General features: G+C 70.4%; 49 protein-coding genes (1 of these 49 running past the window's edge). 22 read left to right on the forward strand and 27 right to left on the reverse strand.

Annotation, left to right across the window (positions count from 1 at the left end; genetic code table 11):
• On the reverse strand, positions 1–611 hold a 611-nt coding region (locus tag ON41_RS25190), incomplete at its 3' end, for a serine/threonine-protein kinase (protein WP_040750257.1).
• Positions 612–797: 186 nt separating this feature from the next.
• On the opposite strand from ON41_RS25190, the gene ON41_RS25195 reads away from it, so the two are divergent.
• The 5 genes from ON41_RS25195 to ON41_RS25215 all read left to right on the forward strand — a co-directional run bounded on the left by ON41_RS25195 (position 798) and on the right by ON41_RS25215 (position 6,000).
• A complete protein-coding gene (locus ON41_RS25195) occupies positions 798–1,568 on the forward strand; it encodes a deoxyribonuclease IV (RefSeq protein WP_040750258.1) in 771 nt (256 codons plus the stop codon).
• Between the two features lie 152 nt (positions 1,569–1,720).
• The gene (locus ON41_RS25200; RefSeq protein WP_040750259.1) at positions 1,721–2,647 is read left to right on the forward strand and encodes a TauD/TfdA dioxygenase family protein; all 927 of its coding nucleotides are present in this window, start codon (positions 1,721–1,723) and stop codon (positions 2,645–2,647) included.
• 55 nt (positions 2,648–2,702) lie between these two features.
• Positions 2,703–3,914 (forward strand): CaiB/BaiF CoA transferase family protein, encoded by a 1,212-nt coding sequence (locus tag ON41_RS25205; RefSeq protein ID WP_040750260.1) that lies wholly within the window; start codon positions 2,703–2,705, stop codon positions 3,912–3,914.
• Positions 3,914–4,825 (forward strand): hydroxymethylglutaryl-CoA lyase-like TIM-barrel protein, encoded by a 912-nt coding sequence (locus ON41_RS25210; RefSeq protein WP_040750261.1) that lies wholly within the window; start codon positions 3,914–3,916, stop codon positions 4,823–4,825. Before ON41_RS25205 ends, ON41_RS25210 begins: the two co-directional genes overlap by 1 nt.
• Positions 4,826–5,331: 506 nt before the next feature.
• Positions 5,332–6,000 (forward strand): phosphoribosyltransferase family protein, encoded by a 669-nt coding sequence (locus tag ON41_RS25215; RefSeq protein WP_051162434.1) that lies wholly within the window; start codon positions 5,332–5,334, stop codon positions 5,998–6,000.
• Between the two features lie 85 nt (positions 6,001–6,085).
• Here the strand turns inward: ON41_RS25215 and ON41_RS25220 are convergent, their stop codons facing one another.
• On the reverse strand, positions 6,086–6,820 hold the full coding sequence (locus tag ON41_RS25220; protein WP_051162436.1) for a TetR/AcrR family transcriptional regulator: 735 nt from the start codon (positions 6,818–6,820) through the stop codon (positions 6,086–6,088).
• A gap of 44 nt (positions 6,821–6,864) precedes the next feature.
• Here ON41_RS25220 and ON41_RS25225 point away from each other — a divergent pair, with 44 nt between their 5' ends.
• On the forward strand, positions 6,865–8,397 hold the full coding sequence (locus ON41_RS25225) for an FAD-dependent monooxygenase (protein ID WP_246460872.1): 1,533 nt from the start codon (positions 6,865–6,867) through the stop codon (positions 8,395–8,397).
• Between the two features lie 18 nt (positions 8,398–8,415).
• Here the strand turns inward: ON41_RS25225 and ON41_RS25230 are convergent, their stop codons facing one another.
• The 3 genes from ON41_RS25230 to ON41_RS25240 form a co-directional block, all read right to left on the reverse strand.
• On the reverse strand, positions 8,416–8,718 hold the full coding sequence (locus ON41_RS25230; protein WP_040750263.1) for an alpha/beta hydrolase: 303 nt from the start codon (positions 8,716–8,718) through the stop codon (positions 8,416–8,418).
• 74 nt (positions 8,719–8,792) lie between these two features.
• Positions 8,793–9,608 carry a GNAT family N-acetyltransferase gene (locus tag ON41_RS39330; protein ID WP_051162437.1) on the reverse strand — a complete coding sequence of 272 codons (816 nt, stop codon included), beginning with the start codon at positions 9,606–9,608 and terminating at the stop codon, positions 8,793–8,795.
• A 20-nt stretch (positions 9,609–9,628) separates the two neighbouring features.
• A complete protein-coding gene (locus ON41_RS25240) occupies positions 9,629–9,874 on the reverse strand; it encodes a hypothetical protein (protein WP_157185614.1) in 246 nt (81 codons plus the stop codon).
• A 278-nt stretch (positions 9,875–10,152) separates the two neighbouring features.
• Between ON41_RS25240 and ON41_RS41820 the strand changes: the two genes are divergently transcribed.
• Positions 10,153–10,659 carry a hypothetical protein gene (locus ON41_RS41820; RefSeq protein WP_157185615.1) on the forward strand — a complete coding sequence of 169 codons (507 nt, stop codon included), beginning with the start codon at positions 10,153–10,155 and terminating at the stop codon, positions 10,657–10,659.
• Positions 10,660–10,663: 4 nt separating this feature from the next.
• Here the strand turns inward: ON41_RS41820 and ON41_RS25250 are convergent, their stop codons facing one another.
• Positions 10,664–11,791, reverse strand: coding sequence for an acyl-CoA dehydrogenase family protein (locus tag ON41_RS25250; protein WP_040750265.1), 1,128 nt, complete (start codon positions 11,789–11,791; stop codon positions 10,664–10,666).
• Positions 11,792–11,800: 9 nt separating this feature from the next.
• Positions 11,801–12,973: an acyl-CoA dehydrogenase family protein gene (locus ON41_RS25255; RefSeq protein ID WP_040750266.1), complete on the reverse strand. Its 1,173-nt coding sequence runs from the start codon at positions 12,971–12,973 to the stop codon at positions 11,801–11,803.
• Between the two features lie 186 nt (positions 12,974–13,159).
• Here ON41_RS25255 and ON41_RS25260 point away from each other — a divergent pair, with 186 nt between their 5' ends.
• A complete protein-coding gene (locus ON41_RS25260) occupies positions 13,160–13,903 on the forward strand; it encodes a hypothetical protein (RefSeq protein WP_051162439.1) in 744 nt (247 codons plus the stop codon).
• A 153-nt stretch (positions 13,904–14,056) separates the two neighbouring features.
• Here the strand turns inward: ON41_RS25260 and ON41_RS25265 are convergent, their stop codons facing one another.
• Positions 14,057–15,829: a DEAD/DEAH box helicase gene (locus tag ON41_RS25265; protein WP_040750267.1), complete on the reverse strand. Its 1,773-nt coding sequence runs from the start codon at positions 15,827–15,829 to the stop codon at positions 14,057–14,059.
• Between the two features lie 235 nt (positions 15,830–16,064).
• Here ON41_RS25265 and ON41_RS25270 point away from each other — a divergent pair, with 235 nt between their 5' ends.
• Positions 16,065–16,904, forward strand: a complete 840-nt coding sequence (locus ON41_RS25270) for a carbon-nitrogen hydrolase family protein (RefSeq protein WP_276325755.1) — start codon at positions 16,065–16,067, stop codon at positions 16,902–16,904.
• A 230-nt stretch (positions 16,905–17,134) separates the two neighbouring features.
• A complete protein-coding gene (locus tag ON41_RS25275; protein WP_040750268.1) occupies positions 17,135–17,767 on the forward strand; it encodes a phosphoribosyltransferase in 633 nt (210 codons plus the stop codon).
• A 7-nt stretch (positions 17,768–17,774) separates the two neighbouring features.
• Here ON41_RS25275 and ON41_RS25280 read toward each other — a convergent pair whose 3' ends face one another.
• From ON41_RS25280 to ON41_RS25300, 5 genes are read right to left on the reverse strand one after another with little or no spacing between them, the layout of a single operon-like run.
• Positions 17,775–18,533, reverse strand: coding sequence for an ESX secretion-associated protein EspG (locus ON41_RS25280; RefSeq protein WP_040750269.1), 759 nt, complete (start codon positions 18,531–18,533; stop codon positions 17,775–17,777).
• 45 nt (positions 18,534–18,578) lie between these two features.
• A complete protein-coding gene (locus ON41_RS42375; protein WP_040750270.1) occupies positions 18,579–19,877 on the reverse strand; it encodes a PPE domain-containing protein in 1,299 nt (432 codons plus the stop codon).
• Complete coding sequence (locus ON41_RS25290) at positions 19,870–20,280, reverse strand: hypothetical protein (protein ID WP_040750272.1); 411 nt, start codon at positions 20,278–20,280, stop codon at positions 19,870–19,872. Before ON41_RS25290 ends, ON41_RS42375 begins: the two co-directional genes overlap by 8 nt.
• A 24-nt stretch (positions 20,281–20,304) precedes the next feature.
• Complete coding sequence (locus ON41_RS25295) at positions 20,305–20,928, reverse strand: alpha/beta hydrolase (RefSeq protein ID WP_040750273.1); 624 nt, start codon at positions 20,926–20,928, stop codon at positions 20,305–20,307.
• A gap of 50 nt (positions 20,929–20,978) precedes the next feature.
• Complete coding sequence (locus tag ON41_RS25300) at positions 20,979–21,806, reverse strand: class I SAM-dependent methyltransferase (protein WP_040750274.1); 828 nt, start codon at positions 21,804–21,806, stop codon at positions 20,979–20,981.
• Positions 21,807–21,961: 155 nt separating this feature from the next.
• On the opposite strand from ON41_RS25300, the gene ON41_RS25305 reads away from it, so the two are divergent.
• Positions 21,962–25,480 (forward strand): bifunctional RecB family nuclease/DEAD/DEAH box helicase, encoded by a 3,519-nt coding sequence (locus tag ON41_RS25305; protein ID WP_040750275.1) that lies wholly within the window; start codon positions 21,962–21,964, stop codon positions 25,478–25,480.
• A gap of 118 nt (positions 25,481–25,598) precedes the next feature.
• Here the strand turns inward: ON41_RS25305 and ON41_RS25310 are convergent, their stop codons facing one another.
• Together ON41_RS25310 and ON41_RS25315 are read right to left on the reverse strand one after the other, a co-directional pair.
• Positions 25,599–26,768 (reverse strand): alanine racemase, encoded by a 1,170-nt coding sequence (locus tag ON41_RS25310; RefSeq protein WP_040750313.1) that lies wholly within the window; start codon positions 26,766–26,768, stop codon positions 25,599–25,601.
• A 53-nt stretch (positions 26,769–26,821) separates the two neighbouring features.
• A complete protein-coding gene (locus tag ON41_RS25315) occupies positions 26,822–27,301 on the reverse strand; it encodes a TetR family transcriptional regulator (RefSeq protein WP_246460876.1) in 480 nt (159 codons plus the stop codon).
• A 388-nt stretch (positions 27,302–27,689) separates the two neighbouring features.
• On the opposite strand from ON41_RS25315, the gene ON41_RS25320 reads away from it, so the two are divergent.
• Positions 27,690–28,433, forward strand: coding sequence for a tyrosine-protein phosphatase (locus ON41_RS25320; RefSeq protein ID WP_040750277.1), 744 nt, complete (start codon positions 27,690–27,692; stop codon positions 28,431–28,433).
• Positions 28,434–28,438: 5 nt separating this feature from the next.
• Here ON41_RS25320 and ON41_RS25325 read toward each other — a convergent pair whose 3' ends face one another.
• Both ON41_RS25325 and ON41_RS25330 read right to left on the reverse strand, forming a co-directional pair.
• On the reverse strand, positions 28,439–29,674 hold the full coding sequence (locus tag ON41_RS25325) for a class I adenylate-forming enzyme family protein (protein WP_040750278.1): 1,236 nt from the start codon (positions 29,672–29,674) through the stop codon (positions 28,439–28,441).
• Between the two features lie 125 nt (positions 29,675–29,799).
• Positions 29,800–30,594, reverse strand: coding sequence for an enoyl-CoA hydratase/isomerase family protein (locus ON41_RS25330; RefSeq protein ID WP_040750279.1), 795 nt, complete (start codon positions 30,592–30,594; stop codon positions 29,800–29,802).
• Positions 30,595–30,644: 50 nt separating this feature from the next.
• On the opposite strand from ON41_RS25330, the gene ON41_RS25335 reads away from it, so the two are divergent.
• Positions 30,645–31,670 (forward strand): glutathione S-transferase family protein, encoded by a 1,026-nt coding sequence (locus ON41_RS25335; RefSeq protein WP_040750314.1) that lies wholly within the window; start codon positions 30,645–30,647, stop codon positions 31,668–31,670.
• 174 nt (positions 31,671–31,844) lie between these two features.
• On the opposite strand, the gene ON41_RS25340 is transcribed toward ON41_RS25335, so the two are convergent.
• On the reverse strand, positions 31,845–32,270 hold the full coding sequence (locus tag ON41_RS25340; protein WP_040750280.1) for a VOC family protein: 426 nt from the start codon (positions 32,268–32,270) through the stop codon (positions 31,845–31,847).
• Positions 32,267–33,148 (reverse strand): helix-turn-helix domain-containing protein, encoded by an 882-nt coding sequence (locus ON41_RS25345; RefSeq protein ID WP_040750281.1) that lies wholly within the window; start codon positions 33,146–33,148, stop codon positions 32,267–32,269. The genes ON41_RS25340 and ON41_RS25345 overlap by 4 nt, the downstream gene beginning before the upstream one ends.
• A 150-nt stretch (positions 33,149–33,298) precedes the next feature.
• Here ON41_RS25345 and ON41_RS25350 point away from each other — a divergent pair, with 150 nt between their 5' ends.
• From ON41_RS25350 to ON41_RS25385, 8 genes are all read left to right on the forward strand, one after another.
• Positions 33,299–34,012, forward strand: coding sequence for a membrane protein (locus ON41_RS25350; RefSeq protein ID WP_040750315.1), 714 nt, complete (start codon positions 33,299–33,301; stop codon positions 34,010–34,012).
• Positions 34,009–34,959 (forward strand): ABC transporter ATP-binding protein, encoded by a 951-nt coding sequence (locus ON41_RS25355; RefSeq protein ID WP_040750282.1) that lies wholly within the window; start codon positions 34,009–34,011, stop codon positions 34,957–34,959. The genes ON41_RS25350 and ON41_RS25355 overlap by 4 nt, the downstream gene beginning before the upstream one ends.
• Before the next feature lie 8 nt (positions 34,960–34,967).
• Positions 34,968–35,738 carry an ABC transporter permease gene (locus tag ON41_RS25360; protein WP_246460878.1) on the forward strand — a complete coding sequence of 257 codons (771 nt, stop codon included), beginning with the start codon at positions 34,968–34,970 and terminating at the stop codon, positions 35,736–35,738.
• Between the two features lie 83 nt (positions 35,739–35,821).
• Positions 35,822–39,547: an ABC transporter ATP-binding protein gene (locus ON41_RS25365; protein WP_040750284.1), complete on the forward strand. Its 3,726-nt coding sequence runs from the start codon at positions 35,822–35,824 to the stop codon at positions 39,545–39,547.
• A gap of 208 nt (positions 39,548–39,755) precedes the next feature.
• Positions 39,756–43,583 (forward strand): multifunctional oxoglutarate decarboxylase/oxoglutarate dehydrogenase thiamine pyrophosphate-binding subunit/dihydrolipoyllysine-residue succinyltransferase subunit, encoded by a 3,828-nt coding sequence (locus tag ON41_RS25370; protein ID WP_083905628.1) that lies wholly within the window; start codon positions 39,756–39,758, stop codon positions 43,581–43,583.
• A gap of 80 nt (positions 43,584–43,663) precedes the next feature.
• Positions 43,664–44,380 carry an AAA family ATPase gene (locus ON41_RS25375; protein ID WP_040750286.1) on the forward strand — a complete coding sequence of 239 codons (717 nt, stop codon included), beginning with the start codon at positions 43,664–43,666 and terminating at the stop codon, positions 44,378–44,380.
• Positions 44,381–44,563: 183 nt separating this feature from the next.
• Entirely contained in the window at positions 44,564–45,268 is a 705-nt protein-coding gene (locus ON41_RS25380; protein ID WP_040750287.1) for a PadR family transcriptional regulator, read from the forward strand.
• Between the two features lie 71 nt (positions 45,269–45,339).
• On the forward strand, positions 45,340–46,821 hold the full coding sequence (locus ON41_RS25385) for a DHA2 family efflux MFS transporter permease subunit (protein WP_040750288.1): 1,482 nt from the start codon (positions 45,340–45,342) through the stop codon (positions 46,819–46,821).
• A 91-nt stretch (positions 46,822–46,912) separates the two neighbouring features.
• On the opposite strand, the gene ON41_RS25390 is transcribed toward ON41_RS25385, so the two are convergent.
• Both ON41_RS25390 and ON41_RS25395 read right to left on the reverse strand, forming a co-directional pair.
• Complete coding sequence (locus ON41_RS25390) at positions 46,913–47,539, reverse strand: Uma2 family endonuclease (RefSeq protein WP_051162443.1); 627 nt, start codon at positions 47,537–47,539, stop codon at positions 46,913–46,915.
• An 80-nt stretch (positions 47,540–47,619) separates the two neighbouring features.
• Positions 47,620–49,170, reverse strand: coding sequence for a molybdopterin-dependent oxidoreductase (locus ON41_RS25395; RefSeq protein WP_040750290.1), 1,551 nt, complete (start codon positions 49,168–49,170; stop codon positions 47,620–47,622).
• 223 nt (positions 49,171–49,393) lie between these two features.
• On the opposite strand from ON41_RS25395, the gene ON41_RS25400 reads away from it, so the two are divergent.
• Positions 49,394–50,548: a S1C family serine protease gene (locus tag ON41_RS25400; protein WP_040750291.1), complete on the forward strand. Its 1,155-nt coding sequence runs from the start codon at positions 49,394–49,396 to the stop codon at positions 50,546–50,548.
• Positions 50,549–50,551: 3 nt separating this feature from the next.
• Here ON41_RS25400 and ptsP read toward each other — a convergent pair whose 3' ends face one another.
• The 6 genes from ptsP to ON41_RS25430 all read right to left on the reverse strand — a co-directional run.
• On the reverse strand, positions 50,552–52,948 hold the full coding sequence (gene ptsP / locus ON41_RS25405) for a phosphoenolpyruvate--protein phosphotransferase (RefSeq protein WP_040750293.1): 2,397 nt from the start codon (positions 52,946–52,948) through the stop codon (positions 50,552–50,554).
• Complete coding sequence (gene dhaL / locus ON41_RS25410; RefSeq protein ID WP_040750294.1) at positions 52,945–53,565, reverse strand: dihydroxyacetone kinase subunit DhaL; 621 nt, start codon at positions 53,563–53,565, stop codon at positions 52,945–52,947. Before dhaL ends, ptsP begins: the two co-directional genes overlap by 4 nt.
• Positions 53,566–53,569: 4 nt before the next feature.
• Positions 53,570–54,571: a dihydroxyacetone kinase subunit DhaK gene (gene dhaK / locus ON41_RS25415; RefSeq protein ID WP_040750295.1), complete on the reverse strand. Its 1,002-nt coding sequence runs from the start codon at positions 54,569–54,571 to the stop codon at positions 53,570–53,572.
• A 145-nt stretch (positions 54,572–54,716) separates the two neighbouring features.
• Positions 54,717–55,139 (reverse strand): VOC family protein, encoded by a 423-nt coding sequence (locus tag ON41_RS25420; RefSeq protein WP_083905630.1) that lies wholly within the window; start codon positions 55,137–55,139, stop codon positions 54,717–54,719.
• 90 nt (positions 55,140–55,229) lie between these two features.
• Entirely contained in the window at positions 55,230–57,023 is a 1,794-nt protein-coding gene (locus ON41_RS25425; protein ID WP_040750297.1) for an AMP-dependent synthetase/ligase, read from the reverse strand.
• Positions 57,024–57,108: 85 nt separating this feature from the next.
• A protein-coding gene (locus ON41_RS25430; RefSeq protein ID WP_040750298.1) for an alpha/beta hydrolase crosses the window boundary here: on the reverse strand, positions 57,109–57,671 show its 3' portion. It continues 352 nt past the right edge of the window; only the last 563 of its 915 coding nucleotides appear in the window; its start codon lies beyond the right edge, outside the window; the stop codon is at positions 57,109–57,111.

Below are 57,671 nucleotides of genomic sequence, written 5' to 3' on the forward strand. Positions count from 1 at the left end.
AGGCTGCACGCCAGCGAGTACTGGTCGGAGCGCCCGTCCAGCGACGCGCCCGTCAACTGCTCGGGCGACGCGTAGGCCAGGGTCGCGGTGAACGTTCCGGTCTGGGTGAGGTGGCCGCCGTCGTCCCGCAGGCGCGCGATGCCGAAATCGGTGAGGTAGACGCGCTCGCCCTTACCGCCGGTCGAGCGGGCCAGCAGCATGTTCCCCGGCTTCACGTCGCGGTGCAGCACACCGTTGTCGTGCGCGTAGTCCAGCGCCTCGGCGACCTCCTGGACGACCTGCACCGCCCGCTCCGGCGGCAGCTTGGCCGGGTCCAGGCTGGCGGCGTCGATCCCGTCGACGAACTGCATGGAGATCCACAGCTGGCCGTCCTCGAGACCGCGGTCGTAGACGGTCACGATCTTCGGATGGTCGAGCTGCGCGACGAGGTCGGCCTCGCGCTCGAACCGGGCCCGGATCTCCGCGTCGGACACCATCTCCCGGTTGAGCAGTTTCAACGCCGTCATGCGCGGCAGGCGCGGGTGTTTGGCGAGGTACACAGATCCCATGCCACCGCGGCCCAGCTGCCGCTCGATGACATACCCGGCGAAGACGTCACCATTGGCCAGCATGCCCGCTCCCACTTCCCGTGCCGCGCACCGGGACCGGCCGGCGCAACGGCAGTACCGCAGATGTACACACCCGTCGACGCGATCGGCGACCACGGAAAACACCGAAACCATAGCAGTCATCGCCGACCGCCACGTGGTCACCGGGACCCCGGGCAACCTGTCGGTGGGGACCGATACCCTCGACCCATGCGCATTGGAGCACACGTCCGCCAAGACAGTGATCCGATCGGCTTCGGCGAGCGTCTGGGCGCCGAGGTCATCCAGATGTTCGTGGTGGATCCACAAAGCTGGGACAAGCCGCAGCCGCACCCGCGGGCCGAGGAGATCAAGGCCAGCCCGATCGATGTGGTGGTGCACTCCTCCTATCAGATCAATGTGGCCAGCACGAACAACCGGCTCCGCATGCCCTCACGCAACGCGGTGGCCCAGCAGGCCCAGGCGGCCGCCGAGCTGGGCGCGTTCGGGCTGGTCGTGCACGGCGGCCACGTCCGTTCCGACGCCGAGGTCGAGGCCGGAATCGTCAACTGGCGCAAGCTGTTCGAGCGGCAGCAGGACAAGGGCGGCTTCGCGGTCCCGATCCTCATCGAGAACACCGCGGGCGGAAATCACGCCATGGCACGGTATTTCGACTCCATCGCCAAGCTGTGGGACGAGGTGGGCGACTTCGGCGCGGGCTTCTGCCTGGACACCTGCCATGCCTGGGCCGGCGGCGAGGAGCTGATCGGCGTCGTGGACCGCATCAAGGCCATCACCGGCCGCATCGACCTGGTCCACCTCAACTCCTCCCGCGACGACTTCAACTCCGGCGCCGACCGCCACGCCAATTTCGCCGACGGCACCATCGACCCCCAGCTGTTGGCCGAGGTATGCCGCACGGCAGGGTCGCCGGTGGTCCTGGAGACCCCCGCAGACGGCCTCGCGGAAGACCTGGCATACCTACGCGAACACGTCGGCTGAGCCCCCACACTTCCTTTCCCGGCATGCCGGGAATGAGGCCGGCGCAGCGGTGGTGGGCGGGTGGGTTTCGATCCCGTTGACCGGAAACCTGGTTCGGCGGGGGTGGCGGTGGTGTCCTCGGAACGTTGTTCGTTTTCGAGAAAGGCCCTGGTATGTCAGTCACTCAGGCAGGCACCGTGTCCGTCGTCAAGCTCGGTACCCACATCGGCGCGCGGATCGAGGGGGTCCGGCTCGGGGGTGACCTGGACGCGGATACCGTCGCGAGCATCCGCGCGGCGCTCAACGAGCACAAGGTGATCTTCTTCCGCGATCAGCAGCATCTGACCGAGGACGGGCAGCACGAATTCGCGCAGTTGCTCGGCAGCCCGACCACGCCGCACCCGACCGTCACCTCGGCGGGCGTGAAGAGCCTCGCGATCGACTCGCACCGCGGCCGCGCCAACAGCTGGCACACCGACGTCACCTTCGTCGACCGCGTCCCGAAGGCGTCGATCCTGCGCGCGGTCACGCTGCCCTCCTACGGCGGCTCCACCACCTGGGCCTCCACGGTCGCCGCCTACAACTCGCTGCCCGACCCGCTCAAGCGGCTGGCCGAGAGCCTGCGCGCCGTGCACACCAACCAGTACGACTACGCGGCCGCCCAGGAGGATTCGCCCAACGAGAAGGCCAAGGCCTACCGCGCCGAATTCCAGTCCACCTATTACGAGACCGAGCACCCCCTGGTGCGCGTGCACCCGGAGACCGGCGAGCGCGCCCTCCTGCTGGGCCATTTCGTGAAGCACATCGTCGGCCTGCCCAGCACCGAATCGCGGGCGCTGTTCCAGCTGTTCCAGGACCGGGTCACCCGCCTCGAGCACACCACCCGCTGGAACTGGTCGCTCGGCGACGTCGCCATCTGGGACAACCGCGCCACCCAGCACTACGCCATCGATGATTACGACGGCACCGAACATCGCAAGCTCACCCGCATCACGCTGGCCGGGGACATCCCCGTCGGCGTCGACGGCGTCCCGAGCACGGTGATCGAGGGCAATGCCGAGCACTACTCCGTGGTCGACGAAATCCCCCGGGCCGCCTGACCGATATCACCCCGCCCCGCGACGGCGGCCGCAGGAGACTGCTTGAATCGTCCGTATGGAGATTCGGCCGCTGGACGGGGTTCGGGTACTGGAGCTCGGAAACTACATCGCGGCGCCGACCGCCGGGCGCATACTCGGCGACTTCGGCGCCGAGGTGATCAAGGTCGAGCGCCCGAAAACCGGTGACGAGCTGCGCAACTGGCGGCTCTACGGCGGTGACACCTCGATGCTGTACCGCACCGTCAACCGCAACAAGAAGTCGATCACCCTCGACCTGCGGACCGAGGCCGGGCGCGCGATCGTGCTGGATCTGATCCGGCGGTGCGATGTGCTGCTGGAGAATTTCCGCCCCGGCATGCTGGAGAAGTGGGGGCTGGGCCCGGAGGTGCTCAGCGCCGCCAAACCGGATCTGGTGATCACCCGGATCTCCGCGTACGGCCAGACCGGTCCCCTCGCCCAGCGACCGGGCTTCGCGGCGGTCGCGGAGGCGGTCGGCGGGCTGCGCGAACTGGTGGGCGACCCGGACCGGCCGCCGGTCCGGGTCGGCGTCTCCATCGGTGACTCGATCGCGGGCATCTACGCCGCGTTCGGCACCGTGATGGCGCTGTTCCAGCGCGATCGCACGACCGGCCCACTCCCCTTGCCGCAGCGCGTCATCGATGTGGCGCTCAACGAGTCGATCCTGTCGGTGATGGAGTCGCTGGTCCCCGACTACTACGCCTACGGCATCAACCGGGAGCGGGTCGGCGGCCGCATGGAGGGCATCGCGCCCAGTAACGCCTACCCGTGCGGCGACGGCACGAGCATCATCATCGGCGGCAACGGCGACGCCATCTTCCAGCGCTACATGCGGGTGATCGAACGCCCGGATCTCGCCGACGATCCGGAACTGGCCGACAACGCCGGCCGCTGGCGCCATCGCGAACGGCTCGACGACGCGATCGGCGACTGGACGCGGCAGCGCACCCGAGACGAGGCGCTGCGCATCCTGGAGGCGGCCGGCATTCCGTCCGGTCCGATCTACACGGCCGCCGATATCGCGGAGGACCCACAGTACCGGGCCCGCAACATGATTCAGCCGTTCCGCGTCGACGTGGGCGAGGCCGAGCCGAAGGAGGTCGGATTCCCGGGTATCGTCCCGGTGATCGGCGGGCAGTCGCTGCCCATCCGGGCGGTCGGTCCGGACCTCGGCGAGCACACCCGCGAGGTGCTGTCGACGCTACTCGGCATGTCCGACACCGAGATCGACGCACTGGAGGTCCCCTGATGCTTCGCGATGTGACGCTGCGCGACGGCCTGCAACTGACCGGTAAGCCGCTGCCGACCGAGCGCAAGGTGGAGATCACCCGCGCCCTGCTCGGCATGGGCGTGCCCGAACTGGAGATCGGCTCGATGGCGCGCCCGGATCTGGTGCCGCCGATGGCCGACACCATGGCGCTGGTGGCGGCCCTGGAACCCGAAGAGCTGCAACGCTGCTGGGTGTGGGTGGCGACCCCGCGACAGGTGGCCCGGGCGGCCGAGGCGGGCGTGCGCAATTTCCAGTACTGCCTGTCGGTCTCCGACGCGCACAACGAGGCCAATATCGGCCGCACCGCCGAGGCCAGCGTGGCCGCCATGCCGGAGGCGATCCGGCTGGCGCGCGAGGCGGGCGGATCCATTCAGCTGTGCCTGGCGACGGCGTTCACCTGTCCCTTCTCCGGACCGACCGATCCGGACCGGGTACTCGCCATCGCGAACGACCCCCGCACCGACGGGGCGGCCGACATCGTGCTGGCCGACACCCTCGGTCAGGCCCACCCCGCCCAGGTGGCCGCGCTGGTCGAGGCCGTCGCCACCCGCACGCCGCGGCGCCGCATCCTCTTCCACGGGCACGACACCTGGGGTATGGGTGTCGCGAATTCGCTTGCGGCTCTGGCCGCGGGCGCCACGATGGTGGACGGCTCATTGGGCGGGCTCGGTGGCTGCCCGTTCGCTCCGGGTGCGAGCGGGAACACCTCGAGCGAGGACCTGCTGTTCGCGACGCGACCGGAGTGGTTCACTCCGCCGACGCTGGCCGCGCTGGTGGAGATCACCGAGGAATTGCTGTCCGAGCTCGGCGAGCCCAATCGATCACGCACCGCCGAGGGTGCGCGCTCCGAGGCGAAAGCTTTCGAATGGGTCGTCACGACCACCGGTTGACGCGCAACCGTTTTCGCTCCGTCGTTTCCGACCGACCGCACGGGAACTGCGGATCTCCCATACCGTGGATCCTGGAAGTTCCCCCACCGCAACGTGTTTCAATGCGATGATCGGATATTCCGACTTTCATGGATCATGTCTGTTTCACAACACACGCCACGACCTCGTCGTAGAATTGGCCCGTTGTCTTCCCGAGTCCCGAAGTGTGGCTCCCGTCTAGTACGGTAGGCGACTCTGGAGGAGAGATGGATCCTGGTTACCCCTGCGATCTGCCAGAATCCCTTATGGCACAGCACTTTTCGTCATCGATCGATGGCGGGGAGTGCGCCGCGGACACCGGGTTCGACAGCCCGGTCCCGCGATCGCCGGTCCTCCTGAACAAGCCGAATTGCAATTGCAAACGGCGCGTGCATATTTCGAGCACAGAAACCCCGTTGCTCGAAACACCCCAGACGCAACACACCCGGCGCAGGTGATTTCGTTATTACGATCCTTCAGGAGGCTTCATGCTGTTCCTCGATCGTCGCGACGCCGGCCGCCGTTTGGCCGGACATCTGATGGCATTTCGCGGCCCCGATATCGTGGTGGTCGGATTGGCCGGCGGCGGCGCCGCGGTGGCGTTCGCCGTCGCGGCGGAGTTGCGCGTGGCGCTCGACATCATGGTGGTCCACCAGCTCCGCATTCCGGAGCAGCCCGGACCGGCGTTCGGCGCGATCGCCGAGCGCGGGGTGCGCGTGGTGGACGGCGACCAGGCGCGCGCCCTGCGCACCGGAGCCACCGAGCTCACCAAGATCGAACGGCAGGAGCGGGACGCGCTGCGGCGCAGGGTAGAACATCTGCGCGGAGTGGGGCCGCGGCCCGAACTGGCCGGTAGGACCATCGTGATCGTCGACGAGGCCCTGGCCGTCGCCGCACCCGCGCGAGCGGCCTGCCGGGCCGCCTACGCCCACGGCGCCATCCGCGTCGTGGTCGCCGCCCCGATCGCCGCCGACACCGCCGTCGCCGCACTGGCCGGCGACGCCGACAAGGTCGTCTGCCTGCACACCCACGACCGGATCACCGATACCGGCGACTTCTACGAGGAGTACCAGCCCCTGGATGACGACGACGTCCGAGCCCTCCTGGGCCGGGAACCGGGCCCGGCCCTCTCCGCCTCTCTGGAACGCGCCGGCTGACCCGCACGCAAACGTGGTTTCCGGCCGAAAGCACGCCGGAAACGAGAGACCCGCCGGGCGTGGGTAGGACGGAGACTGCCCGCCGCTAAGGCCTTGGGGGTAGGCCGAGGCGGGTGGTCAGCCCGTCGAGCAGGCACCCCAGGGTCCAGGCGACGGGGTCGGGCGGGCCGGTGCCGGTGCGGCCGTGGAACCAGCGGGCGAAGGCCGGGTAGGCGCCGTCGGAGAGGATCGGTTCCACGATCGGGCGGGCGGCGGCGGCCAGCTGTTCGTCGGTGTGCAGGCCGGTGCGGGTGCGCATGCGCTGTTCCTCGGCCAGCTGGAGGGCGGCGCCCACCAGGTGGCCGTCGACGGCGGCGGTGAGCAGCGTCAGATCGTCGGCGGTGCGGTCCAGCGGCTCCAGCAGCGCGAACCGGTAGTCGAAGTAGCGCAGCGCATTCGGGCCCAGCGGCGGCCGGGTGTGGCTGAGCTCGCCGAACCACAGGTGCCGGCGGATGGCGGCCCAGGTGTCGAGGGCCAGCCGTTCCAGCCCGGCCCGCCAGTGCGTCTCCGGACGCGGCGCGGGCAGCGGGATCTCGCCGTAGACCGCGTCGATCATCAGGTCGACCAGTCCGTCCTTACTGCCCACGTACCGGTACAGCGACATGGGCGTGGACGCGCCGACCGCGGTGGCCACCCGCCGCATGGTGAGCGCCCGCGCGCCCTCCGCGTCGGCGATGGCCAGTGCGGCCCGCAGGATCTCGGCCCGGCTCAGGCTCGTCGTGGGCCGGCCGGGCGGTTCCGGTAGCGACCAGACCAGCGGGCCGGGGGCCTCCTCCGTCATCACACCTCCTTGCCCGCATTCAATCATTCGTGTACAACGTACACATGATGTACGACGTACACTCTCCTCGCGTCCTGGTCGTCGGCGGCGGCCTGGTCGGGTTGTCGGCGGCGCTGTTTCTGCAGCGTCAGGGCGTGCCCGCGCTGCTGGTGGAGCGGCGGCGGACCACGTCACCGCAGCCGAAAGCGCGGCGCATCAACCTCCGCACGATGGAGGTCTTCGGGCAGTTGGGGATCACCGAGCAGGTCCTGGACGCCGCCCGCGGGCTTTCCGAGCATCAGGCGATGGCGGCCGGGCCGACCCTGGCGCAGGCGCGGCGATTGCCGTTCACCCTGCCGGGCGGAATCCCGCAGTGGGACACCATCACTCCGGCGACGTCCTGCCTGTGCGCACAGGACACGCTGGAACCGGCCCTGCGCCGCATCGCCGAGGCGCGCGGCTGCGACCTGCGCTTCGGTGTGGAATGCACCGAATTCACCGAGGACACAACCGGAGTCGAGGCCGTCCTGCGCGCCGCGGACGGCGCCGTCGAGCGCGTCCGCGTGGACTACCTGATCGCCGCCGACGGCGCCGCGAGCCCGATCCGCGAGCGGCTCGGCATCACGCGCAGCGGGCGGGGCGCCCTCGGCCGCGCGGTCAACGTCTACTTCCGCGCCGATCTCCGAGATCTGGTGCGCGGCCGCGAATTCAATCTGTGCCAGATCGAGAACGAGTCCGTGCCCGGCGCTTTCGCCTCCGTCGACGGCGCGCTGCGCTGGATCTTCACCACCGCCGCGGATATCGATCGCCCCGCCGACGCGTGGCCCGATGCCCTGCGCACCGCGATCGGCGTGCCCGATCTCGAGATCGAACTGCTGAGCGTCCTACCGTGGGAGCCGGGCATGTTCATCGCCGATCGGTTCCGGGCGGGCCGGGTGTTCCTGGCCGGGGACGCCGCCCATGTCATGCCGCCCTACGCGGCCGCCGGCGCCAACACCGGAATCCAGGACGCGCACAATCTCGCCTGGAAACTCGCGCGGACGGTGAACGGCGTCGCCGGGGACGCGCTACTGGACACCTACCACGCCGAACGCCACCCCATCGGCTGGTACACCGCCGACCAGTCCAGCGTGCGCACCGCGAACCTGCGCGCGATGAATACCGAATCCACCGACGGCACACCGCTGGCCGATCCGATCGCCCTGATCCTCGGCACTCGCTATCCGGACGGCGCGCTCATCGACGACGAGAGCCCGCACACGATGGACCGCCTCGATCTGACCGGTCGGCCCGGAACCCGAGTACCCCACCACGTCCTGCCCGACGGCCGCTCCACGCTGGACCTGGTGGGCACCGAATTCACCCTGCTGGCCGGGCCGGCCGGCGCGGCATGGCACGACCAGGGCCTGGAGACGCATCGGATGGACGAGACCTTCTGCACGGCGGCCGGTCTCACGCCCTCCGGCGCACTGCTGGTCCGGCCCGACCAGGTCGTCGCCTGGCGCTCTCCGGAACTTCCGGCCGACCCCGGCGGCGCCCTGCGCGCCGTACTCCACCGCGTCTTGCGCCCCGGGATACCCGCCACCGCAGAGCGCTGACGGCCTTCGCCACCACCATTATTCGAGGTGTGAGCGGATGAACGCACCGATCTCGTCGGTGGCCGCGGCGGCCTCCGGGGTTCCGAGCATCGTGTGATAGACGTGCGGCAGCCCGTCACCGATCCGCAGCGTCGCGTCGACTCCGGCATCGGCCGCCACCTGCGCGAGCCGTTCCGAATCGCTCAGTAGCAGTTCGGCCGTACCCGCGTGGATCAGCAACGGCGGCACACCGTTCCACTTCGCGAACAGCGGCGACAGCAGGACCGCCGCGGCGGGCAGATCCTCTCCGGCGTCGCGCAACGCCGGCAGCAGCGCCGACACCAGAATTTCGGCGTCTCCTCGTCGTGCGATTCATCGCACCGAACCGCGCCTCGCCGCGCCGTATTCCGTGCCGGTCAGACGAACTCGTAGTGGGCGAAGTTGCGGACGGGTTCGAAACCGATCGCCCGGTAGATCTTGTTCGAGGTCGGGTTGGCGATATCGGTGAACAGGCAGACCTCGGAGCGGTTGTCGCGCAGCAACTTCGCCACGTGGGCGGTGAGGGCGCTGGCGTAGCCGCGGCCGCGGTGCTCGGGAGGGGTGAAGACGGGGCCGATGCGGGTCCAGCCGAAGGCGCGGGCCTGATGGGCCACCATGCACACCGGTCGGCCCTCGTCCTCCCACAACCACCAGCGGCCCAGCGCGACCCGGGTGCGGATGGCCTCGGCGCTCATGCCGACACCGGCCTCGCGGCGCATCTGCTCGGACCACAAGACGCACACCTCGATATCGGATTCGGCGGCGCGGCGGGCGAATCCGGACGACGCGGGCACGGTCAGCGTGCCGAGCCGGTACAGCCGGCTGGCGACATCCATGCGGAACGTGGTGCCGCACAGCGCGCTCCACTGCTCGGCGAATACCAGGGCGGTGCCGGGCAAGCCCTCCACTCCGGGCGCGGCGGGAACCCGCTCCGCCAGGACGGCAACCAGTTCCGGGATCGCGGGGTCGGGAACGTCGCCGAGGTACACGCTGTGGCCGGAGGTGCACATACCGGCGCCGATCACCGCGCCGTCGATGTGCACCGCCGCGAAAACGGCGGGCCCGTCGGACAATCCGGTGACATAGCTTTCCACCACGGTGGCGATCACCGTGTTGCGCAGCGGATCCCGCCCCAGGAACTCCGCGGCGCGGCGCTGGAAATCGGCCGCGTCACAGGTCAGTTCGATCCTCATACCCGCCCAGGGTAGGCGGGTTACCCGCTGCTGTCCGCGCGTAGTTTGAGCAACACCAGACCCGCGGTGAAAGCCAGAATCAGCCCCGCGACGGTGATCTCCACGCGCAGTCCCGCGATGCCGAGCACCGCTCCGGTCACCCCGCCGATGAATATCAGCCATGCCGCCACACGGGCGACGATCGCCCAGGCGGTGCGCCCGAATTCGGTTGCCTCCGAATCGGTCCGCGACACCGCGCGCTGCGGGGATGTCGAGTACGCTCCCATCACCACTCCTCGATGACGCCCGCCGATTCGCGAAATCCGCTGTCTACCGGCAAACTTCAGGCGTCTCACGTGTAACTTTGCTCACACGGTAGTTCCCCGTTGCCGAAACGTCACCCGACACGAGGGCGCGACACGCCGAAGTAACCGATTCGATATGTGGATCACGGTGGTTTGAGATGCGTCTCCGGTATCTTGCCGACCGAACGGCCCGTCTGGCCCGACGGCCACGCCTTGGTTAAGGTGAGGCGCACCCGAAACGTACTAGGAGCGGCGCACCCATGGAGAACAGGGCGGGTTCGGGGGGACGCGCGGGCGAGGACATCCCGCGCCGCTTGAACGGCCGAGTGGCCGGACCGGCGATGGCCGCGGGGGCGGTCTCGCTCGGGCTTGTGCTCATCGGCTCGTGCGGTCTCGGCCAGCACGACGTCTACGTCTCGCCGCCACCGCTGAACGCGGATCTGCAGTCGGCGCCCACCGGCGGCGGGCACAGCACCAGCCGCTCGTCGGGCACGACCGCGCCGGCGGTATTCATTCCGCCCTCCCCCACCTGGCGGGTCGCGATCAATCCCCCGGCGCCGCGCCGCACGATATCCGGCTTCCCCAGTGCCTCACCGACATCCGGGCCAGTGCCCCATCCGGCGCCGGGCGAGGTCACCCACGGCACCGACACCGAGGAGTCCGAACAACCCGCGTCGACAACCGTCCGGACGACCACCACCCGCCCGACGACGAGGCCGGCCCCCACCACCCGGCAGGAACCGACCTCGAACGACGAGGATCACTGAGGGGTTACAGCTCCACCAGCCCGTAATCGCCTACCCGGTCGGCGAGTACCCGCAGGTGGTCGAGTCCGCCGCCGAGGGTGCGTTCGACGGCCGTCAGCCGTGCCGTGTAGTGGCTGACCGGGTACTCGGTGGTGATGCCGATCCCGCCGTGCATCTGGACGGCCTCTTGGCCGATGTGCCGGGCGGCGCCGCTCACCTGCAGCCGGGCGCGGGAGGCCAGGGCCGGATCGACGTCGCCGTCGGACAGGGCCGCGGTCAGGTACAGGCTCATACTGCGGGCCAGTTCCAGCGAGACGTACATCGTCGCCGCGCGGTGGGTCAGGGCCTGGAATTTGGCCAGCGGGACGCCGAACTGCTTGCGGGTCTTCAGGTATTCGGTGGTCAGCCGCAGCGATTCGGCCATCGCGCCCACCGATTCCGCGCACAGGCTCGCCTGCGCCGCGCTGGTCTCCGCTGCGATCTCCGCCGTGCGATCGGTCGCGTCGCCGAGCGATTCGGCCGGGGCCGAGGCGAATTCGACCTGCGCGCCGCGGCGTTCGTCGAACGTCCGGTACGGCGTGCGGGTCACGCCCTCGGCCGTGGCGTCCACCAGGAACAGGCCCACGCCGCCGTCCGGCAGGACCGCGCTGACCACCAACTGGTCGGCGCAATCGCCGTGCGGGACAGGGTTCTTGACGCCCGTCAGGCGGTAGCCGTCGCCGTCGGCCTGGGCCCGCGTCGCCACCTCCGTCGCCGGCCACCGGGAGCCGGGTTCGTCGTGCGCGAAGGCCAGCAGGACGCCACCCGACACGACCTCCGCCAGCACCCGCTGCCGCTGCTCCTCGGTGCCGGCGCGGGCGATCAGGCCGCCCGGCAGCAGCACCGCGTCCAGCAGCGGCTCCGGCGCCAGGCGGCGGCCGATCTCCTCCATGACCACCATGGTCTCCACCGGCCCGGCGCCCACGCCGCCGTCCTCCTCGCGGAAACTCAGCCCCAGCACGCCCAGTTCGGCCAGCTGCGACCACACCTCGCGGCTCCAGCCGAGATCGGTCTCGAAGACCTTCAGCCTGGTCTCCGGGTCGTAGGCGCGAGCCAGCAGATCGCGCACGGTGTCGCGCAGCAGGACCTGTTCATCGGTGAGTTCGAAATCCATGTCGGCGCCTCACAGTCCGAGGATGGTGGAGGCGATGATGGTGCGCTGCACCTCGCTCGATCCTCCGTAGATGGTGGTCTTGCGGTAGTTCAGGTAGCTGGGGCCCGTGCGCTGGGCCCAGTCCGGGGAGCCGATGTTCTCGGCGCCCACCGGCAGCGCGTCCGGGCCGGCGACGTCGAGCAGCAGTTCGGTCGCGGCCTGCTGCAGCTCCGTACCGCGCAGTTTCAGCACCGAGGAGGCCGGATTCGGCTTGCCCTCACTGGAATTGGCGACCACCCGCAGCAGCGTCAGCTCCAGCGCCAGCAGCTCGTTCTCCAGCTCCGCCACCCGGGCCGCGAACATCGGATCCGACAGCAGCGTGCCGCCCGCGACCTTCGTCCGCTCCGCGTACTGCTTGGCCACGGCGAGCCGGACCTTGGTGCGGCCGACGCCGGTGATGCCGGTGCGCTCGTTGCCGAGAAGGAATTTGGCGTAGGTCCAGCCCATGTTCTCCTCGCCGACGAGCTGGTCGGCGGGGACCCGCACGTTCTCGAAGAAGACCTCGTTGACCTCGTGATGGCCGTCGATCAGCTTGATCGGCCGGACGGTGACGCCGGGAGTGTTGACATCGAAGAGCAGCAGCGAGATGCCGGCCTGCTTCTTGGGCGCGTTCGGGTCGGTGCGGACCAGGCAGAAGATCCAGTCGGCGTACTGCGCCAGGGTGGTCCAGATCTTCTGGCCGTTGACGATGTAGCTGTCGCCGTCGCGCACCGCGGTGGTGCGCAGCGAGGCCAGATCGGAGCCGGCGTCGGGCTCGGAGAAGCCCTGGCACCACCAGATGTCGAGGGCCGCGGTCGGCGGCAGGAAGCGCTCCTTCAGCTCCTGCGAACCGAATTGGGCGATCACGGGGCCGATCATGTTGGCGTTGAACGTCAGCGGCTCGGGCACGCAGGCGAGCTGGAGTTCGTCCTCCCAGATGTGCCGCTGGATCGGGGTCCAGTCCTTGCCACCCCAGGCGACCGGCCAGTTCGGCGTCGCCAGACCGTGCTCGTGCAGGATCTTGTGTGAGGTGACGATGTCGTCGCGGGTCAGCTCGCGCCCGTATTCGACCTTCTCGCGAATCTCCGCGGGGATCTCGGTCCGGTAGAACCGGCGCAGTTCGTCCCGGAAGGCCACCTCATCGGGTGACAGGGCAAGTTTCATGGGCGTCTCCCACCGTGTTCGGATGTCCGGCATCAAACCTACCCTTCGGTAATCGGGCGGAGGCCACCCGACCGGCCGGGAACTGGTACGTTGCTGCGGATAGGCCGCGCGCGTCCCGGTGGGGCCTCGTGCTTCCGGGATGCTCCCCCGTCGACGGCCCGGAGTTCACGACAAGGAGCACCACGAGTGAACGGCAAGACCTTCGCGCGCCTGGCCACGGCCGCGGCCGCCTGTGGACTGACCGCGGCGGCGACGCTCGGCAGCGCCACCGCCGATCCCGCCGCCACGCCGGTCGACGCCGGTATCGAGCAGCTCACCGCCACCGCGGGCAACGACCCCGCGGCTCGGGAGGCGGTCGGTTCGCTGGCGAATACGGCCCACCTGATCAGCGCGGCCAAGCTCGACCACATCGCGGGCGGCTTCACGCCGTTCATGTACCAGGCGCCGACCTTCGGCTGCGGCACCAACTTCCCGGTCTCGCTGACCGCGGTCGCCGGGGCCGCCGGGGTGCCCGGTCCGGATCGCGGCATCGCGGGCGAGTACGCCACCGTGCGCTTCCAGGCCACGCCGAACATGTGGGGCTACCCGACCGACTCCGGTCTCACGGTGGCCTGGCTCAACACCGGCAACGGCCGCAGCGGCGTCGCGACGCTCGACGAGCGCACCGAGACGGGAACGCCCAGCCTCACCAAGACGGTCGCCAGCGGCCCGGGCACCATCATCGCCACCATGTGGGGCACGATCGGCTACCCCGGCGCCACCTGCGTCATGACCCCCACGGTCGGCGTGATCACGGTCTACCCCAACCCCCTGACCGACCCCTACGCCCCCAGGCCGGAAACGCCCCGCCCGGGCCAGTCGAATCCGTCGGCCCCGGGCGCAGCCTCCACCGAAACCCCGCTGACCGCTCCGGACGCCCCCGCCAACTGACGGCAGGCACCCAACCGCGGGCCCACCTCCAACCGCAGGCCCCCCTTTTCCGGCACGCTTTTGGCCGGAATCCACGTCACCGTGCGGGATTCCGGCCAAAAGCGTGCCGGAAAAAGGGGGTGGTGGAAAGGGGGGGTGGGCGGAATGCCCGCCCTAGGAGCGGGGCTTGCGGCGGTCCGGGCGGCGGGGGGCGTCGCGGCGGGGGCCGCGGGTGAAGGAGCGCTGGCCGGGCGGGCCCTGGTCGGGTTGCAGCTGGATGAGGATGCCGCTGATCCTGGTGCGGCGCAAGGCGTCCAGGGTCTCCGAGGAGAGGTCGGCGGGGAGTTCGACCAGGCTGTGGTCGGGGCGGATGCTGATGTGGCCGAAGTCGCTGCGGCGCAGGCCGCCCTCGTTGGCGATCGCTCCCACGATGGCGCCGGGCACCACGCGGTGACGCTTGCCGACGGCGATGCGATAGGTGGCCATCTCGGCGCCGGTGGCGCGGTGCTGCGAGGGCCCGCCCTCCCGGCGGCGCTCACGGTCGTCGAACTTGCGCGGGGTGCGCTCGCGCCGCTCCGGCTCGGGCTCGGGTTCCATGAAGAAGTTCTCGCCGTCGTGCCCGCCGACCGCGAGCGCGGCGGCGATATCGGCCAGCGGGATGTTGTGCTCGGCCTCGTAGTCCTCGATCAGCTTGCGGAACAGCGCGAGGCTGGGCGAGGCGAGATTCTCGGTGATGGCGTCGTGGAACTTGACCACGCGCTGCGCGTTGACGTCCTCGACGCTGGGTAGCCGCATCTCGGTGAGCGGCTGCCGTGTGGCCCGCTCGATCGCGTCCAGCAGCCGGCGCTCGCGGGGCGCGACGAACAGCAGCGCCTCACCGCTGCGCCCGGCCCGCCCGGTGCGGCCGATGCGGTGCACGTAGGACTCGGTGTCGTGCGGGATGTCGTAGTTGACCACGTGCGAGATGCGGTCGACGTCCAGTCCGCGCGCGGCCACATCGGTGGCGACGAGGATGTCCAGCGTCCCCGACTTCAGCTGCCCGATGGTGCGCTCGCGCTGATTCTGCGCGATATCGCCGTTGATCGCGGCGGCCGAATACCCCCGCGAGCGCAGCTTCTCGGCCAGTTCCTCGGTGGCCTGCTTGGTGCGCACGAAGATGATCATCGCCTCGAACTGCTCGACCTCGAGGATGCGGGTCAGGGCGTCGAGCTTGCGATGGTGCGAGACGTGCACCCAGCGCTGGGTGATGTTGGTGGCGGTGGCCGTCTTCGCCTTGACGGTGATCTCGACCGGATTCTTCAGGTACTGCTTGGAGATCTTGCGGATCGCGCCGGGCATGGTCGCCGAGAACAGCGCGACCTGCTTGTCGGTCGGCGTATCGGCGAGGATGCGCTCGACGTCCTCCTGGAAGCCCATCTTGAGCATCTCGTCGGCCTCGTCGAGGACGAGGAACCGCAGCTGCGACAGATCCAGCGTGCCGCGTTCGAGGTGGTCGATGACGCGGCCCGGCGTACCGACCACGACCTGTGCGCCGCGGCGCAGCCCGGACAGCTGCACGGCGTAGTTCTGGCCGCCGTAGATCGGGAGCACGTGCACGCCCGGCATATGCGCCGAGTAGCGGCCGAACGCCTCGGCCACCTGGATCGCCAGTTCGCGCGTCGGCGCGAGGATCAGCGCCTGCGGAGCCTTGCCCCCGGGCTCCAGACCCATGAGGATCGGGATGGCGAACGCCGCGGTCTTGCCGGTACCGGTCTGCGCCAGCCCGACCACGTCGGCACCCGTGAGCAGCGGGGGAATCGTCGCCGCCTGGATCGGCGACGGCGATTCGTAACCGACATCGGCGATGGCCCGCAGGATGCGGTCCTCGATGCCGAGTTCGGCGAAGGACGGGTCGGCGGCGTCCCTCTCGTCGTCGTGGGGAACGCTGTCGACCGGTGAGGTACTCATATTGACCAGCAGTTTACTTCCTTACGGTGGTCGGCCGGACCATCGGCCCAATACGGTGAGACGTATGCAACCGTCCGAGCCCGGCGTGCCCGGCATCACCGGTCCGTCACCCGCGGCCCCCGACCGCACAGTCGGCGCCGGTTCGGCGGCGTCGGTGGTGGTCAGCTATTCGACGACGGAGGACGCGGGTCTTCGGCCGCCGGAAAGCCATGTCGACCTGGAGCCGGCCGCCGGCGTGTACCCGGCGCCCGCACCCGAATCGCCCCGGTCGATCGATGTCGCGGTGGTCCAGTTCGCCCCGCACACCGACAAGGACGCGAATCTCGCGATGCTGCGGGAGCAGGTGCGCGCCGCGGCCGAGCACGGGGCCCGGGTCGTGGTCGCGCCGGAGTATTCGATGATCGCGGTGGCCCGGCTGGACCGGCGGGTGGTCGACGCCGCGGAGCCGATCACCGGGCCGTGGGTCGATCGGTTGCGCGGGCTGGCCGCCGAATTCGGGGTGCATCTGGTCGCCGGGGTGGCGGAGGCGCCCGGCGGCGGGGAGTCCGATCGGATCTACAACACGCTCGTCGCGGCCGCGCCGGACGCCGAGTTCGCGGCGGTGTATCGGAAGGTGCACCTGTACGACGCGTTCGGATTCCTGGAGTCGGAGGTGGTGCTGCCGGGCGAGATCGCCGCTCCCGCGACCTTCGTGGTCGACGGGGTCGTCTTCGGCCTGCAGACCTGCTTCGATCTGCGGTTCCCCGAGGGCTGCCGCCGCGTCGCCACCGCGGGCGCGCACGTCCTCCTGCTTCCGGCGCAATGGGTTCCGGGCCCGGCCAAGGTCGACCAGTGGACCACCCTGCTGCGCGCCCGCGCCATCGAGAACACTGTCTACGTCGCCGCCGCGGACCAGGCGGCCCCGCGCGGCGCGGGCTCCTCGATGATCGTCGACCCGATGGGCTCGGTCCTGGCCGAACTCGGCGAGACCACCGGAATAGCCACGGCCCGTATCGATCTCGCCCACCTGGAGCAGACCCGAGCCACCAACCCCAGCCTCTCGCTACGAAGGTTCGAGATCACGCCGGGGTCCTGACAGAGCGCCGTCGTGCGGTCCGGGATCACACCGGGGTCCTGACAGAGCGCGGTCGTGCGGTCCGGGATCACACCGGGGTCCTGGCAGAGCGCGGTCGTGCGGTCCGGGATCACACCGGGGTCCTGGCAGAGCGCGGTCGCGCGGTCCGAGATCACACCGGGGGCGTAGCGAGCATGGATTTCCCGTGGTTCGGGCGGGGAGGGTGGGGGCGGAACTAGACTCGGTACACGATGATCTATCCGGATCGGGCAGCTGCCGGTCGTGCGCTGGGTGAGTCGCTTCTCCACCTGCGGGCGGCGGATCCGCTGGTGCTCGGGCTGCCGCGCGGCGGGGTGCCGGTGGCGGCGGCCGTGCGGGCGGTGATCGGCGGGGACCTCGACATCCTGCTGGTGCGCAAGCTGGGCGTGCCGTGGCAGCCGGAGCTGGCGATGGGGGCCATCGGCGAGGGCGGGGTGCGCGTCCTCAACGACGACGTGGTGCACCACACCGGCGTGACCCCCGAGCAGATCGCCGAGACCGAAGCGCTGGAACGCGCGGAACTGGAACGGCGCCAACGCATTATGCGCGCCCACGCCCCGCCCGTCTCGCCGCGGGGCCGCACCGTGGTGATCGCCGACGACGGCATGGCCACCGGCGCCACCGTCGCGGTCGCCTGCCGCCTCGTCCGCCTGCACGCCCCGCTGCGGATCACGGTCGCGGTACCGGTCTCCTCGGCCGAGGCGCTGGCCCGCATCCACGACCTCGCCGACGAAACCGTCTGCCCCCTGGTCCCCCGGGTACTGGGCGGAGTCGGCGGCGCCTACGACGATTTCCACCAACTGGACGACGACGAGGTTATCGAGCTGCTGGACGCCGGCACCTGAGCGCCACTCACCACTCGGCAGGCTCGCTGATCAACCGCTCGGCGGCGGCGACCAAGGGGCGGAGTTGGGCGGCGAAGGATTCGGCGGTGACGGGGAGGATGTCGACCTCGGTGCGGGTGCGGACGGCGTAGCGGCCGTCGCCGGTGATATCGATCCAGCACAGGACGCCGAGGGGGCGCATGGTGTCGTCCGCGCGGCGGGCGGAGACCACGATCTGGCCGATGCCGTCGCGCGGCTGTTTGAGCAGCCGTCGCATGCGGGCCGATTCCGTCGGGCCCGCGACCGGCACCGTCACCAGGTCGCGGCTGTCCTCGCGCACCCGGTTCAGGGGTGCGGTATGTCGCGGCCCGGTGCCCGGCGGATTCTCCGGCAGCACCGAGATCACCCGGGCCGCCAGGGTTTTCGGCGTGCCGACGAACAGCCGGACCTCGGCGCCGCGATCGGGTTCCGGGCCGGGCCGCTGCGCCGCGACCACCGTGACGTGCCCGGCCGCCGCACCCAGTACGCGCACCGGCTGCGGTTCCTCGCCGGACCCGTACTCGCCGATCACCTCCACCTGGATCGCCGGCCGCGCCAGCACGCGCAGCGCGGCCTCCAGGTCGGGATCGAGGGTGCTGTCGCACCATTCGCGCAAGGCGGGTAACTGGGCGGCGCGTTCGGCGCTGTCGCGGGCCGACAGCCGCACCGCGAGCGGATACGGGATCCGGTCACCGTCGGTGCGCTCCCAGGCCAGTGCGAACTGGTCCGGCGTGAGCGTCCATCTCACCGGTGGCGGCCCGCCTCGGTTGTCGCGATCTCGTTCATCCCGCCGTCAGTAGTCCTCGTCCCATTCGCCGACCACCGGCGGGGTGGTCGGATCGAACTGCCCGACCAGATCGGTGCCGGGTTCGGCCGGCTCCAGGAAGGTCGGTTCATCGAAGTCGTAGTACTCCTCGTCGTCCTCGTCCTCGTACCGGGACCGCTTGGGCGGCACGGGAACACCGGATCCGGGACGAACGGTCTCGCCGCCCGCCGCCAGCGCGGCACTGCCCGCGAGCCCGCCGACGACACCCGCGCCCATACCGCCGACCTGATCGGCGGCGGGATGCTGGTCACGGTCCTCTTTCTTGCGCTGTTCCTCCGTGCTCTGGGCGGTGGTCGCCGTCCCGCCGGGCCGAGGCGCGACCGGAACGGTGGCCACGGCCGGTGGGGCGCTCGCGGAGCTGTCGGCCTGCGGCACAACGGCACTCGCGGGCGCGGTGGCGGACGTCGTCACGGTGGGCGCGGTCGCCGCGGCGGTCACAGGGGCCTCCGCGACGGCCGGTGCCGCAGCGGCGGGCACACTCGCGGCGGCCGGTGCCGTCGTGGTCGCGGCGGGTTCGGTGTCCGAGGCCGGATCACCGGCGGGCACGGCCTCGGGCCGGGACGGGCTCACGGTATCCGCGTGCGCCGGTACCGCATTCGGCAACGCGGCCGGTCCCGCCAGCGCGGTGGGACCTTCCAATGAGTCGGTCGGGTCCGGGCCGCCGGTCTCGCCCGGCTCCGGCCGGGGATCCTCGGGCACCGGGTACATCCCGCCGTCGCCGAACGCCGGGACGGCGTGGCCCGTGGGGATGAAGGCGCCGGCGTACACCGTCTCCATCACCCGCACGACGTCCTGACGCACTCCCTCGGCCTGTTTCTGCGCCGAGACGTTGAGAGCCGCGCGCTTGGGATCCAGCAGCGCCGCCTCTAGATCCGCCCCGGCCTCCGTCGGCCGCGAGACCGTGGCCCGCAGCGTCTCGGCCGCGTCGTTGGCGCGGCCCAGCCGCTGGGCGACGGCGGCCATGACATCCGCGGCGTGCTGGCCCAGTTCCTCGAACGCCTGCATGGCCGCGGCCGCCTGCTGGGCCGCGCTGCCGCGCCAACCGTCGGCGATCGCGCTGCGGATCTCCGCATGCGCCTGTTGTACCGCGTCGCCCACTCCGGTGGCGGCGTTCTGCCAGGTCTGCCGACCGGCGGTGAGGACCTCCGGATTCAGTTGCAGCACACCGCGATAGATCTCGTCGTAGCGCATCTGGTCGAAGACCTCGACCGTCGGCGCGTAGTCCGGATCCGGCAGATCGGTCCGGTTGCCACTCGGCTTATGCATGGCCCACCCCCACCGTATCGGCGCCGACGCGGCCGATCGCCGCGGAGATGTCCGCCTCGTGTTCGGCGTAGGCGGTGGCGGCCGCGCGCAGTGCCGCGGCGAGCTGCCGCGCGGCATCGGCGTACTCCTGCAGCCGATCCAGCCCCTGCGCCGCCTTGTCCTCGAATCCGCGCCGCAGCGCGTTCCCCGATTCGAATCCGCCGAAGCCCGGCAGCGAGACGGCCGCGCGAAGCGTCCGGAGTTGCTGCTCGACCTCGTCGGCCAGTTGTTCGTAGCGTCGTGCGCAGCGTTCGTGAACGCCGTCGGCGACGAGGACACCGTCGATCCACAGCCGACCGTCGTCGACCGCCTGTGTCAGGGCCGCGACATCACTGCGCAGGTCCCCGGGTTCTTGCGACCGCACCCGGTCCCCCTTTCTCGTGCTGCCTCACGGGCGCACCGGTTCCGCGACGACGCCCTGGATCCACTCCGCGATGTCGGCGACGACCTGTGCCTGCACCGGTTCGTGGAGCAAATCGTGCCCGGCATCGGCATACTCGCGCAACCGCAACCCTACCGACTCGGCCCCCGTCGTCCAGTCCCGAACGGGATCGATCGGCGCCCGGCGATCGTCGGCGCCGTGCAGGACGAGCACCGGCAGGGCCGCCGGCAGCCCGGGTGCGAGGGTGATCGCGCGCCGCGGGGTGCCGGTGAGCACCAGGCCCGAACAGTCCGGCGCCGCCGCGAGCGCGGTGGCCGCGCCCAGCGAGTGCCCGGCCACGAACAGCGGCCGTCCAGGACACCGGTTCCGGACGAGCGCGACGAATTCCCGGGCGTCGGCGGCGAGTTCGTCGATGGTGCCGGGCTCGTCCGGGTCGCCCTCGCTCAGGCCCTGACCCGGCACGTCGAGCGCCCAGGTCTCGATGTCCCGGGCGCCCAGGCTCCGGCCGACGCGGTGATAGTGCCCGCTGTGCTGCCCGGTCCCCGGTAACAGCGCGACGACCGCACGGGAGGCGTCCACCGGCCACCGCCGGTAGTGCAGAAGTCCCCGTGGACCATCGAAAAAGGGCATACCGCAATCCTTTCCGCGTCGGTGATCGGCACGTCGTCGCGCGCCGCCGTTCAGGCCGGAACGCGGGCACGGACGAGATGCGGGCCGGCCGCGGCGGCCGGCTCCCGGCCCAGATAACGCAGCGCGAGGTCGACGGCCGGCAGATCCTCTTCCACCTCGAACCCGGTGCCGCGCAGCAGCCGAGCCATCTCGTCCGGGGTGAAGAAACTGATCCAGCGCTCCCCGATGGCCGCGAGCCTGCGCTCCCGCTCCTCGATCGTCGCCCGCGTCCGCGGGCTCGATTCCGGCCGCGGGACACCGTAGTCGATGATCACCCGACTGCCCGGTACCAGGCGCCCGAGATGGCCGAGTGTCTCCTCGATCGCCGTCCGGGTGAGGTAGACCGTCACCCCGAGCCAGATCACGAAGGCCGGTCGGGTCGCGTCGAAATCCGCTGCCGTCAAGGCCCCGTCCAGCGGCTGCCGTTCGAAGTCGACGGGCACGTAGGTCACCGACTCCGGAATCGCGATCCCGGCCGAGGACAGCCGCTCCCGCTTCCACGCCTGGGTGTCGGGATGGTCCACCTCGAACACCCGCAGCGCCGGATACGGATTGCGGTAGGCGAAGGTGTCCAGTCCGGCGCCGAGGATCACGGCCTGCCCGGTGCCCTCGCGCACCGCCTCCGCCAGCGCGTCCTCGGCGAAACGCGCGCGGGTGGCGATGAAGCCGCGCATGCGCTCGTGCCCGTCGGCGAAGAGGTGGTCGCCGGGCGGCAGGTCGTCGCCGAGGATGGTGCGGGCCAGCGGATCGCGGAAGATGCGCCCGCCGTCGAGTTCCTGGTGTTCGGCTCGATATCGGGCGGCACCCAGCGCGGTGCGGCTCGGCTGACCGGTCTGCACTCCCGATGTCCTTTCTGACGCGCCCGCCCAGACCATACGACGACACGCCCCCCTCACGCCACGCCGTTCTACCTCGACTGATTACGCTGAGGCGCGACTCGGCACGAAGAAGGCGACGGCCGGGTGCGGGTGTCCGAGGCGCAGGAGGGCCGCGTTTGATTCTGGTCGGTGATCGTGTCGTGTGCAGCACCGGTGATCTGGTGGCGGCGGCGCGCTGCGAGTTCGCCCCGCTGCGCGCGCTCGACGCCGAACTGGGACTGGTCGCGCCGGTGGGTACCGGCGCGGATGCGCTGTTGGCCGAATACGCCCGGATCGACCTGCCCGGCGAGGACGTCGTCCGCGTCGAGGAACCCGGGGCGGGCGGCGCGCGGGAGACCGTCGCCGCGCTGCGCGAGGCCCACGAGCGGACCGTTGCCGCGCTGCGCGCCGCCGCGCCCGCGATCGAGGGCGCGACCTTCTTCGACGGCTCCTTCGCCGCCCGATGCGCGGCGCTGGTCCGCACCGACAGCCGGCCCGCCGACGACCCGGCGCGAACCGACTGCCCGGCAACGCCTTCCGACGACGCCCCGGCCGCCCCGCTGTTCCCGAGCGACTGGTCCGACAGCGCGGCGATCGATCACCGCTGGCAGGGCCGGGTCGTCGACGGCGACGCGCTGAGCTGCTCGTTCGCCGACACAGCCGAACCGGCCGAGAGCCACGGCCCGGCCGTCCCGGCGGCGTTCACGCTCGCGGCCGGAATCGCCGGACCGCCCTGTTACTCCCTGTACGGCTCGGCGCGGGCCGACTCGCCGATCGCGACGCTCATGGAACTCGCCGCCTGCGCGGACGGGTTGCGGGCCGCGGGGCTGCGGGTGGATCCGGTGCTGCGGGTCCGGCATCCGGACGGCTCGTGGTCGGAGCATCCGCTCGCCGAGGCGGCGCGGGTGTACCGGGCGCGGCGACGGCGGCTGTTCACGATCGTCGAATACAAACAGAACGAACTGCTGCCCGTGCAGTGGGGCGACCGCCGGTACCTGGCGTGCGGTCGCTGCGCCACCTGCACCGCGGAACTGGTGGCGGGCCGCGATCTGCTGCTGGTGGCGGGCATGCGACCGGCGGTGCGCGCCCAGCTGCGCGACGCCGGCATCACGACCGTCGACCGGCTGGCACACGCCGATGCCGCGGTGACCCGGGTCGCCGCCCGGACGTTCTCGGCGCTGCGCCGGCAGGCCGATATGCAGCTGCGGAGCGAGCGCACCGGCGAGCCGATGCACGCGGTGATCAATGCGGAGGCGCTGTCCGCGCTGCCCGCGCCCTCGCCCGGCGACGTCTTCCTGACCGTCGCGGGCACACCGCCCGCCGTGGTCGGTGTCGCGGTACTGCCGGCGCGCGCGCCCGAGGAGGGTGAGGACACCGCCGCGATCCTGTTCCACGCCTTCGGCCTGCACGACGATCCGGCGGCGCTGCTGGAATTCCTGGCCGAACGCCAGGACCAGCATCCCGAACTGCGCATCTACCACTACCGTTCGCCCGCCCGGCCGCTCGTGGCCGACCTGTGCGCCCGCTGTGGGGCCGACGAGGAGGTCTCCGACGACCTGCTCGCCGCCCTCACGGATCTGTATCCGATCGTGCGGTCGGCCCTGGTCGTCGGCGAACGGTCCTACGCGCTGGGCGATCTGGGCGGCCTGCTCGGGTCGGCCGTCGCGGACACGGGTCTCGAGGCCGAGTGCGGGCGGGTCGTCCGGCTGCGCGACCGGCTGCGGGAGCTGGCCGCCGAACACGGCGTCCCGACCGCGACCGCCGCCCGCGATACGCCACCGGAGTCACCGGCGGCGGTCGAGGCGGCGCTGCGCGAATTCGCCTTCGACGACACGGCGGAGGCGTCCGATCCGGAGGCGACGCAGGCCACCGGGACGCGCACCCCCGCCCGGCGCGCCGCCGCGCTCATGTCGGCCGCGCTCGGCTACCGGCGGCGCGAACGGCAGCCACTGCACTGGGCGCACGCCGACCGTCTGCACCGGCCGATCGCCGAATGGGCCGACACCCCGGGCGTTCTCGCGGCCGACTGGGGCACGGTCGACACCAAATGGCACAGCACCGGTCACGGGCCGATGCGCCGCTATCTGAAGCTCACCGGGCGGCTGGGCACCGGCAGCGCGCCGCCGCCGGGGACCGCCGTCCTCACGCTCTACGACCGTCCGGTGCCCGGGATGCGGGCCGTGCCCGGACGGCGCGCGACCGCCCGCGCCACCGTGCTCGGCTGCGCACTGGACGACAACTTCGACGACGCCGTGCGCGTCGAGGAACTGCTGCCGGAGGGCTGCGCGCCGTACGACGATATGCCGGTCGCGATCGTCCCCGGACTTCCCGGCCGCGACGAGAACATCGAGGGCGCACTGGAATCCACCGCCCACCACCTGCTGATGACGCTGCCGGAGATTCCGGCGACGGCGGCGTTCGATCTGCTGCTGCGCCGCCCGCCGCGGCTGCGGACGGCCGAGGCGCTGCCCGAGGTGTTCGGCGACCACGCCGCCGCCGTGACCGCCGCCGTGCTGGATCTCGACGATTCCTGCGTCGCGGTCCAGGGGCCGTCGGGCACCGGCAAGACCGATACCGCGGCCCGGGTGATCGAACGCCTTGTGACGCGCTACAAGTGGCGCGTCGGCGTGGTCGCGCAATCGCACTGGGCGGTCGAGGAGGTGCTCGACGCGCTCGTGCGGATCGGGGTGCTGCCGGAGCTGGTGGCGAAGTCCGAGGCGCGCGCGGTGGCGCCGGAGTGGCTGGTCATCGATCCCGCTCGCTATCCGCGCTTCCTCGACAACGCCGTCAACGGGTGTGTGATCGGCGGGCTGCCCACCGATTTCGCCGATGCCGAGCGGGTCGAGCCCGGCAGTCTCGATCTGCTGGTGGTCGCCGACGCGGGGCATTTCCCGCTGGCCGACGCGGTCGCGGTGGCCGGCAGCGCGCGCAATCTGCTGCTGGTCGGCGATCCCGCGCCGTTGCCCGCGCACGGCGCCCACCCCGAACCGGTGCACGAATCGGCGCTCGGACGGCTGGTCGGCGGGAATGCCACGCTGCCACCGGAATTCGGCTACTTCCTCGACCGCACCTGGCGCATGCATCCGCGGCTGTGCGAACCGGTGTCCCGGCTGCGCTACGGCGGACGGCTGCGGTCCACCGAAACCGTCACCCTCGCCCGCGATCTCGAGGGCGTCTCCCCCGGCGTGCGGCCGGTGCCGGTCGAACACCACGGCAACGGCACCGAATCCGCGGAGGAGGCCCGCGAGATCGTGCGCCGGGTGCGCGCGCTGCTGGGCCTGCCCTGGCGGCAGGGCGCGGTGACGCGGCGGCTGCACCCGCACGACATCCTCGTGGTCACGCCCTATCACGCCCAGGCAGCGCGCATCCGAACCCTGTTGTCGCGCGCGCGAATCGAGGACGTCGTGGTCGGCACCGCCGAACGCTTCGCGGGCCGCGAGGCCGCCGTGGTCCTGGTCTCCATGACCACCTCCTCCCCCGCGGAGGCCCCCCACGGCATCGACACCCTCATCTCACGCCACTGGCTCACCACGGTCGTCTCCCGAGCCCTGTGGAGCGCCCTCGTCGTCCACTCCCCCCTCCTCACCGAATACCTCCCCGAAAACCCCGACCAACTCTCCGACCTCGCGGCCTTCCTCGACCTGATGTCGCAGTAACCAACCCGAAAGGCCCTCAGGCCCTACCTGTTTCCGACACGAGGCCCCACCTTGTTTCCGGCACGAGGCCCACCTTGTTTCCGGCACGCTTTTGGCCGGAAACTCCAGCCACACAACGCTATCCGAAATTCTGCCCCTCACCGCGATAGGTCGGCACCGTCACCCGCGTACCGTCGGCATCCACGACCTGCACGTGATCGAAGCGCTCACACAGCTCCCCGGCCTTGGCGTGCCGGAACCAGACGCGGTCACCCACGGCAAGGCCATCGACCCCCGTCAGCGGCGTCTGCACCTCACCCGCACCCTCGGTCCCGATGAGCCGCAACCCCTTGGGCCACACGGGCTTCGGCACCCGGGACTTCCCGGCGGGGCCGGAGGCGATGTACCCACCGGCGAAGACGGTCGCGATGCCCGGGGCCGGGTGGCGCAGCACCGGCAGGGCGAAGAACAGGGCGGGCCGCGGCGTGAAGGCGCGGTAGCCGTCGAACAGCGTCGGCACATACAGCCCCGAACCCGCAGTCACCTCGGTGACGCCGGGACTCGCGACGCTCACCTCGATCGAACCGCTGCCGCCGCTGTTGACGATCTCCAGCGCGCCGGTCACCGACCGCACCGCGTCCAGCACCAGCGCGCGCCGCTTGCCGATCTCCGCGGCCGAGGCCCGTTTCACCAGGCGCACCGCGGGATTGGTATCGGGCAGCCCGGCGATCTGCGCCTCGTAGGTCATGAGGCCGACCACCCGGAAACCGCGCTCGGTCGCGAGGCGGGCCAGCCGCTCGGCCTGCTCGGGCGTCCGGACCGGCGAGCGGCGCACGCCCAGGTGCAGCGGGCCGATGCGCAGCGACGCGTCCACGTCCAGGCAGATCCGCGGCGCCACCCGCTCGCTGCCGACGGCGGTCTTGATCAGATCCAGCTGCGCCGGATCGTCGACCATGAGCGTGACGGCCTCGCGCAGTGTCTCGTCCTCGCCCAGTTCGGCCAGCGCGGCCCGGTCCACGGTCGGATAGCCCAGCAGGATGTCGCGAGCGCCCTGGCGCGCCAGCCAGACGGCCTCGCGCAGCGAATAGGACATGATGCCGGCGAATCCCCCGGACGCGGTCAGCCCGGAGCCCAGCACCTCCTCGAGGACCGCACGACAGCGCACCGACTTACTGGCCACCCGGATCGGAACCCCGCGGGCCCGGCGCACCAAGTCGGCGGCGTTGGCGCGCAGCGCGGCGAGATCGAGGGCGGCCAGCGGCGGATCCAGATCCGCGGTGGCCGAATGCAGGCCGGCGATCGGCGACAGATCCGTCACGCAGTCCACTCAACCACGCAACTGGTCACTCGTCCAGCTTTACGTCAGAGGTCGACGGCCTTGGTGGACAGGCTCGAGACCAGATCATCCAGGACGACCAGCGTCGTCTCGTCGTCACAGTCGGCCAGCCAGCGCAGGACCGTGCCCTGCATGACGGCCACCGCGTAGGCGGCGATCGCCTCGACCGGCTCCAGCCATTCGGTCCGCGACCGGTCGGCGCACAGTTGCAGGAAGGCGCCGACCTCGGCGTCCAGATCGCGGAACAGGCGGGCCACGGCCGGATCGGCCACCGGATCGGTGCGATCGGCCCACCGCCTGCGCAGTGCCGCGATCGTCGACTCGTAGGTGCGGATCTGTTTCTGCGGCGCCGCCTTGATGGCCGGCCACAGCGCGCTGACACCGGCATGCAGAAGTACCCGCAGCGCACGCGTGCCGCTGCAGTCGATGGCGTCGGCCGCCTGTTCGACGGCCGCCACTACGGCCGGGCGAGGTCGCGCCTCGACCATTTCTCCACTAGCGCTCAACGACGACTCCCTCGGGCGAAAGAACGCGCGCACCTCGACTGCGCGGCTCGCACAACGGGTTGCAGATCCTCACTGATCGCCCCGAGCACCAACCCGGTCGACCCGTCCAACAACCATCAATGGTAGAGGTTTTCCGGGGATCGTGACCAGCTTCAATCGGTGTTTCCAGACTGAAAGAATGTTTTGTTACCCCTCCGGGACTCTGTCGAAATCTGACAGAGATCGTCGGGCACGGTCACAACCCCGTAACCGACAAGACTCTACGCGTTCACCGCCGGCCGCGCCGCCCCGCTGTGGCAGATCACACAACACGCGCGACGTCACAGCTTCGCCGCTTCGATCGACGAACGACACCCGGGAGATACCGGCCCGTCGATAGCCTGGAGAGGTGACTGTGGCGCGCCCTGATCAGTACCTCATTTCCGGAACCTTCAACTACCGCGATGTCGGCGGGCCGAGCACCGAGAGTGGATTACGTGTCCGCACCGGCGTACTGCTGCGGTCGGCACAGCTGTGCCGGGTCGACTCGGCCGGCCTCGAGACACTCGCCGAACTGGGCGTATCCACCGTTCACGACCTCCGCGGGCCCGACGAGATCAGGCATCTCGGCACCGATCTGGTCCCGCCGAGCGTGCGGCTGGCGAACACCCCGTTCGACTCGCGCATCGGCGAGAAGCCGCCGCACGAGGTCGTGCACGACGAGCCCTGGCAGGAGATGCTGCAGGTCTACCGGTCCTTTCCGGCCATGCCGGAGGCCGGCGTCGCCATCACCGCGATCGCGAATTCGCTGGTCCGCGGCGACGGCGCGGTGCTGGTGCACTGTGCCGCGGGGAAGGACCGCACCGGCTGGGCGATCGCCACGCTGCTGCGGGCGGTCGGCGTCAGCGAGACCGATCTGCTCGAGGACTACCTGCTCAGCAATGACGCCGTCGACGCGCTGCGCGACGACGTGGCCCGCAATTCCGGCGGCCGGGCGACCCTTCCGCTCGATGTGCTCGGCGTTGCACCCGACTATCTCGCCGCGGGCACGGATTCGATGTACGCGCTGTACGGCAGCCTCGAGGGCTACCTGGGTTCGATCGGCCTGACCGGCGAACTCCGCGACGGCCTCCGCGACCGCCTGCTCGAGTAACCGGCTTACTGCGCGCGGTGGACCAGACCGTCCGCATCGATGTCGACCTGGTCGCCGGTGTGGAACCAGGAGCCGGTGAAGCGGGATTCGGTGGTCTCCGGATCGTCCCAGTAGCGCGGGGCGACGTTCGGGCCGCGGCACAGCAGCTCACCGTGGCCCGCGGCCGCGCGCGGCCCCCACAGCGCCAGCTCGGTCCCGCCGAACGGGAAGCCGAGCAGATCGCGGGCGAGCGGCTCGCCCACATCGGCGAGGGCCAGGCCGATACCGCTGGTCTCGGTGGCGCCCCATACCGACCACTGCCGCGCCAGCGGGAACACCTCGCGCAGCGCGTTGGCCACCACCTCCGAGGTGCCCGGATCGGTCGAGGCCAGTTCGGTGCGATGGCCCGCGCTGCACACCTGCCGCACCCCCTCGGCCCGCAGCCCGGCCAGTTCGGGCAGCAGGCCGGCGTAGATGCGCGGCGTGGCCGCGACCATGTCGATGCGTTCGGCCACAATGGTTTCCGCGACCAGCGCCGGATCGGGGACGAGCACCACCGTGCCGCCGACGGCGAAGGTCGGCAGCAACTGGTCGACGCATCCGCTGGCGTGCGCCAGCGGCAGCAGCACCAGGTTGCGCAGGCCCTCGGTCGGCAGATCCAGGGCGCCGACCATCGACCGGACGGCCGACAGCAGGTTCTCGTTGGTCAACTCCACGCCCCGCGGGCGGACCGGAACATCCGAGGCCGCCACGCCGCTGGTGTAGCACAGCAGGGCCAGTTCGCTCAGCGAGGCGCCGTCGTCGATGAACGCCGCGCCGTCGGGGAATTCGGCGCACTCGCTGCCGCCCAGGACGAAATCCGCGCGGCTGTCGGCGATGACGCGGGCCGCGTCGTCGTCGGGCAGCCCGTCCTGCACCAGGACCGGCACCGCGCCCGAGAGCAGCGCGCCGAGGAATGCCTCGATCCAGCGCGCGCCCACCGGCATCCGGACCGCGACCCGGTCGCCGTAGCCGATGCCGTGTTCCTGCAAACCGCCGGCGATTCGCGAGGCGGAGTGCCACAGCTGCCGGTAGGTCAGCCGCGGGCCGCCGATCTCGACGACCGCCTCGCGACCCGAAAAGGCATGCACCTGAACGTCGAGCAGCTCGGTGAGCGCCGGATTCAGGTTGCCGTACCGCAGAACTCCGTCGGCGCCACGGGCAAGAGGGTTGTCGCTCCGCGGGTTTCGCGTGTGCGGGTATTCGACCAACATCTGTGCCATGGGCCCCTCCGAGCGCCTCGATCCGGCAGGCACCTGTGACTATATGACGCACATCACAAACGTGGGCGGATAGTCGGCAAACGTGTCCGCACCGGTACCCCGGCGGCCGGAGGGGGCGCCGCGCGTCATTGCCCGGTGTAGGTGGCCTTTCCGGGCCCGACCTCCAGGAAGCTCGCGACACCGCCCCGCAGATCCGCGGTGTCGAACAGCTCACCCGACACCTGCGGGGTCACCGAATCCGCGTGCGCCACACCGCCGGAGCGCCAGGCCGCCACGATCTGCTTGGTCGCCGCGTGCGCGCGGGTCGGACCGTCGGCCAGCCGGGCGGCGAGTTCGCGGGCTGCGGTGTCGACGTCCTCGTGCACGGCGTTGACCACGCCCCACTCCGCCAGTTCACCCGCGCCGTAGAGGTCGCCGGTCATCACCAGCTCGCGGGCCCGGCCGGATCCGGCGCGCTCGGCCAGCCGCTGCGGGCCGCCCATCGACGGGGTCAGGCCGACCACCGTCTCCACCAGGCCGAATTTCGCCGTCGATCCGGCGACCAGGATGTCGCAGGCCAGCGCGATCTCGAAGGCGGCGGTCAGGCACAGCCCGTGCGCGGAGAACACCACCGGGCACGGCAGTGCCTCCAGCGGATGAATGATCCGCGCGAACAACCGGCGCCACAGCTCGGCGCCCTCCTCGACCGACAACCCGGCGAATACGTGGACATCCACGCCGCCCGAGACGACCTTGCCCTCGGCACGGATCAGCAACGCGCGCGGCGGATCGGCGCTCAGCGCGGCGATATCGTCGGCCAGCGACTCCATCAGCGCCTGGTCGAACAGGTTCAGCGGCGGGTTGTCGATGGTGAGGACGGCGAGTTGCGCCCCCTTGTCGGTGGCGGCGCGTTCCAGGCGGGTGGGTTTCGAATCGCTCATCGGCCGAATGTATCGCGTGCTGTGTCGGTCCGATCTGCGAACATGGGGTGGTGAGCACCTCGTCGACCGGCAGCGCCACCTACATCGAACCCGGCGAATTCAAGCGGGACACCAACTACATCACCACCCGGATCACGGCCGACGGCCGCGACGGCTACCCGGTGGAGCCGGGGCGATATCGCCTGGTCGCGGCCCGCGCCTGCCCGTGGGCGAACCGGACGCTGATCGTGCGCCGCCTCCTCGGGCTGGAGGACGCGATCTCGCTCGGCCTGTGCGGCCCGACCCACGACAAGCGCAGCTGGACCTTCGATCTCGACCCGGGCGAGGTGGATCCGGTCCTGGGCATCCACTTCCTGCGCGACGCGTACTTCGCACGCATCCCCGACTATCCGCGCGGCATCACCGTCCCCGCGGTCGTGGACGTGCCGACCGGGCAGGTGGTCACCAACGACTACCCGCAGATCACCCTGGACTTCTCCACCGAGTGGACGGAGTTCCACCGCCCGGGCGCGCCGCAGCTGTACCCCGAGGCGCTACGCGCGGAGATCGACGAGGTCAACCGCCGCGTCTACACCGAGGTCAACAACGGCGTCTACCGCTGCGGCTTCGCCGGCGCACAGGACGCCTACGAGGCCGCCTACGACCGCCTCTTCACGGCCCTGGACTGGCTGTCGGAGCGGCTGGCGACTCAGCGATACCTGGTGGGCGACACCATCACCGAGGCCGACGTCCGGCTGTTCACCACCCTGGCCCGCTTCGACCCGGTCTACCACGGCCACTTCAAATGCAACCGCGAGAAGCTGTCGGAGCAGCCGGTCCTCTGGGCCTACGCCCGCGACCTGTTCCAGACCCCCGGCTTCGGCGACACGATCGACTTCACCCAGATCAAGCAGCACTATTACATCGTCCACGCCGACATCAACCCGTCCGGCATAGTCCCCAAGGGCCCGGACCTCTCCGACTGGCTCACCCCCCACGGCCGCGAAAAACTGGGCGGCCGCCCCTTCGGCGACGGCACCCCTCCCCCGCCACCCCGCGACGGGGAACGGGTCCCGGCAGGCCACACCCCCGCCTGACGCCACCCCGGCCTCGCACTCCGGCACGACACCACCCCGTTCCCGGCACGACACCACCCTGTTTCCCGGCACAACACCACCCTGTTTCCCGGCACGCTTTTGGCCGGGATCCACTCTCAGCAACCGGTGGATTCCGGCCAAAAGCGTGCCGGAAAATGGGGGGAGAGTCGCTACCTATTCGGTACCCGCGTAGGTGCCGAAGCTCCAATACACACCCTCGGGGTCGCGGCAGGTGAAGCCGCGGGAGCCGTAGTCCTCGTCGCGCAGTTCGCGGGTGATGGTGGCGCCCGCGGCCTTCGCGCGCTCGTACATCTCGTCGGGGTTGTCGATGACGACGTAGACGGATCCGACGCCCGGCGGCTGGTCGCACAGGGCCATGCCCTCGCGCTGGGAGCCGAGCATGATGCCGCCGCCGCCCGGCCAGCCGAGTTCGGCGTGTTCGACGATCGCGCCGTTGTCGTAGCGGGCGCGCTCGACGAAACCGAATGCGGTGCGGAGGAATTCGATCGCCGCGGGGGCGTCGCGATAGACGAACGTCGGCCACAGCGGCGCGGCGGTGCGGGTGACGGTAGTGCTGGTTTCGCTGGTTGTCTCGGTCATGGCGACGAGCCTTCCAGCGGCGCGGGCGGCACGGCTTGGACGAATGGGAACTGCTCGCGCGCCAGCCAGGTCGAGGGCGGCATACCCGCCAGCTCGCGCCACTCCCGCGCCATATGCGCCTGGTCGTAGTACCCGACGGACGCGGCGACCCCGGCGATCGACACCGCCGTCCGCGACGGCTTCGGCGCACCCGGCTCGGAGACGACCGACCGCAGCAGCCGGTGCGAGGCCTGGAACCGGGCCAGCCGCGCGGCGTCCTTGGGCGTGATCCCGAATTCGGCGGCGAACCGGCCGGCGAGATGCCGCCTGCTCCAGCCGATATCGGCGGCCACCTCGCCGACCCGGGCCTGCCCGGAGCCGGCGGTGAGCAACTGCCACGCCCGCCACAGATTCGCGTCGATGGCGGCCTCGGCGGCCCGGCGCAGCAGGATCTCGTCCATGATCGCGAAGCGCCGGGACCAGTCGTCGGTGGCCGAGATCCGCTCGCGCAGTTCGCGGGCGTCGGCGCCGACCAAATCGGCCAGATCGATCACCCACGACCCGAGTTCGGCCACGGGCACCCCGAGCAGCGCCCGCGCGCCCAGCGGCGTCACCGCGAGTTGGATGCCGTGCTGGAAGCCGCTGTGCGCGATCGTGCAGGGCCGCACGGTGAGGCCGCTGGCGATGGTCTCCCAGTGCCCCGGCCCCTGCTGCGGATGCGGCGAGACCGGGAGCCACAGCGGTTCGTCGATCGTGACGATCACGGTGAGGACGGTGCCCGGCATCCCGACATGCGTCCCCGGCTCGAACCCGCGCAGCCGATACCCTTCGTAGCCGCGGACGAATGCCCGCAGCCGCGGATCCGGCAGCCCCCCGGCGCCCTCGGAGACACCACTCACAGTTCAACGGTAACTCCCGGGGGAACCCGCCCACTACGGCGTTCGTTTCCGGAACCCGCGACGCGAACGGCCCCGGCGGCCGATCACCGTCGCAAAGCAGGACTCCATGCACTATCAATGGAGACAGACCGAACCATACGGAGGGTGTTCATGTTCAAGGGCGGTGCGGAAAAGGCGGTGAAGGCACTGCTCGACAACGGGGCGCAACTACAGGCGCCCGCTGTCGCCAAATACGTCGACCGGTACCGGCGCGCGCATCCGGGCGAGAGCCCGGCGCAGATCGTCGGGCGGCTGGAGCGCATCTACCTCACCACGGTGACCGGCAGCGGCACCGCGGTCGGCGCCACCGCCGCCGTGCCCGGCGTGGGCACCATCACGGCGCTCGCGGCGATGAGCGCGGAGACCACCTTCTTCCTCGAGGCGTCGGCGGTCTTCACCCTGGCCGTGGCGGCCGTGCACGGCATCGCGCCGGAGGACAAGGAGCGCCGCCGGGCGCTGGTGCTCGCGGTGGTGCTGGGCGAGAGCGGTATGGACATCGTCGAGAAGAACGTCGGCCACTCCGCCAAGAACTGGGGCACGCTGCTGGCCGACCAGATTCCGGGCATCCGCAATATGAACGATTCGCTGATGAAGCGGTTCGTCGTGCAGTTCATCGCCAAGCGCAGCGCGCTCATGTTCGGCAAGGTGCTGCCCGCCGGAATCGGCGCGGCGGTGGGCGGTTTCGGTAACCGCGCCCTCGGCAAGAGCACGATCACCAACGCGCGCAAGGCATTCGGGCCGGCACCGGCCACCTGGCCCGGCCCGCTGGTGATCGACGCCGACCCGCTGCCGGAGCTGGACCGCAAGTCCGGCGAGGCGCGATGACGGCGGCTCGTCCGCTCGCCTTCGCCGTCACCGGGCTGAGCAAGCGCTTCGAGGGCGTGCACGCCGTGCGCGAGGTGAGCTTCAGCGTGCCGGCCGGCGCCACCGCCGCCCTGGTCGGCCCGCCCGGCTCCGGCAAGACCACGATCCTGCGGATGCTGCTCGGACTGCTGCCGCCGACCGCGGGCAGCGCCTCGATCGGCGGGCCCGGCTCCGGGGCGCATCGCGCCGCGCGCCCGGTGGGGGCGATGCCGCAGCCGCGTGGCCAGCATCCGGCCCGATCGCCGCGTGACCATCTGCGGGTCTACGCGGCCGCCGCGGGCGTCTCCGACGACCGGGTCGACGCGCTGCTGGCATTGACCAACCTGGGCGCCGTCGCCCGCGAACCGGTCCGCGCCCTGCCCGTCGGCGCGCACACCCGCCTCGCGCTGGCGACCGCGCTGCTGGGCGATCCGCCGCTGCTGGTGCTCGACGATCCGGTCGAGGGCCTGGACCCGGGCGAGCGCGCCTGGCTGGGCGACTACCTGCGCGGCCATGCCCGCCGCGGCGGCGCCACGCTGCTGACCTCGCAGAGTTTGGCCGCGGTCCTGCCGATCGCCGATCAGCTGATCGTGCTGGGCGGCGGCGCGGTGGTGTACGAGGGCAGTCCGCGGCGGCTGCGGCGCAGCCATCCGGACCGGCTGATCGTCGGCGCGTCCAGCCCGATCGCGCTGGCGACGACGCTGGCCGCCCACGGTTTCACCGATACCGTGATGCGCGCCGACGGCCGGCTGGCGGTCGCGGAAGCGTCCCGGACCGAGATCGAGAACGCCGCCAGCACGGCCCGCGTGCAGCTCACCGAGCTGATCCCCGAGCCGGTGCATCCGGACCGGGTGCTCGCCGCGCTCACCCGCACCGCGCCCGCGCCTCCCCCGACCGCCCCTCCGATGCCCTACGGGACGCCACCATGATCCTCACCGTGCCCACGGACGCGAGCCGGGCCGCCACCACCGAGATCCGCAAGATCACCACGCTACGGGCGGGCTGGCTGCTGCTCGTGGCCTGCGCGGCGATCGGTTTCGTGGCCGCCGCCGTCACGGCGATCACGGGCACCGAACCGCAGAAGAACGAGACGCTCGCGACGGGGACGGCGAGTATCGGGCTCTATCTCGGGATCGTGGCCGCCCTCGTCGCCTCCGCCGCCTTCGCGGCCCTCGGGGCGGGCGGCGAGTACCGCTACCGGAGCATGCCGCTCACCGCGCTGTTCACCCCCGACCGCGACCTGCTGTGCGGCGCCAAACTCGCTGTCACCGCGGCCTATTCGCTGCTGCTCGCGCTGGCCGCCGAGGTCGGCGCGGCCCTCGGACTGGCCGCCTTCGGACGCGACAAGATCGAATTCGGGATGCGGCTGGTCGGCGTGTTCGGCGGCGGTCTGCTCGCGGCGATCTGCTGGGGCGTGATCGGCGCGAGCCTGGGCCTGCTGCTGCGCTCGGCGGTGCCCGCGCTCGCCGCGATGGCGGGCTGGCTGATCGTGATCGAACCGCTGCTGTGGCTGGTCCTGAAAGGCGCCGGAATTCCGGGTGTCGCGGTGCTGCTGCCGGGGTCGGCCACGGTCGGCACGGTCGCCGTGGACTCGTTCCCGAAGAGCCCGTTCCTGCCGCCGAGCGCGGCCTCGGTCGTGGTGCTCGTGGCGTGGGCGGCGGCTGCGGGCGCCGGCGCGTGGTGGTTCCTGCGCCAGCGGGAGATCTGAGCCTCCGGACCGGACAGCCGCCCCCGCCGGACGGGGTCGCGGAATACGAAGGTGTCACCCCGCGTCGGTAACGTCGAATCGCCATGATCGACACCGAGACAACCGCACACCGCAGCCCCGGCTGGATCCGCCGGCTCTGGGCCGCGTGCCGAGCGCATCCCGGACTGCTCTCCGGGACCATCGCGGCGGTGGCGGGCGGCGCGCTGGCCGAGGTGGCGGCGCCGCTGGCGGCCAAGCACGCGCTCGACAGCGCCCGGGTCGGCGATATGCGCGCGATCGGCGCGATCGCGGTGGTCCTGGTGCTGCTGGCGGTGGCCCGGTTCGCCACGGCGTTCGGGCGGCGGTGGTTCGCCGGTCGGCTGGCGCTGACCGTGCAGCACGAGATCCGCGTCGCGCTGCTGACCGCGCTGCACCGCTACGACGGCCCGGGGCAGAACGCGCTGCGCACCGGGCAGGTCGTCTCCCGGTCGATCACCGATCTGCAACTGGTTCAGGGACTGCTGGCGATGGCGCCGCTGTCGGCGGCCTCGCTGCTGATCTTCGTGCTGGCCGCCGCCGTGATGCTGGTGCTGTCGCCGCTGCTGGCGGTCGTCGCGCTGCTGACGGTGCCCGCGCTCGGGCTGGTGGTGTACCGGGTCCGGCCGTTGCTGCACGCGGCCACCTGGTCCGCGCAGCAGCGGGCGGCCGACCTGGCCCAGCACGTCGAGGAGACCGTGACCGGCGTCCGCGTGGTGAAGGGGTTCGGGCAGGAGGGCCGGATGGTCCGCCTGCTGGAGGGCCACGGCCGCGACCTCTACGCCGAGCGCATGCGCGCGGCCCGCATCGACTCCCGGTTCGCCCCGACGGTGGCGGCGATCCCGCAACTCGGCATGGTCGTGGTGATCGCGCTGGGCGGAACCCTGGCGCTGCACGGCACGATCGGCGTGGGCACCTTCCTCGCCTTCGCCGCCTACGTGACCATGCTGTCCTCCAGCACCCGCATCGTGTCGAACGTGATCGTCATGGCGCAGCTGACCCGTGCGGCCGCCGAACGCGTCTACCAGGTCATCGACAGCGCCCCCGCCGATACCGATCCGCCCGATCCGCGCCCGCTGCCCGGCGGCCCGCTGGGAGTCGAATTACGGTCGGTCACTTTCGGTTTCGATCCCGACCGCCCGGTCCTGCGCGATGTCGACCTGTCGATCCGGCCCGGTGAGACGGTGGCGATCATCGGCCCCGCCGGTTCGGGGAAGTCCACGCTCGCGCTGCTGCTGCCCCGCCTGTTCACCCCCGACGCGGGCCGAATCCTGCTGCGTGGCAATGCCTCGAGCGACGCGTCCGGAGATGGTGAGCGCTCCGACGAGGTCGATATCGCCGATCTGCGCGCATCCGATCTGCGGGGCGCGGTGGGTGTCGTCTTCGACGAGCCGTTCCTGTTCTCCGACACCGTCGCCGCCAATATCGCCCTGGGAAATCCGGGCGCCACACCCGAGGACATCCGTCGCGCGGCCGAGCTCGCCGCCGCCGACGGTTTCATCCGGGAACTACCCGACGGCTACGACACCGTGGTCGGCGAGCGCGGCCTCACCCTGTCCGGCGGCCAGCGCCAGCGCCTGGCCCTCGCCCGCGCCCTCCTGGCCGACCCCCGCGTCCTGATCCTCGACGACGCCACCTCCGCGGTGGACGCCGTCACCGAGGCCGCCATCTTCGACGCCCTCACCGGCGCCGCCCACCCCGGCCGCACCACCCTCATCCTCGCCCACCGCGAATCCACCCTCGCCCACGCCGACCGCATCATCCGCCTCCCCGCCCCACCCACACCCGACACCACCGATATCTGGCAGGGCTCCGACGCCGGCGACATCCCGCACAGCTCCGACGCCGCTTCCGGCATCCGATCGCCGCACGAGACGGGCACCGACGGTTCCGGGACGGCGAGCACGGACACCGATATTCCCCCGGAGATGCGTGACGACCTCGCCCGGCTCCCCGCCGCGACCGAGCGGCCGGGGCTGGACGATCGCGCCCTGGAACAGCCGGAGCCGGACTTCCGGCTGATCCGGCTGCTCACACCCGTCCGATGGCTCCTACTCGCGGTGGTGGCCCTGCTGGCCGCCGATGCCGCCATCGGCGTGGCGTTCCCGGCGCTGACCCGCTACGCCCTCGACGACGGCGTCGCCGCGGGCAGCGCGCGGGTGCTGGCGATCGCGGCGATCGCCGGCACCGTGCTGGTGGTGCTGAGCTGGCTGGACGAGGCGCTGGGCACGCTGCTGTCCGCCCGCGGCGGCGAGCGAGTGCTCTACGGGCTGCGCGTGCGCAGCTACGCCCACCTGCAGCGCCTCGGACTCGACTACTACGAGCGCGAACTCTCGGGCCGCATCATGACCCGGATGACGACCGATATCGACGCGCTGTCGACATTCCTGCAGACCGGCCTGGGCACGGCCCTGATCAGCATCGGCACGGCGGCGGGAATCGCGGTGGCGCTGCTGCTGATCGATACCGGCCTGGCCGTGATCGTCTTCGCCACCCTGCCGCCGCTGATCGGCGCGACGCTGATATTCCGCCGGGTGTCCGCGGCCGCCTACTCCGCCTCGCGCGAGCGGGTGGCCACCGTCAACGCCGACTTCCAGGAGAACGTCGCCGGCCTGCGCGCCACCCAGGCCTACCGCCACGAACCCGAATCCGCCCGCCGCTTCACCGCCTACTCCGACGCCTACCGCACCGCCCGGCTGCGCGCCCAGCGGGCCATCGCGCTGTACTTCGCCTTCGTCATCGCCTGGGCCGATCTGGCGCAGGCGGCGGTGGTGTACGTCGGCGCGCGCGAGGTCGCGCACGGCACCACCACCGCGGGCACCCTGGTGGCCTTCGTGCTCTACCTCGGCCTGCTGTTCAGCCCGATCATGCAGCTGTCGCAGGTGTTCGACGGATACCAGCAGGCCCGGGTCGGGCTGCGGCGGATCGAGGCCCTGCTGCACACGCCGTCCTCGATCACCCCCGACCCTCCGGACGCGGCCCCTGTCACCGACCGGCTGCGCGGCGAGGTCACCTTCTCGTCGGTGAGCTTCCAGTACCAGGACGCGAAATTCCCTGCCCTGGACGGCGTTTCACTGCATATTCCGGCGGGCACGACGCTGGCCCTCGTCGGCGAAACCGGCGCGGGTAAATCCACGATCGTGAAATTACTTGCGCGCCTTTACGATCTGCCCCGTGACGGCGACGATTCGATCCGCGTCGACGGTATCGATATCCGCGACTATCGCCTCGCCGACTACCGCGGCCGCCTCGGCACGGTCCCGCAGGAGGCGCACCTGTTCACCGGTGATGTCGCGAGCAATATCGCATTCGGGAATCCGTCCGCCGGCCCCGCGGAGATCGAGCGGGCCGCCGCGGCCGTCGGGGCCCGGGACATGATCGCGGGCCTGCCGCACGGTATGCGGCAACCGGTAGGCGAAGGCGGTCGCGGGCTGTCTGCCGGGCAGCGCCAGCTCATCGCGCTGGCCCGCGCGGAACTCGTGGACCCGGACCTGCTGCTGCTGGACGAGGCCACCGCCGTGCTCGATCCGGACAGCGAGGAGAAGGTCCTGGCGGCGAGCCGGTCGCTGGTGCGCGCCGGCACCGCGCGCAGCCGCACCGCGGTGATCGTCGCGCACCGGCTGGCGACCGCCGCGCGCGCCGACCGCATCGCCGTCGTGCACCATGGGCGCGTCGCCGAGACGGGCACGCACGACGAGCTTGTCGCAGCTGGGGGAATCTATTCCCGACTGTGGTCGGCGGCACGGTCCGAGGAAGGAATATTCTCATCTGTGGACGGGTCGTCACATATATGAGGTAGGTCTGTCCGGTAGACGTCGGACGGCCTCACAGCAGGCGCCACGGGGACGGGAGCAAAAGTTTGCGTAATCCGAAGAAACCCGCGGAGGCCGCCGTGGGGCGCGCTACCGGGCCTGGGCCTAACATCAGAAAGGGCGCATCGGCACGCATCACGCCGATTACCCGTGCCGAGCACGTCACAAACGTCGCAGCGCGAAGAACGAAATGAGGCGAACACCTGCTGTGAGCAGTTCAACATCCCAGTTCGGACAGAACCAGTGGCTAGTCGACGAGATGTACCAGAAGTACAAGCAAGACCCGTCGTCCGTCGATGAGAGCTGGCACGAGTTCCTGGCCGACTACACGCCGGAAACGACGAGTGAGACCAACAGCTCGGGTCGGGTGGGTGTTGACGCTAATCCGACCCCGGCGGCCCCGACGACCAACGCCGCCCCGACGCCTGCCGCCGCGCCCGCTCCGGCTCCGGCGCCCGCCCCCGCGGCCACCGTGGCCCCCGCCGCCGCTTCGCCCGCGCCGAAGGTGAACGCACCGTCCTCCTCCGCCGCGGCCCCGCCGCAGGCCCGCACGCCCCAGACCACGCCGGCTCCGGCCTCGAACGCCGCGCCCACCACCGGCGCCCCGAAGTCCGAGCCCGCCGCCGACGAGTCGAAGGTGCTGCGTGGTCCGGCCGCCGCCATCGTCAAGAACATGTCGGCCTCGCTGACCATCCCGACCGCGACCAGCGTGCGCGCGATCCCGGCGAAGCTGATGATCGACAACCGCCTGGTCATCAACAACCACCTGGCCCGCACCCGCGGCGGCAAGATCTCCTTCACCCACCTGCTGGGCTACGCGATCGTGCAGGCGGTCAAGGCCTTCCCGAATATGAACCGGCACTTCGCCGAGGTCGACGGAAAGCCGAACGCGGTCACCCCCGCGCACACCAACCTGGGCCTGGCGATCGACCTGCCCGGCAAGAACGGCAACCGGACGCTGGTCGTCGCGGCCATCAAGAACTGCGAGTCCATGACGTTCGCGCAGTTCCACACCGCCTACGAGGACATCGTCCGCCGCGCCCGCGACGGCAAGCTGACCGCCGAGGACTTCTCCGGCGTCACCATCTCGCTGACCAACCCGGGCACCATCGGCACCAACCACTCGGTGCCGCGCCTGATGCCGGGCCAGGGCGCCATCGTCGGCGCCGGTGCGATGGAGTACCCGGCCGAGTTCCAGGGCATGAGCGACCAGCAGCTGGCCGAGATCGGCATCGGCAAGCTGATGACGCTGACCTCGACCTACGACCACCGCATCATCCAGGGCGCGGAGTCCGGCGACTTCCTGCGCACCATCCACCAGCTGCTGATCTCCGACGAGCTGTACGACGAGATCTTCCACGGCATGGGTGTCCCCTACGAGCCGGTGCGCTGGCGCAAGGACATCAAGGAGCGCGGCGTCGACAAGAGCGTCCGCGTGCAGGAGCTCATCGCCGCCTACCGCAGCCGCGGGCACCTGATGGCCGACACCGACCCGCTGCGGCTGGTGAAGGACAAGTTCCGCAGCCACCCCGACCTCGACGTCACCCAGCACGGCCTGACCCTGTGGGACCTCGACCGCGAATTCAACGTCGCGGGCTTCCACGGCCAGGAGCGGATGAAGCTGCGCGACGTGCTGTCGCTGCTGCGCGACGCGTACTGCCGCCACATCGGCGTGGAGTACACCCACATCCTGGATCCCGAACAGCTGCAGTGGATTCAGGAGCGCGTCGAGCAGAAGCACGCGAAACCGACCGTCGCGCAACAGAAGTACATCCTGAGCCGGTTGAACGCGGCCGAGGCCTTCGAGACCTTCCTGCAGACCAAGTACGTCGGCCAGAAGCGCTTCTCGCTGGAGGGCGCGGAGACCGTCATCCCGATGATGGACGCCGTCATCGACCAGTGCGCCGAGCACGGGCTCGACGAGGTCGTCATCGGCATGCCGCACCGCGGCCGCCTGAACGTGCTCGCCAACATCGTCGGCAAGCCGTACTCGCAGATCTTCACCGAGTTCGAGGGCAATATGAACCCGGCCGCCACGCACGGCTCGGGCGATGTGAAGTACCACCTCGGCGCGCACGGCACCTACATCCAGATGTTCGGCGACAACGACATCGAGGTGTCGCTGACCGCCAACCCGTCGCACCTCGAGGCCGTCGACCCGGTGCTGGAGGGTCTGGTCCGCGCCAAGCAGGACCTGCTCACCAAGGAGGACCTGGTCACCAAGGGCGAGGAGGCGCGCACCTTCTCGGTCGTGCCGCTGATGTTGCACGGTGACGCGGCCTTCGCCGGCCAGGGTGTGGTCGCCGAGACGCTGAACATGTCGGGCCTGCGCGGCTACCGCGTCGGCGGCACCGTGCACATCGTGGTGAACAACCAGATCGGCTTCACCACCGCGCCGGAGAACAGCCGCTCCACCGAGTACTCCACGGATATCGCGAAGTTCATCGGCGCCCCCGTGTTCCACGTCAACGGCGACGATCCGGAGGCGTGCACCTGGGTGTCGCGGCTGGCGACGGACTACCGCGAGCGGTTCCACAAGGACGTCGTGATCGACCTGATCTGCTACCGGCGCCGCGGCCACAACGAGGGCGACGACCCGTCGATGACCCAGCCGTACATGTACGACGTCATCGACACCAAGCGCAGCGTCCGCAAGTCCTACACCGAGGCCCTGATCGGCCGCGGTGACATCTCCATGAAGGAGGCCGAGGACGCCCTGCGTGACTACCAGGGCCAGTTGGAGCGCGTCTTCAACGAGGTCCGGGAGCTGGAGAAGTACATCCCGGAGCCGAGCGAATCGGTCGAGGAGGAGCAGACCGTCCCCGGCACCGTCGTCACGGCCGTGGACAAGTCCGTTCTCCAGCGCATCGGCGACGCCTTCGTCGACGTGCCCGAGGGCTTCAGCGTGCACCCGCGCGTCAAGCCCGTGCTGGACCGCCGCCGCGAGATGGCCTACGAGGGCAAGGTCGACTGGGCCTTCGCCGAGCTGCTGGCCTTCGGCACGCTGATCGACGAGGGCCGCGCGGTCCGCCTGACCGGTCAGGACTCCCGCCGCGGCACCTTCACGCAGCGGCACTCGGTGGTCATCGACCGCAAGTCCGGCGCGGAGTACACGCCGCTGCACAACATCGGCAGCGCCAACCCGGGCTGGTTCGCGGTGCACGACTCGGCGCTGAGCGAATACGCCGCGGTCGGCTTCGAATACGGCTACTCGCTGGGCAATCCGGACGCGCTGGTGCTGTGGGAGGCGCAGTTCGGCGACTTCGTCAACGGCGCGCAGTCGATCATCGACGAGTTCATCTCCTCCGGTGAGGCCAAGTGGGGCCAGCTGTCGGAGGTCGTGCTGCTGCTGCCGCACGGCCACGAGGGCCAGGGCCCGGACCACACCTCGGGTCGCATCGAGCGGTTCCTGCAGCTGTGCGCCGAGGGTTCGATGACGGTGGCGGTTCCCTCCACCCCGTCGAACTACTTCCACCTGCTGCGCCGGCACGTGCTCGACGGCATCCGCCGTCCGCTCATCGTCTTCACCCCGAAGTCGATGCTGCGCAACAAGGCCGTGGTCTCCAACGTCTCGGACTTCACCGACGCCAAGTTCCGTTCGGTGCTCGAGGAGCCCACCTACGAGAGCGGCGACGGCGACCGCAACAAGGTCAAGCGGATCCTGCTGACCTCCGGCAAGCTCTACTACGAGCTGGCCGCGGAGAAGGCCAAGAAGAACCGCGACGACGTGGCGATCGTCCGGATCGAGCAGCTGTATCCGATCCCGTCCTACCGCCTCAACGAGAAGCTGGCGACCTACCCCAACGCCACCGACCTGGCCTGGGTCCAGGAGGAGCCGGCGAACCAGGGCGCCTGGCCGTTCTTCGGCCTGAACCTGCCGGAGTTCCTCCCGGAGCGGTTCGCCCGCCTCCGCCGGATCTCCCGCCGCGCCATGTCCGCCCCCTCCTCGGGTTCGAGCAAGGTCCACGGCGTCGAGCAGGCGGAAATCATCGCCGAGGCGTTCTCCCCGACCGCCTGACACCAGCCGACAGTGCGAAGGGCCGGATCCGCTTCCCCCAGAAGCGGATCCGGCCCTTCGCCGTTCCCGGGTGATTCGAGATGACAGGCCTACTGCTGCGCAGGATCGAGTTCGCGCCCACCGAGCGCTTCGACCCCTCCTCGTGGTACATGAACATCCCCACCATCGCCGAATTCTGTTCCGAGGGGCTGACTTTCGAGAACCCGGTGACCGTGATCGTCGGCGAGAACGGGGTCGGTAAGTCGACCCTGGTAGAGGCGATCGCCCGCAGCTGGGTGTCCGGCATGCACGACGCGCAGGACCACATGTGGGCGCCGGGCGGCTCCCCCGGCGACAGCGATCTGGCGAATCACCTGCGCTGCGACGGCGTTTACCCGCGCCCGACCAACGGCGGATTCCTCCGCGCCGAAACCATGGTGAACCTGTTCGCACGGGCGGACGCGATGCGCGTGCGCGATACCGACCCGTCCTGGACCGAACTCTCGCACGGCCAGTCGTTCCTGCGCTATGTCGCCGAACGCCCTGTCGGACAGGGACTCTGGCTGCTCGACGAGCCCGAGGCGGCGCTGTCGTTCCAGTCCTGCCTCGCCCTGGTCGGCGTACTGGTCGATCTCGCCGCCGAGGGCTCCCAGGTGATCATGGCCACCCACTCACCCCTCCTGGCCGCCTGCCCGGACGCCGAAATCCTCGAACTCACCGACGAGGGCATCGAGTACCGCGAGTGGGAGCAACTCGACATGGTCCGCAATTGGCGCACCTTCCTGGACTCACCACAGCAGTACCTGCGCCACCTGTGATCCCGGCCGAAAGCACGCCGGGAAACGGGAGAGAGCCGCGAAGACTGTCCTCCCCTGTGACGACCGTCGTCCCTCTTGCCCGGCAAGCCCTCCGCACCGTATATTCGGCGTGGAATATTTGATGTGGATGATGTCGGCGGCCCCCGTTAGGGTGCGTCGCGAGGGAGACGAAGGAGCGCGACCATGAAGAAGCAGCCGGGTGCCACGCTGACGCCGTTGGCGATGGCGGTGCTCGCGCTGCTGGAGGAACGGCCGATGCATCCGTACGAGATGTATCAACTGCTACTGCAGCGCCGGGAGGACTATCTGGTCAAGATCCGCCCCGGCTCGCTCTATCACACGGTGTCGCGCCTGGCCGAGCAGGAACTGGTCCGCGCGGAGGGTACCGATCGGGCGGGCAACCGCCCCGAACGCACCACCTACCGGATCACCGAACCCGGCACCACCGCGCTGCGCACCCGGATCGCCGACATCATCCGGCACCCGATCCGCGAGTTCCCGATCTTCCCGCTGGCCATGTCCGAGGCACACAACCTGCCGAAGGACGAAGTGGTCGCGCTGATACGCGAACGCGTCGGCGTGCTGGACGGCGAGCTCACCGAACTGGATGCCCTGCACGACTGGCTCACCACCCATCAGGTCCCGCGGCGCTACTGGATGGTCATCGAATACCTCCGCGGCCAGCTCGACGCCGAACTGGTGTGGCTGCGCCGCATCGCCGTCGATATGGAATCCGGTGCGCTGGAGTGGGAGGAATTCACCGCCGACGGGTCACGCGCCTCCCTCCCCGCCGACAACGACCAGCTCGGTCACGGCTGGGGCGCGGCGGTCACCGACGACGTCCTCGCCGAACTGCGGAAGGGTGGTGTGCTCCCTGCCGACCACTGACCGCCCCCGCCCAACGAACTTCCACCGTGTCGCCCTCCGCGAGCGGTGCTCCTAGAACAGGGACGAAATATATGACCACTCAACGTAATCCGTGGCTGGCGCTGTACGCGCTGGTCGTCGGGTTCTTCATGATCCTGCTGGATATGACCATCGTCGCGGTGGCGAATCCGAAGATCATGGCGGATCTGCACACCGACATCAACAAGGTCATCTGGGTGACCAGCGCCTACCTGCTCACCTACGCGGTGCCGCTGCTGGTCACCGGGCGGCTCGGAGATCGCTTCGGCCCCAAGAACATCTACCTGATCGGCCTCGCGGTCTTCACCGCCGCGTCGCTGTGGTGCGCGATGTCCGCCAGCGTCGAGATGCTGATCGCGGCGCGCGCGGTGCAGGGCCTGGGCGCGGCGCTCATGACGCCGCAGACAATGGCCGTGATCACCCGCACCTTCCCGCCGGACAAGCGCGGCGCGGCCATGGGCCTGTGGGGCGGCGTCGCCGGCCTGGCCACGCTGGTCGGCCCGATCCTGGGCGGCGTGCTGGTCGACTGGCAGGGCTGGAACTGGATCTTCTACATCAACGTGCCGATCGGCATCATCGCCTTCCTGCTGGCGTGGTGGCTGGTGCCCTCGCTGGAGACGCACGAGCACAAGTTCGACCTGGTCGGTGTCGCGCTCAGCGCGGTCGGCATGTTCCTGCTGGTCTTCGGCATCCAGGAGGGCAATGCCCGGGACTGGAACGCCTGGATCTGGACGATGATCATCGCCGGTGCGGTGGTGCTCGTGCTGTTCGTGGTCAATCAGGCCCGCAACACCGGCGAGCCGCTGGTGCCGATGAGCCTGTTCAAGGACCGCAACTTCGCGCTGTCCAGCGTCGCCATCGCGGCGATGGGCGCGGCGGTCACCTCGCTGATGGTGCCGGCGTACTTCTATCTGGAGGCGGTGCGGGACTTCTCGCCGACCCGGTCGGCCCTGGTCTTCGCGCCGATGGCGATCGTCACCGGTATCACCGCGCCGTTCATCGGCAAGATCTCCGATCGGATGCCGCCGCGCATCCTCCCGACCATCGGCTTCGCGGCGTTCGCGGCCTCGGTGTTCGGGTTCTCCGTGCTGATGAAGCCCGACGGTTCGATCCCGCTGTTCCTCGTGATCGCCGCGATCGCCGGCCTGTCCAACTCCTGCATCTGGGCCCCGCTGGCCTCCACGGCCACCCGCAACCTCCCGGTCCACCAAGCCGGCGCGGGCGCGGGCGTCTACAACACCACCCGTCAGGTCGGTTCGGTACTCGGCAGCGCCGCGATCAGCGCCCTGGTCTCGGCCCGCATGACGGCCCAGGGCCTCGGCGGCGCCAACGCCTCCGAGGGCGGCGGCACCGGCATGGGCAAACTCCCCGACGCCATCCTCGACAAGTTCAGCACCGCCCTGGGCCAGTCGATGATCCTCCCCGCCGCTATCCTCCTGATCGGCGTAATAGCCTCGGCCCTCTTCATAGGCCCCAAGTCCAAACCCGCTGACTCCCAAACCGACACAAAGGTCCCGGCCGACATCGGCCACTGAGTCCCCCGGTCCGCCCGGTGCATCCCGCACCGGGCGGGTCCGTGTTCACGCACCGACCGCAGCTCGGACGCACATCGGTACCGAGCCACGGTCAGCGAGTGAGCCCATCCAGCCGTCCCCACTCGATCCGGATCCGAATCGGAACATCGACCACCGATTCGGCCTCGGACGGTTGCAATTTCGCGTGCGGCCGATACTGCCGGAGCACATGGTCGAGTACGTGGGTCTCTATCGAGACCACGCGGTTGTCGGCCACCCACGCAATCCAGTACCAGGGGATCCCGGCTTGGGCGTATTCGGCCAACTTGTCGGCGGTGTCGACGCGCTCGGTGCCGGGCGATACGACCTCGATGATCAGCTCGATCATCGAGGCTGGGAGCGGTCGCAGCTCACCCGGGGCACATCGGAACAACGCCACATCCGGTCGTCGAATAGTGACCCGTGGCAGCTCCCACAGCACCACGTCGAAATCGGTATCCACGTCGAGGCAACCGTCGTTGTGCACGCCCATGTGGGTTTCTGCCGCGCTTTCGACCATGGCGGCAAGGCGACGGGCCGCCTTCTGATGTGCCCGCAGCGGCGACTCCGCGCGAACCGCCTCGCCGTTCACGACCTCTACCAGCCGACAGAATTCCTCGGGGAGCTTCTTCCAGATCTCCAGGGTGATCGGCGCCGGCTGCAGGTTCTCTTCCCGCGCCCAATCGAAGACTTCGGACAAGGTGCGCTCCTCGCATTGCCGACGATTCCGGATTCGATCCTAATCGCAGTACAGGGCGCGAACTGCATCGATCCGGCGGGTCACGCGACTCGGACCGAGACGTCCGGGTAACCCGAGGCGCCGTCGGGGATGACGTCGCGGGGTTCGGAGGTTTGGGTTTCGCCGGTGCCGTCGGTGGCTCGGGCGCGGAGGGTGTGGGGGCCCGGGGTAGCGGGCCAGGTGTAGGTCCACTGGCGCCAGGTGTCGACGGAGGGTTCGGCGGCCAGGCGGGCGGTTTGCCAGGGGCCGTCATCGATCTGGACCTCGACGGTGGTGATGCCGCGGTGCTGGGCCCAGGCGACGCCGGCGACGGTGATGTCGCCCGCGGTGAGCCGGCCGCCGGTGTGCGGGGTATCGATGCGGGTGCCGATCTTGATCGGGCCGCGGGCCGCCCATCCGCGTTTGGTCCAATAGGCCTGGGCGCGATCGAATCTCGTGATCTCCAGTTCGGTGACCCATTTGGTCGCCGAGACGTAGCCGTACAGGCCGGGTACGACCAGCCGGGCCGGATAGCCGTGCTTCACGGGCAGCGGTTCGCCGTTCATGCCTACCGCGAGCAAGGCGTCGCGGCCGTCGGTGAGGGCGGCGAGGGGACTGCCCGCGGTGAATCCGTCGATACTGCGCGACAGCACCATATCGGCGTCGGGATGCGGTCCGGCCGCGGCGATCAGTTCGTCGAGGCGATAGCCCAGCCAGCTGGCATTGCCGACCAGGTCACCGCCGACAGGGTTGGACACACAGGTCAGGGTCACCAACCGCTCGACCGGCGTCCGCCTCGCGAGATCCGCGTAGCTCAGCCGGATTTCGCGATCGACCATGCCGTGGATGCGCAGCGACCACGTGTCGATACTGACCTGCGGCACCACCAGCGCGGTATCGATCCGGTAGAAGTCGGCGTTCGGGGTGAGATACGGCGTCAGTCCCGGAATCCGGAGATCGGCCGCCGGATCCACCTGCGGCACAGGCGTATTCGGCACAGGCAGTTGCACCGCGGCGCGCTCCCCCGAGACATTGTGCGCACTGGACCCCAGCACCCGCCCCGCCACCCCCGTCGCGACGGCGAGCACCCCGACTCCGACAATCCCGCGGACCGCCTGCCGCCGATCCATCCGGGCATCGGCCGATTCCTCCGTGGCAGGGTCCGGACGGCCGGATCCCGAGGAGGCCGGCTCGCAGTACGAGATCAGCAGCCGGAGCACCGCGATCCCCAGCGCCACGCCCACGATCGTGGGGAGCGCCCACGTCCACGAGGCGGCCGGGCGGTTGACCGCGGCGACCACGGCCACCAGCCCGAACACGGCCAACAGCACCGAGCCCAGCGGTCGCGAGACCCGCTCGATCCGCCCCGCGAACGCGGCCACCCCCAGCGCGACGACGCCCATGGACACGAACAGCACCAGCTTGTCGTTGGTCCCGAAGGTGTCGATGGCCCACTCCCGCACCCCGTCGGGCGTGTGATCCACCACCGTGGCGCCGATCGCCGCGAGCGGCGCGCTACTCGTATCGACCGCGACCGAGACCAGCTCGGCGACGCCCAGCGCCAGCCCGGCCGCCACGATTCCGCTCGCCGCGCGCAGTCCAGATCCGGTCATAACGCGAGCGTACTGCGGTGATCCGCCGCCGAACCCCGTGATGAGCGCCCGGGGCGACGACGTCAGACATTCGTCAGAATCACACCCGCCGCCGACGTGGGACAGGCCACACGACCGGCGGAACGTGAGGTCCGGCACGTGGCGGTTCCACGGCCGCTACCCAGCCGTCTCTCAGGAATCGCGCGCTTAATGGGAACAGGGATACTGACCATTCGAGGACGTGATGACCTTGCATCCGAATCAGGGCAGTTGGCAGGCGCCGCAGTACCGACCTCCCCGGCCGCCGCGCCGGCACGGGCTGAACTTCACCATCGTCGCCGCCCTCGTGCTGGCGCTGGCCGTCACCATCGGCCTGGTGGCCTCGCGGTTCGGCACCTACGACCGCACCCCGCAGACGCCGCCGGAGCAGTCCGGCAACGTCATGCAGGCACTGAACTCGCAGAGCGGGTCGGCCGATCTCACCGACGCCGCGCAGCGGGTCGTGCCCGGCATCGTCACGATCAACACCCAGCTCGGCTTGCAGGGCGGCGGGGGCGCGGGCACGGGGATCGTGCTCACCTCCGACGGCGAGGTACTGACCAACAACCACGTGGTCGAGGGCTCCACCGCGATCGAGGTGACCAGCCTCGGCAACGGCAAGACGTACTCGGCGACCGTGGCCGGCTACGACCGCACCAACGATCTGGCCGTGCTGCGCCTGTCCGGCGCGTCCGGTCTCGAGCCGGCGCAGCTCGGCGATTCCGACAAGGTCGCGGTCGGCGACGAGATCGTCGGCGTCGGCAATGCCGGCGGCACGGGCAGCCCCACCGCGGCCAGCGGCCGCGTGACCGCGTTGAACCGCTCGATCACCGCCAGCGACGAATCCTCCGGCAGCTCCGAGCAATTGACGGGCCTGATCCAGGTGGCCGCCGATATTCAGCCCGGCGACTCCGGCGGCCCGCTGGTCAACAGCGACGGGAAGGTCGTCGGCGTCAATACCGCTGCCTCCCAAGGCTTCAGGCTCGGCGCCGGCGGCGGCCAGGGCTTCGCCATTCCGATCAACAAGGCCCAGCAGATCGCCAAGCAGATCCAGGCCGGAACCGCCTCGGACACAGTGCATATCGGCCCGACCGCCTTCCTCGGCCTCACGGTCAGCGACGCCGACGGCTCCGGCGCCCTGATCCGCAATATCGTTCGCGGCGGCCCCGCCGACCAACTCGGCCTCACCGCGGGCGCCCTCATCACCGCCATCGACGGCACCCGCATCGACTCGGCCAACACCCTCATCGCCACCATGGACAAACACCACCCGGGCGACAACGTCGAGGTCACCTGGACCGACCGCACCGGCCGATCCCAATCCGCCAAGGCCGAACTGGCCGAGGGCCCGGTGGGCTGACCGTCAGCGAACGAGCGCGCGGACTGCCGCCGCGGATGGGCAGCGCAGGGCCTCGGTGGCCAGGGAACGGCAGGTCGCGAGGTCCAGGGTGCGGGTGCGGGCCTTGATTTCGGGGATCGCGGGTGGGGTGACGCTGAGTTCACGGACGCCGAGGCCGAGGAGGATCGGGATCGCGGCCGGGTCGGCGGCCAGTTCGCCGCAGACGGCTACCGGGGTGGTCCCGGCGCCGCGGCAGACCTGGTCTATCAGGTGGAGGACGCCCGGGTCGAGGGCGTCGGCGAGGGAGGCGACGACGTTGTTGCCGCGTTCGGCGGCGAGGGCGTACTGGGTGAGGTCGTTGGTTCCTATGCTGAAGAAGTCGGCGTCGTCGGTGAACGCGGCTGCTTTGGCGGCGGTGGCGGGGGTTTCCACCATGATCCCTACGTCGATCCGAAGATCTTGCGGGGCAACCTCTTCCAGGAGTTGGCGGGCGGCGCGGACCTCGTCGATATCGGTGACCATCGGGAACATCACGCGCACCGGGTGGTCGGCGGCGACACGGGCGAGGGCGCGTAGCTGGTCGCGGAAGAGGTCGGGGTGGGCGAGAGTGAGGCGGATGCCGCGCAGGCCCAGGAAGGGGTTGGCCTCCGGCGGCTGCGGGAGGTAGGGCAGTGGCTTGTCGCCGCCGACGTCGAGGGTGCGTAGGACGACGCGGCGGCCGTCGAAGGCTTGCGCGGTCTCACGGTAGACCTGCTCCTGTTCGTCCACCGACGGCGGCTTCTCCCGGTGCAGGAAAAGGAATTCGGTGCGCACCAGGCCCGCGAAGTCGGCACCGCGGCGGCGAGCGTCGACCGCCTCGGCGACGCTGCCGATATTCGCTCCCACCTCGATCGCGACACCGTCCCGGGTGACAGCGGGCTGCTGCGCCGCCTGCTCGGCGCCACGGCGGCGTTCGCTCATTTCTGTTGCACGAGCGGAGAATTCGGCAACAACGGAAGGATCCGGATCTATCACCACCTGCCCGCTGTCACCGTCCAGCGCCACGGTCGTCCCCTCCGGGATACGCAAGACATCCGCACCCGCGCCGACGAGCACAGGGATCCCCTTGGCGCGGGCAATGATCGAGGCGTGCGAGGTCGGACTGCCCTCGGCCAGAACGATTCCCCCCACGACGGATCCGTCCAGGCCGGATACCTGTGCGGGTGTCAGGTCGGCGGCCACGAGAATTCCTGGCCTGCTGTCGATTCCGGCATCGGAGCCCGATATCGCGGCCACTACCTGATCGCGCACCGCCCGCAGATCGGCCGCCCTGGCCCGTTGGTAGTCGTCGGGGAGCCGTTCCATCTCCGCGGCGGCTTCGCCGAGTACCTCCGCCCACGCGGCGGCCGCGCCGGTACCGCGATCCATCCGCCGCCGCGCCTCCCCCACCAGCTCCTCATCCTCGAGCATCACCAGGTGCGCCTCGAAGATCTCCGCTGCCGACAGCCGCCCATTCCCCCTCTCGCGGGCCACAGCCGCACGGATATCGTTGTGCACAGCACGAATCGCGGAATCCAACGTCCGCCGTTCGTCTTCGGGGGAGCCACTCGCCCCCGGCGCGAATTCGACGGCCCGCGCCTGCCATACCGGTCCGATCGCGATCCCTCCGGATGCCGGACGCGGTTCCCGCGGGCGACCCGCCCCACCCGACTCCGGAGCAGGCTCACCGAACCGCTGCCCAGCCAGCGCGAGAATGGCATCGACGGCCTCCCGGGCATCGGGTCCCGTTGCCGTCACCTCGACTTGGTGCCCAGCCAGAACGCCCAGCGCCGCCAGCCGGCTCAGGCTCCGCGCCGACACGGGCCCGGCCTCGGTGCTGAGATTGCGCAGCCGGACATCGGTATCCCTGCCGCGCAACTCCGCAACCAGGCGCGCGGCCGGACGCGCATGCAGGCCGTGCTCGTTGTCGACCCGGAATGTCGCCCGCACCGCCTCGGATTCGGGAGCCTCCGCACTCGCCGCGTCCGATCCGGACCCGATCACGTCACCGAGCTGAGACTGCTTGCCGGACAAGGCGTTCACCGCCTCGTCCGCCACCTCCGCCAAAGCAGCTCCCCCAGCGGCCGACACCGCCGCCGCGACCAATCCTTCCACGACAGGCCCCGAACACAGCCGCACCTCGTGCGGCGAATCCAGCAGTTCCAGAGCGAGTTCCGCCGAGAGCACGGCACTGCCGAGATCCATCAGCACCAGCACGCCGTCGCCGCTGTCGGCGTCGGCGATCGCCGATGCGACCGCGACCGCATCGGTTCCGAACGTCTCCTCGTCGAGCCCGGCCGCGACCTCTACCCGCAGCGCCCGATCGGGCACCATCTCACGCGCCAGATCCACAGCGGCGCGAGCGAGCGGAAGGCTGTGGGAGACAACGACAATCCCGATCACGACAGCGCCCGCGCCGCGGCGACCACCAGCAGGGCCGCACTGGTCGCCCCCGGATCCTGATGTCCGATACTGCGTTCCCCGAGATACGACGCACGCCCCTTGCGAGCCTGAAGCGCGGTGGTCGCATCCCTGCCGGACGCGGCGGCGGCCACCGAAGCGGCCAGGGCGCCAGCGAAATCGCTTCCCGCAGTGATCTTCTCGTCGAAGGCATCGACGGCGGGCCGCAACGCATCGATCATCGTCTTGTCCCCGGGCTCCGCCTTCCCCCGCGCCACCACACCGGCGAGACCCGCGCGCAGCGCCGCGCCGAATCCCTCGGCATCGATCCCGTCCGACCCGACCGCCGCGGCGGCACGAAGGAAGAACGTCCCGTACAGCGGACCACTCGCCCCGCCCACCGAACGGATCAGCACCATCCCGGCCTGTTTCAGCGTCTCGGCCGAGGTCGCGGGCACGCCCTCGTCGAAAGCGGCTGTGACGGCGGCGGTTCCCCGCCGCATATTGCTGCCGTGGTCGGCATCGCCGATGGCGGCGTCGAGTTCGGTGAGCGCATCGGCGTTCTCGTCGATCAGCGAAGCGAATTCGCGCAACCAGAGCACCGGATCGAGGACGGTCATCGGATCACACTCCCCAGCGCAGGGCCGGAGTGCGCACCGGCGCATCCCACAGGCCCAGCAGTTCGTCGTCCACCTTCGTCAGGGTCACCGAACACCCCGCCATCTCCAGCGACGTCACATACGGCCCGACCAGCGAGCGCGCGATCGTCACCCCGTGCCCGCGCAGGACGCGGGCCACCTCGTTGTACATCACGTACAGCTCGAGCAGCGGCGTCCCGCCCATCCCGTTGACGAAGCAGATCACCGGATCGCCCGCCGCGAACGGCAGATCGGCGACGATCGGCTCCACCAGCATCTCCGCCACCTCGCGCGCGGACGCCACGGGCACCCGCCGCCGCCCCGGCTCGCCGTGGATGCCGATGCCGATCTCCATCTCGCTCTCGCCGATCTCGAAGGTCGGCTTCCCCGCGGCGGGCACCGTGCACGAGGTCAGCGCCATGCCCATACTGCGCGAGGCGGCGTTCACCCGGCTCGCGACATCGGCGACCGCGGCGAGCGGCCGACCCTGCTCCGCGGCCGCGCCGGCCAGCTTCTCCGCGATCAGCGTGCCGCCGACCCCGCGCCGACCGGCGGTGTACAGGCTGTCCTGCACGGCCACGTCGTCGTTCACCACCACCGCGACGACCTCGGCGCCGGTCTCGGCGGCGGCCAGTTCGGCGGCCATCTCGAAGTTCATGACATCGCCGGTGTAGTTCTTGACGAGGTGCACCACCCCCGCCCCGGCATCGACCGCGGCGGTCGCGGCGAGAATCTGATCCGGCACCGGCGAGGTGAAAACCTCACCCGCACAGGCGGCATCGAGCATCCCCGGCCCGACGAAGCCACCGTGCAGCGGTTCGTGCCCCGATCCCCCGCCCGACACGAGCCCCACCTTGCCCGCCACCGGCGCATCCCCCCGCACCACCAGCCGGTTCTCGCCATCGACCCGCAGCTCCGGATGCGCCGCGGCCATCCCGGCCAGCGCCTCCCCGACCACATCGGCCGGATCGTTGATCAACTTCTTCATCGCGGTCTCCCAGTGATCGGCGAAGCAGTCACTGCGAAGGCTGCCACGCCCACCCCACCGAAGTCCGCGATTCCGGCCACAAACAGCCGAAGGACGACGGCGCTGCCCGCGAGATCGTCGGCGGACAGCGCCGGCACTCAGGGACCTATTCGGCGGGGTTGAATCCCACCATCCACGGGACCGAGTACTTGTCGGTCACCATGCCGAACAGTTCGGCCCATTCGGTTTTGCCGAGGGGCATGGTGATCTCGCCGTCGGTGGCGAGGGCGCGGAAGACGCGTTCGGCCTCCTCAGGGGTGTCGAGATCGAGGGAGACCGAGTAGGACGGGTCGGTGGTGTTGACCGTGCGGTCCGGCGGACAGTCCGAGGCCATGAGGATCTGGCCGGGGCTGCCCAGCGGGATGGCCGCGTGGGCGATCCGGTTCCTGACCTCGTCGGGCAGGTCGGCGCCGTCGCCCATCTCGCCGAAGCGGACGAGTTGCAGCTCACCGCCGAATACGGACTGGTAGAAGGTGAACGCCTGCTCGGCGTCGCCGTTGAACATCAGATAGGGGTTCAAAGCCGTCACGGTTGCCTCCTCGAACGTAGCTACGAACGGGCGGACGACAATGGCCGCCGTCTCTTGTCGAGACGACGGCCACTGTAGAAGTTAATCGGCTCAGCCGTTGTAGATCGCGTCCACATCCGCGGCGTAGTTCTTCATGACCACGGCACGCTTGAGCGACATCTTCGGCGTCAGCTCCCCGGTCTCCTGCGTCCAGTCGACGGGCAGGATGCGGGTCTTCTTGATCTGCTCGGCATGCGAGACCAGCCTGTTGGTATCCGCCACCGCCGCGTCGACGTCGCTCTTCAGCTCCGGCAGCTCGATCAGCTTCTCGATCGGCAGATCGGCGGGCAGGCCGTGGCGTTCCTTCCAGCCCGGCAGCGCCTCGGGATCGAGCGTGATCAGCGCGGCGATGAACGGCTTACCGTCGCCGACCACCATGACCTGGCTGATCAGCGGGTGCGCGCGCAGCCCGTCCTCGAGCACGGCGGGCGAGACGTTCTTCCCGCCCGCGGTGACGATGATCTCCTTCTTGCGGCCGGTGATGGTGATGAAGCCCTGGTCGTCGATGGCGCCCAGGTCACCGGTCTTGAACCAGCCGTCGGCGAAGGCGTCCTCGGTGGCGGTCGGGTTGTTCCAGTAGCCGCCGAAGACGACCGGGCCGCGCAGCAGCAGCTCGCCGTCCTCGCCGAGCTTGGCCGCGTGCCCGGGCAGCGGGCGGCCCACCGACCCGATGCGGACATGGTCAGGGGTGTTGACGGAGACGGCCGCCGTGCTCTCGGTCAGGCCGTAGCCCTCGTAGATGATGACGCCCGCGCCGCGGAAGAAGTGGCCCAGCCGCGCACCCAGCGGACCGCCGCCGGACACCGCCGACTCGCAGCGCCCGCCCATGGCCTCGCGCAGCTTGCCGTAGACCAGCTTGTCGAACACCGTGTGCTTGAGCTTGAGAACCAGTCCGGCGCCGCCCTTCTCCAGCGCCTCGCTGTAGGCGATGGCGGTCTCGGCCGCGGCGTCGAAGATCTTGCCCTTGCCGCCGTCGTGCGCCTTCTGCTTGGCGCCGTTGAACACCTTCTCGAAGACGCGCGGCACCGAGAGGATGAAATCGGGCTTGTACTGGCCGAACTGCTCGACCAGCGTCGACCAGTCGGCGGTGTGCGCCACGGTGACCCCGGCGTCGAACGCCGCCAGCGCCACCGCGCGGGCGAAGACGTGCGCCAGCGGCAGGAACAGCAGCGACCGCTTGCCCGGCCGCAGGAACTGGTGCATGGCCGAGCGGTCGGCCGCGGATTCGGCGTACAGGTTCGAGTGCGAGAGCATGACGCCCTTGGGGCGTCCGGTGGTGCCGGAAGTGTAGATCAGGGTGGCCGGCGAGGCCGCCTTCACCTGCGCGCGCCGCTCGTGCACGGCCTGGTCCTCGAGGTCCTTGCCCCGGCCGATCAGCTCGTCGATCGCGCCCGACTCGAGCTGCAGCACATCGCCCAGTTCCGGCAGCCCGGACTCGATCTCGGCGATGGTGGCGCGGTGCTTGTCGTTCTCGACCACCAGCAGCTTGGTCGCGGAGTCCTCGAGGATCCAGCGGGCCTGCTCGGCCGAGGAGCTGTCGTAGATGGCGACGGTGCAGCCGCCGGCGGCCCAGATGGCGAAGTCGAGCACGACCCACTCGTAGCGGGTCGAGGCCAGGATGCCGACCCGATCGCCCAGGTCGATACCGCTCGCGATCAGTCCCTTGGCCACGGCCGTGACGGTCTCGGCGAACTCGGCGGCGGTGACGTCGCTCCAGCCGCCCTTGCCGTCCGGCCGGTTGAATACGACCAGCCCGGGCGTCTTCTCCGCATGCCGGAAGGCGCCGTCGGACATGTTGGCGTCCTCGGGAATGGTGTAGGTCGCCGGGACTTCGAACTCTCGCATCGGTGCCCTTCCACGTGGTTTACTCACCGGTAATTTACGCCACTCGCTACGGTCGTGCCCGCCCGACCACCCGCATGGCTCGTCCTCATCCTATGGACCGCGTTCGCGCTGCTCGCAGCGATTCGCCGAGGAACGCGGCCAGCTCGCGCGTCGCCGCCGCGGCGGGCGCGACGAGCGAGGCCTGCAGCTGGGCCACATGCCACAGCCCGCGGGTGACGCTGAACTGGGTCGGCACATCGGCCGCCCGCAGCGCCGCGGCCAGCCGCACGCACTGGTCGTGCAGCAGCTCGCCCTCGTCCACCTGGACGTAGGTCGGCGGCAGCCCGCGCAGATCGCCCAGCAGCGGCGCGTAGCCGGGGTCCAAGCCGTCGCCGTCGCCCAGGTAGGCGGCGGCGCACGCGCGCGACCACGGCTTGCTGATCACCAGATCGCGGCTGCGATCCGGCGACTGATTGGGATCGGCCCACGGCGCGATGAGACCCAGCGCGGCGGGGGCGGTCCCGTGCTCGTCGCGCAGGCGCAGCGCGAGGGCCAGCGACAACCCGCCGCCGGCCGAATCACCGGACACCGCAATGTCTTCCGGCCGCAATCCGGTCGAGACCAGTTCCTGGAACGCGGCCTCGGCATCGTCCAGCGCGGCCGGGTACG

Origin of the sequence: Nocardia transvalensis NBRC 15921 (assembly GCF_000308875.1) — a bacterium.
GTDB classification, from domain to species: Bacteria; Actinomycetota; Actinomycetes; order Mycobacteriales; family Mycobacteriaceae; genus Nocardia; species Nocardia transvalensis.

Excerpts from the sequence above, each read along its gene's own strand:
- ON41_RS25195 (WP_040750258.1), top strand. The coding sequence starts at position 798 with ATGCGCATTGGAGCACACGTCCGCCAAGACAGTGATCCGATCGGCTTC.
- ON41_RS25200 (WP_040750259.1), top strand. The coding sequence starts at position 1,721 with ATGTCAGTCACTCAGGCAGGCACCGTGTCCGTCGTCAAGCTCGGTACC.
- ON41_RS25205 (WP_040750260.1), top strand. The coding sequence starts at position 2,703 with ATGGAGATTCGGCCGCTGGACGGGGTTCGGGTACTGGAGCTCGGAAAC.
- ON41_RS25210 (WP_040750261.1), top strand. The coding sequence starts at position 3,914 with ATGCTTCGCGATGTGACGCTGCGCGACGGCCTGCAACTGACCGGTAAG.
- ON41_RS25215 (WP_051162434.1), top strand. The coding sequence starts at position 5,332 with ATGCTGTTCCTCGATCGTCGCGACGCCGGCCGCCGTTTGGCCGGACAT.
- ON41_RS25220 (WP_051162436.1), bottom strand. The coding sequence starts at position 6,820 with ATGACGGAGGAGGCCCCCGGCCCGCTGGTCTGGTCGCTACCGGAACCG.
- ON41_RS25225 (WP_246460872.1), top strand. The coding sequence starts at position 6,865 with ATGATGTACGACGTACACTCTCCTCGCGTCCTGGTCGTCGGCGGCGGC.
- ON41_RS39330 (WP_051162437.1), bottom strand. The coding sequence starts at position 9,608 with ATGAGGATCGAACTGACCTGTGACGCGGCCGATTTCCAGCGCCGCGCC.
- ON41_RS25240 (WP_157185614.1), bottom strand. The coding sequence starts at position 9,874 with ATGGGAGCGTACTCGACATCCCCGCAGCGCGCGGTGTCGCGGACCGAT.
- ON41_RS41820 (WP_157185615.1), top strand. The coding sequence starts at position 10,153 with ATGGAGAACAGGGCGGGTTCGGGGGGACGCGCGGGCGAGGACATCCCG.
- ON41_RS25250 (WP_040750265.1), bottom strand. The coding sequence starts at position 11,791 with ATGGATTTCGAACTCACCGATGAACAGGTCCTGCTGCGCGACACCGTG.
- ON41_RS25255 (WP_040750266.1), bottom strand. The coding sequence starts at position 12,973 with ATGAAACTTGCCCTGTCACCCGATGAGGTGGCCTTCCGGGACGAACTG.
- ON41_RS25265 (WP_040750267.1), bottom strand. The coding sequence starts at position 15,829 with ATGAGTACCTCACCGGTCGACAGCGTTCCCCACGACGACGAGAGGGAC.
- ON41_RS25275 (WP_040750268.1), top strand. The coding sequence starts at position 17,135 with ATGATCTATCCGGATCGGGCAGCTGCCGGTCGTGCGCTGGGTGAGTCG.
- ON41_RS42375 (WP_040750270.1), bottom strand. The coding sequence starts at position 19,877 with ATGCATAAGCCGAGTGGCAACCGGACCGATCTGCCGGATCCGGACTAC.
- ON41_RS25295 (WP_040750273.1), bottom strand. The coding sequence starts at position 20,928 with ATGCCCTTTTTCGATGGTCCACGGGGACTTCTGCACTACCGGCGGTGG.
- ON41_RS25325 (WP_040750278.1), bottom strand. The coding sequence starts at position 29,674 with ATGGCACAGATGTTGGTCGAATACCCGCACACGCGAAACCCGCGGAGC.
- ON41_RS25330 (WP_040750279.1), bottom strand. The coding sequence starts at position 30,594 with ATGAGCGATTCGAAACCCACCCGCCTGGAACGCGCCGCCACCGACAAG.
- ON41_RS25340 (WP_040750280.1), bottom strand. The coding sequence starts at position 32,270 with ATGACCGAGACAACCAGCGAAACCAGCACTACCGTCACCCGCACCGCC.
- ON41_RS25350 (WP_040750315.1), top strand. The coding sequence starts at position 33,299 with ATGTTCAAGGGCGGTGCGGAAAAGGCGGTGAAGGCACTGCTCGACAAC.
- ON41_RS25355 (WP_040750282.1), top strand. The coding sequence starts at position 34,009 with ATGACGGCGGCTCGTCCGCTCGCCTTCGCCGTCACCGGGCTGAGCAAG.
- ON41_RS25365 (WP_040750284.1), top strand. The coding sequence starts at position 35,822 with ATGATCGACACCGAGACAACCGCACACCGCAGCCCCGGCTGGATCCGC.
- ON41_RS25370 (WP_083905628.1), top strand. The coding sequence starts at position 39,756 with ATGAGGCGAACACCTGCTGTGAGCAGTTCAACATCCCAGTTCGGACAG.
- ON41_RS25375 (WP_040750286.1), top strand. The coding sequence starts at position 43,664 with ATGACAGGCCTACTGCTGCGCAGGATCGAGTTCGCGCCCACCGAGCGC.
- ON41_RS25380 (WP_040750287.1), top strand. The coding sequence starts at position 44,564 with ATGAAGAAGCAGCCGGGTGCCACGCTGACGCCGTTGGCGATGGCGGTG.
- ON41_RS25385 (WP_040750288.1), top strand. The coding sequence starts at position 45,340 with ATGACCACTCAACGTAATCCGTGGCTGGCGCTGTACGCGCTGGTCGTC.
- ON41_RS25395 (WP_040750290.1), bottom strand. The coding sequence starts at position 49,170 with ATGACCGGATCTGGACTGCGCGCGGCGAGCGGAATCGTGGCGGCCGGG.
- ON41_RS25400 (WP_040750291.1), top strand. The coding sequence starts at position 49,394 with ATGACCTTGCATCCGAATCAGGGCAGTTGGCAGGCGCCGCAGTACCGA.
- dhaL (WP_040750294.1), bottom strand. The coding sequence starts at position 53,565 with ATGACCGTCCTCGATCCGGTGCTCTGGTTGCGCGAATTCGCTTCGCTG.
- dhaK (WP_040750295.1), bottom strand. The coding sequence starts at position 54,571 with ATGAAGAAGTTGATCAACGATCCGGCCGATGTGGTCGGGGAGGCGCTG.
- ON41_RS25425 (WP_040750297.1), bottom strand. The coding sequence starts at position 57,023 with ATGCGAGAGTTCGAAGTCCCGGCGACCTACACCATTCCCGAGGACGCC.